The following is a 56,617-nucleotide window of genomic DNA, read 5'->3' as shown; positions in this document are numbered from 1 at the left end:
GAGGCCGGCAGCTTTTCCGCCGTAGCCAAGGAGTCCGGAAGTACGCAGAGCGGGGTGAGCAAACAGGTGGCCGCCCTGGAACGGGAGCTGGGCGCGAAGCTGCTGGCGCGTACCACCCGCTCGCTCGCGCTCACCGAGGAGGGCGAGCGCTACTTCGAGCAGGCGAGGCGGCTGGTGGCCGAAATCGCCGAAGCGGAGGCGGCCCTCGACTCCGGCCGCCAGCAGCTGAAGGGCTGGTTGCGCGTCGCTTCATCGGTGGGTTTCGGACGCCTCAAACTCATGCCGCTGGTGCAAAGCTTCCTGGCGAAACACAGGGAGGTGAAAATCGACCTGAAGCTCAGCGATGGCTTCATCGACCTGGTGGAGGGCGGCATCGACGTGGCGGCTCGCATCGGGGACCTCTCAGACAGCAGCCTCATCGCGCGTCGCGTCGGGCAGTCCACACGAGAAGTGCTTGCGCACCGGAGCTACCTGCGCTCCCTGCCGAAGGGCATTGAAATCCCCCGCCACCCGGAAGACCTCATCCACCACAATTGCATCGTCTATACCGGCACGCGGATGCGCAGCGCATGGCATTTCGTCGCCGGCCCCGGAGCGCCCGATCCACTAGGCACCGAGCGTCGCGTTCCGGTCTCGGGCGATCTGCAAACCGACAGCAGCGAGGTGGTGCGCACCGCCGTGCTAGCGGGCATGGGCATCTGCTACACACCGACCTGGCTACTGGAGGCCGAGATCGCGTCCGGCCATGTCGTTCGGCTGATGCCCGACTGGTGCATACCGTCGCCCATCCACATGGTGAGCCCGCAGGAGCGACGGCATTCGGCGAAGGTGCGGGCGTTCGTGGACCATGTCGCCGGCTCCTTCGCCGCCGGCAATCAATGAAATGGACATGTCGAAATCGGGCCCGGCCGTTCGACGGAACAGTCAGAGGGCCTTCCTCTGTCATCACATCGAGGTGAAAACATCATGGGTACCGTCAATCTGCACCGCGTGCTGCGTACCACCCCCGAGCGCCTGTTCAAGGCCTTCACCGACCCGGACGCCATGGCCAAGTGGCTGCCGCCGTATGGGTTTACCTGCAAGGTCTTCGAGATGGATGCGAGGGTCGGGGGCACCTTCCGGATGGCGTTCACCAACTTCAGCACGGGAAACGGCCACGCCTTCGGCGGCAAGTACCTTGAACTGGAGCCGGGCAAGCGCCTCCGTTATACCGACGTCTTCGAGGACGCGAACCTCCCAGGCGAAATGGTCACCACCGTGACGTTCACGGCGGTGAGCGTGGGCACCGCGCTCGAGGTGACGCAGGAAGGCATTCCCGATGTCATCCCCACCGAGGCCTGCTACCTCGGATGGCAGGAATCGTTGATGCAGCTGGCGCAGCTGGTCGAGCCGAACATCCCGGATTGATATTCCCCATGCGCTGAAGATATGCCGGAAGTTGGCTTCCCCCGGGCCTCTGGGGGTGGCCAATGGCACATCAGCGGGAAAGCCCGAAGGGGATACCGTGTCGCATGCGGGAAGACCTTTAAGGGGGTGCGCATGCTCGGCTACTACCTGGAACTGGCCTTGCGCCACATGCGGCGCAATCCCATGCTCACGGCGCTGATGGTGCTCGCCATCGCCGTGGGCATCGGGGCAAGCATGACCACGCTCACGGTCATGCATCTCCTAGCGGGCGATCCGCTGCCCGGGCGAAGCCAGCACCTTTATTACCCGCAGGTGGATGTCAGTCCGGAGTCGAAGGGCCGCGAGCCCTACGACGTGCTCGACTACCAGACCGCCGTGGACCTGTGGAGCTCGCGCAAGGCGGACAGGCAGGCCCTGATCGTCAACAGCCCGGTAAAGCTGGAGGCGCCGGAATCCAGGCTGCCGCCGCTGATGTTGCCCATGCTCTCCACGACCTCGGACTTCTTCGCGATGTTCGACGTGCCGTTTCGCTACGGCAGGGGCTGGAGTGCGGACGACGATAGCGCTCGCTCCCGCGTCGCCGTCATCTCATCCGACCTCAACGAGAAGCTCTTCGGCGGCGCAAACAGCGTCGGGCGCACGTTGCGCCTGCGCGGCAAGGACGTGCGCATCGTCGGGGTGCTGGCTCCCTGGCGACCCTCGCCGCTGTTCTACGATGTGCGGGGCGGGCGGTTCTCGAACGGTGACACCGCGGATTTCTACAGCAAGCCCGAGGACGTGATCACGCCCCTCAACACGGCGCTGGACATCAACGACGGGAATTTCCAGCAGTTCACCTGCTGGAGCATGCCGGCCACCCCCGGCCACCTGCAGAACTCGCCTTGCGTCTGGGTGGCGTTGTGGGTGCAGCTGGGCGACGCCGCCAAGGTGGCCGCCTATCGGCGCTACCTCGACGACTATGCGGCGGAACAGAAGACGCTCGGTCGTATCAAGATCGCGAACAACAACCGCCTGCGCTCGCTCATGGAATGGCTGGACTTCAACGGCGTGGTGCCCAACGACGTGAAGCTCCAGACCATGCTGGCCTTCGCCTTCCTGGCCATCTGCCTGTGCAACGTCGTGGGCCTGCTCCTCGCCAAGTTCCTCCGCAGGGGCGGTGAGATCGGCCTCCGCCGCGCCCTGGGCGCCTCGCGCAAAACCGTCTTTGCGCAGTACCTGGTGGAAGCGGGCGTCATCGGCGTGGTCGGCGGCGTGGTCGGCCTGTTGCTCACGTTGGGCGGCCTCGCGCTGGTGCGGCGGCAGCCCGTGCCGTATGCCGACTTCATCCACCTCGACGTGTCGATGTTCGTGACGACCTTCGCGCTCTCCGTCGGGGTCAGCCTCCTCGCGGGCGTATTGCCGGCCCTGCGTGCGAGCCTCGTCGAGCCCGCGCTGCAACTGAAGGTGATCTGAGATGAGCATGACGCAGGTTCAGCCCATCCTCGCCGCGCTGCGCAAGCATCGCATCGCCACCGTCCTCATCGCGCTGGAAATCGCGCTGGCGTGCGCGGTGCTGTGCAACGCGTGTTTCCTCATCATGCAGCGCGTGCAGGCGATGCACGTGGTCAGCGGTGTGGACGAAGGCGCGCTCGCCACAATCAAGCTCGACGGCTTCGCTCCGGAGCAGGCCGCCGACCTCAATGCGCGCGTGCTATCCGCCATCCGCGGCGTTCCCGGCGTACAGGCGGCCACCGTCGTCAACGCCGTCCCGTTCAGTGAGCACGCGGGACGTGCGGGCGTGTTCCTGGATGCGGACAAGGCCCAGTTCGGGGGCGTGGTGGAGTTCTACCTCGCCAGCCCGGGCACGGCGGAGGCCTTCGGCCTGCACCTCGTCTCCGGACGACTTCCCACGCAGGATGAATACGCTCCCGTCGGAAACTTCGTGCCGAAGAACCCGCCGGTCATGATCACCCGCGCGCTGGCGGAGCACTTCTGGCCGGGCGAAAACCCGCTCGGAAAGACGTTCTGGAGCGGCGAGACCTTCCGCGTGATCGGTGTACTGGATCACCTTTCGGTCCCCGAGCCCGGCGGCGGCGAAGCGAAGGATCCCGACTGGTCGGTGTACGTGCCCGCCGAACCAGGGCCGGAGTTCGCGGGCCGGTACCTGCTACGCGCCGCCCCGAGCGACCTGCCGAGCGTGATGCGCCGGGCCAGGGAGGCGGTGCTCAAGGCCGCCCCGGAAGCGGTGATGGACCAGGCACAAAGCCAGACCATCGGCGAACTGCGCAGCCGCTACTTCCTCGGCTCCAGGGTGATGGCCGCACTGTTGGCTGGCGTGGTGGTCGCACTGCTGGGCACGACGGGGCTGGGCATCGTGGGCCTTGCAAGCTTCTGGGTGGCGCAGCGAAGGAAACAGATCGGGGTGCGTCGCGCCCTGGGTGCCACGAGCGGCGACATCCTGCGCTACTTCCAGATCGAGAACTTCCTGATCGTCACCGTCGGCATCGTTCTCGGCATGGCGTTGGCCTTCGGCATCAATGCCGGCCTGATGAAGTTCTATGAGTTGCCGCGCCTTCCTGTCTGGTACCTGCCTATGGGCGCGATCGCGCTATGGATCCTCGGCCAACTGGCCGTGCTGGCGCCCGCGCTGCGAGCGGCGTCCGTTCCCCCCGTTGTCGCGATGCGATCGGCGTGACCGTGACCGAGGGTGTCCGCATGCAGCGTCCGCGGACAGCCTCGTCGAGCGACAGGAGACACCGCGACCGCATCCTTTGCCGCGGTAACGGCCAGACGGTGGACTTTTCGACACCGGCACGCTTCTTGCTGATTCGCCCTCATCGATACGTACTCCCTAGGGGCGAACATGCAGAAGCGGAAGCTAACCACGTACCTTGGCCTGTTGCTGGCGCTTGCCGGCGGCTTGCCCGTCGCGGCAGGCGCCGAGGATCTCCTCGACATCTATCGCGAGGCGGTGGCCAACGATCCCGTGCTGGCCACCGCCGACGCGCGTCGGCTGGTGGTGGCCGAGGGCGTGCCACAGGCGCGTGCAGCGCTCCTTCCGCAGCTGTCCGCGGGCCTCAGCCTCCAGCAGTTCCACCCGGGCTACAGCGGGGTCACCAACGACAACAACGGCAACGCGGAGGTGGTGTCTGGAAGCGGGCACAGCCGCCAACGCGACCTTTCGCTCAGTCTCGACCAGACCGTGCTGGACCTTTCGAAGTTCGCGCGCGAACGGCAGGCCAAGCTGACGGCCGAGTCGCAGAACGCCACGTACGAGGGCGAGTTGCAGGACCTCTACGTCCGCACCACCACGGCGTACTTCGACGTGCTGGTGGCGCAGGACCAGGTGGAGGTGTTCCGATCGTACGAGGATGCGTACAAGCAGCAGTACGACCAGGCCGCCACGTTGTTCAAGCAAGGGTTGGCTCCGGAGGCCGACCTCACGCAGTCGCAGGCGTATTACCTCTATATCAAGTCGTCCCGCGTCAATGCGGAAACGGCGCTGAAGGACGCGCGTCGCGCGCTCCAGCAGCTGACCGGCAAGGAACCGGGTGCGCTCAAGACGCTGCGCGACGACCTGCCCATGGACAAGCCCACGCCGGACAATGCCGACGCATGGGTACAGCAAGCCATGCAGCAGAGCCCTCAGGTGCTGGCGGCCACTCATCTCGTCCATGCGGACGAGCACTCGATCAACGCAGCGCGTGCGGGACACCTTCCCACCGTGAACCTGGCGGTCGGCTACGACAAGGCCGGCGCCTGGTCGAACCGGTTGCCTGGCTCATCCAGCTACGGCACGGGCAACACCACGGTCGGCCTCGTGCTCTCGGTGCCGCTCTTCAGCGGTGGGCTCACCCAGTCGCAGGTTCGCCAGGCGATCCACCAGCGCGACGCGGACCAGGGCGAGCTGGAGTCTGTACGTCGCCAGACGGCGCGGGATGCCTACAACTACTTCAACCTGGTGGAGGCGGGCATCGTGCAGGTAAGCGATGCCCGCAACGCCGTCGATGCGGCCAAGAAGGCCCTGGCGTCCATGCGCGCGGGATACGACATCGGCACCCAGAGCCTGACCAACGTGGTGGTGGCGATCCAGACCGTGGCCGAGATCCGCAGCCAGTACACCGCCCTGCGCCACCAGTTCATCCTCAACAAGCTCCTTCTCAAACGCACTGTCGGTGCGGCTACGCTGAAGGACATCGAGGACATCAACCGGCTCCTTCAGTAATCTGTGCGGAGCGTCGGCGGTCGAAGGGAGCTAAATCATGGAATGCAGGATCACCCGCAGATGGCTGATCATGGGCTGTTTCGCCCTCGTGTCCACCCTGTCGTTTTCCGCGCATGCAGCGGACGATGACGAGTCCCGTATCCGCGCCGCCGACACACGATTCTGGCAGGCATACAACGCCTGCGACATGAAGACGATGGACGGGCTGATCACGAAGGACGTCGAGTTCTACCATGACAAGGGCGGGCTGACGGCGGGACGGGAAGCGCTGATCGAGTCGTTGCGCAAGGGGCCGTGCGGCGATCCAAAGATGCATCTTCGGCGCGAGGCGGACGGGAAGAGCATCGCGTTCCATCCCATGAAGGGGGGCTACGGCATCCTCTCCGGCCGCCACCTTTTCTACGTCACGAATGCGGGCAGCGCCGAACGCCTGGACGGGCAGGCCGAGTTCACCGCGCTCTGGAAGTACGACGGCGGACAATGGCGCATGCATCGCGTGCTCAGCTACGACCATGGGCCGGCCGCCTATACGCCTCCGGCCCGTACGTTCGCCCTGCCCGCCGCCGCGCTCGATGCCTTCGCGGGGCGATACCGTTCGCAGCACGTGGGCGACATCGTCGTCATAGTGGACGGCGATCACCTGAAGCTGACGGCCGGCACCCTGGTCGTCACGCTCTATCCCGAAGCGGCGAACCGGTTCTTCGCGAAGGAGCGCGACCTGCGTTTCCAGTTCGACGTGGGCGGCGAGGGCAAGGCGCGTGCGCTGGCGGTGTATGAAAACGGTGCCGTCAGCGAACGCGCCGAGCGCGTGCCCTAGCGAGTTGCCGATACCGTCGGCACTCCGTCCTTCAGCTCGAACCGGAACGCATAGTCGAGGCTGAAGGGCTCGGTGGTGCGCGTGGTGTTGAACCTGCCCTTGGCGTCCTCGTGATCCTGGACCACCGTCATCGGCGTATAGCGCCAGCGAAGCACGGCGTCCCGGACCGCCGCGAAGAACGCGCCGTGGTGTTCGCCGCCCATGGTGTCGAGGTCGCGTACATCGGTGACCTTACCCTCGCCGTCGACAATCACCTTGGCGTGGATGGTTGTCGCAAGGTTCGCCGACACCAGTTCCGGCGGGTACACGGGCGGCGGATTGTCGATGGGTTGCGCGCCGAACGTGTGTTGGCCCTTGGTCGCCTGATACCGGTCGGAGTCCTTCGCCGGCATCGTGTCGTAGCTCACCTTGCCGTCCTTCGTGGAGCCGTAAGGGCCGACATGGGTGGCCGGCTGGTCGTGGGCGCAGCCAGCCAGTGAGACCACGGCGGCAAAAGATAACGCGGCGTGGCGAAGCGTCTTCGTGCGGTTCATGAGATCCCCTGATCCTGTTGGTATGCCCATGATAGCCGGGGGACGGGCGCCCCGCCCCACTAAGCGATTCGTAAGGTTCTCGATCCAAGGCGCATTCAATGTCATGTCCCATGAGTTCATGCGGCGCATGAGTGCCGAATTCATGACGAACAAAATATGAGATGACTGCCGAAACCGTTCCAACTGGTTGCATTCGAAATCGTTGTTATAGACGTCCAAATTGCGAACCGTTTGCATTTGTCGGACAAATAATGTGCTGCGCGGAACTGTGCTTGCAGTAACGTGATGTCGCTCACACAAATCGGCCTTTGACGTTCATTCATTCGCTTCGTGCTTGAGCTATAAGGTTCTACACGCCGTGAAGGCGTGGTCGTAACGTCGGCATAGAAACGGACAGCTGTAACAGGGGGAGCTGTAGACGCCATGGACACGTATCCACCTACGCGGCCGGAACGGCCGAAAGCGAAACGGCTCTCCTTGTGGAGCCGAAGTCATGGATTGGCGCCGCCGCGCATGGCGATGTCGCATCCACCGCCGCAGTGATCGGCATCTGACCCACTGATTCCCGAATACCGCCGTCATCCGACGTGCGCGGCCATTGCCGTGCGCGACAGAAGACTGCGGCCGCAAACTCCGGGGAATACCGATACGCCATAGCGCGAAGCGCGGCTTGCGCCGTGCGACGGGCACGTGTGCGCGGTTCGACTCCCCGGCTGATGACTCCCGTGCATCTCCCCACGCAACAGGAAACCGATATGAACAGGATTTACAGCAAGATCTGGAACCGGGCCTTGAACCAGCTCGTGGTTGCTTCGGAATTGGCCAGCAATCGCTCAGGCGGTAAAACTGTGGAACGACGCGTGGGCCGGGCGCCGGCGCATCGTCTGGCCACCTTCCTCGTCGGCACTGTCGGGTTGGTCGGAAGTCTCGTGTGGACGACCTCGGCACAGGCGCAGGTCAGTTGCGCGAATCCGCCCTACAACGCGTACGCCGGCTCGGCGACGTGCGCCGGCTATCAGTCCGCCGCGGATGCAGGCGGCGCGACTGCCATCGGATACGCTGCCCACAGTGCTGCCCTGAATTCCATCACCCTTGGCTTCCAGGCCTACGCGCTGGGGGTCAATTCAATCTATCTGGGTGCCCGGACCGCGGCAGGAACTGGTGCGCTGGCGGATTCTGCCATCGCTATCGGTACAGACGTCGCCGCAACCGGCAATGGCGTCGTCGCCATCGGTACCCAGGCGAAGGCGGACCAGAGCTCTGCCGTCGTTATCGGTACGTCGTCCAGCAGCACCGGGTCGACAGGCAGCGTCTCCATAGGCATCGGATCCAGCGCGACGACGGCGCCCTTTGGCGTCGCCATCGGTTACAACGCTGCGGTGTCGAATGGCGAGGGCGTCGCATTGGGTGGTTCTTCGGTCGCCAATGGCCAGGGGGCACTGGCGGCTGGCCTGGGAACCCAGAGCATGGCCGTCCATTCCACCGCCGTCGGCTTCCAGGCTTACGCGACTGCGCTCAATGCCATTTACCTGGGACCCCGCACGACAGGGGCAGGTGCGTCGGCCGAATCGGCCATCGCTATCGGCACGGACGTCACCTCATCGGGCCTTTATGCCGTAGGTCTGGGGTTTCAGGCACAGGCGACCCAAGCCGATGCTCTCGCGATAGGCAGGCAAGCCAAGGCCACCGGTATCAACGCCATGTACCTTGGTGCATTACAAAGCGGCATCGCAGGTAGCGGCGCAACGGCAAACAACGCCATCGCCGTCGGCATCGACGTTACGGCTAGCGGAGTCGGCTCAGTCGCAATGGGTAACTTCACGGTGGCGTCGGGTGCGAACGCCGTGGCGCTCGGCAGCAGTTCCGCCACAGGCGCCTCCGCCGTCGCCCTTGGGCGAGCCAACGTCGCATCGGCCACGAATGCGCTGGCGCTCGGATTCACGTCCCTCGCCCAGGCGGCTTCCACGATCGCCATCGGCGACACGAATACGGTGGCGGCCGCGGCCGGTACCGGCGCCATCGCCGGCGGCCATAACTCGCAAGTGCTGGGAGGAACGGGCGCGATCGCGTTCGGCGAAGGGCAGACGGCGAACGGCAACGGCGCGGTTGCAATCGGCGATCCGAACTCGGCGACGGGCAATGGCGCCGTCGCCGTGGGCGCGAACAACACCGCGAACGGAGACGGTGCAGTGGCGCAGGGCAACGGGAACAACGCGCAAGGCGTCGGTTCCGTGGCCGTCGGCAATACCAGCAGCGCGCTCGGCGCCGGTTCCATCGCGCTCGGCAATACCGCCACGGCGAACAACGCGAACGACGTGGCTTTGGGGTCCGGATCCACCACCGCCGCGGCGGTGGGCACGACCGGAACGACGATCAACGGCGTGACCTATGCGTTCCAGGGCACCACACCCGGCAGCACGGTCAGCGTGGGCTCGACTGGCGCGGAACGCACGATCACCAACGTCGCGGCGGGGCGTATCGACGGCGCCAGCACCGATGCCATCAACGGCTCGCAGCTGTTCGCCACCAACCAGGCGGTGACCGGGCTCGGCACGAGCGTGACGAACCTCGGCAATACCGTTACCAATCTCGGCGATACCATCGCCACTACCATCGGCGGTGGCACCACCTACGATCCGGCGACGGGCAACATCACGACCAGCGTCACGTACGGCGGCAACACCTACAGCTCGCTGCAACAGATATTCAACCAGATCGACGGCGACGTCGCCGCGGGCGCGGTTCACTACTTCAGCGTCAACGACAACGGCACGCCTGGCGCGAACTATGCCAACGACGGTGCCACCGGTCTCAACGCGCTGGCCGCCGGCGTCGGTGCCACCGCCACCGCCGATAACGCGACCGCACTCGGCCAGGGCACAGGGGTGTCGGTGCTCGGTGGCGTCGCGCTGGGCTCCGGTGCAGTGTCGGATCGCGCGATCGCGCCCGATTCGGGGTCGATCATGGCGGGCACGCACCTCATTCCGTTCAATACGAGCGACCGCACACTGCGCGGCGCCGTCTCCGTCGGCAATGCCACCGACTTCCGCCAGGTCACCAATGTGGCCGACGGCACGGAAGACCAGGATGCGGTCACGCTGCGTCAGCTGAAGGGCGCGCTGACCTCGTTCGCGGTCACGCCGCTGCAGTATTTCCATGCCAACTCGACGGCGACGGACTCGGCGGCCGTAGGCCAGGAATCGGTGGCCATCGGACCGCAGACCACGGTGAACGGTAACAACGGCATCGGCATGGGCAATGGCGCGATCGTGCAGGCCACCGCACCCGGCGGCATCGCCATTGGCCAGAACGCGACCACGAACCTCGCCGACGGGCTGGCACTGGGCAACAACGCCACGTCCAACGGCATCCAGGCGATCGCTCTCGGTACCGGTGCGCAGGCTGCGTTCGCGGGAAGCGTGGCACTCGGTGCCGGTTCGGTAACGGACGCCGCGGTCGGCACGGCAGGAACGACCATCAACGGCACGGCCTACGCGTTCGCGGCCCCCACGCCCGGCTCGACGGTGAGCGTGGGTGCACCGGGCGCGGAACGCACCATCACCAACGTCGCGGCGGGACGCGTCGATGGCGGCAGCACCGACGCGATCAATGGCTCGCAGTTGTTCGCCGCCACACAGGCTATCGGCACCGTCGGTACGTCGGTGACGAATCTTGGCAATACGGTGACGAACCTCGGTAACACCGTCACCAACCTCGGCGACAGCATCGCGGGAGGCATCGGGGGCGGTACCACGTACGATCCCGTTACAGGCCAGATCAATACCAGCATTACCTACGCCGGGAATACCTACAGCTCGGTTCAGCAGATCTTCGACCAGATCGGCACCAACGGCATCAAGTATTTCCATGCCAATTCGAACCTCGCCGACTCGCTTGCCAACGGCATCAACAGCGTAGCCATTGGCCCGGTCTCCACGGCGAACACCGATAACGCGGTGTCGATCGGTAACGGTGCAACGGCGGGAAGCAACGTGGGCGATGTCGCCCTGGGCGCCGGTTCGACGACCGCGCCGGTGGTGCAGACGGGCGGTGGCACCATTGCCGGTACGGCGTACACCTATGCTGGCGCCACGCCGGGCAGCACGGTGAGCGTGGGTGCGCCGGGCGCCGAGCGCACCGTCACCAATGTCGCGGCGGGCCGCATCGACGGCGGCAGCACCGACGCCGTGAACGGATCGCAGCTCTACGCCACCAACCAGGCGATCGACGCGTTGAACACCACCGTCATCAACAACGCCACGCACTACTACAGCGTCAACGATAACGGCGTTACCGGCGGCAACTACGACAACAACGGTGCCACCGGCCTCAACGCGGTCGCATCCGGCGTAGGTTCCACCGCCACAGCGCAGAACGCCACGGCCCTTGGCCAGGGCACGTCCGCGTCCGTGCTCGGCGGCGTGGCACTCGGCTCGGGCGCGGTGTCCGACCGGGCCATCGCACCGGCATCGGGCTCCGTCACCGCGGGTACGCACGTGATTCCGTTCAACACCACCGATCGCACGTTGCTCGGTGCCGTGTCGGTGGGCAACGCCACCGACTTCCGCCAGATCACCAACGTGGCCGACGGCACCGAGGACCAGGACGCGGTGACGCTGCGTCAGTTGAAAGGATCGCTGGCCTCGTTCGCGGTGACGCCCACCAAGTACTTCCACGCCAATTCCGCCGCCAGCGATTCGGCGGCCGTCGGTGCGGAATCGGTGGCGGTCGGTCCGGAAACCACGGTGAACGGCGACAACGGCATCGGCATCGGCAACCACGCCATCGTGCAGCAGACGGCACCGGGCGGTATCGCCGTGGGCCAGGATTCCACGGCGAACCTCGCCGACGGTGTGGCCCTCGGCACGGGTGCTACCTCGAACGGCATCCAGGCGCTTGCGCTTGGCGCGGGTTCCGAGGCGGCGTATGCCGGCAGCGTGGCATTGGGTTCCGGCTCCGAAACGGCGGCCGCCGTCGGCACGGCTAACACCACCTTGGCCGGCGTGACCTACGCCTTCGCCGGCAGCACGCCGGGTTCCACGGTGAGTGTCGGTGCGGCGGGCGCGGAGCGGACGATCACGAACCTGGCGGCGGGACGCATCGGCGAACTCAGCACGGATGCCATCAACGGTTCGCAACTCTTCGCCACCAACGCCTCGATCAACGCCCTTTACTCCGAACTGACCAACCTCAGCAACACGATCAACAACCTGCCGGCGGGTGGCGGCGGCACTACCAACAACACGTACCAGACCAGCCCTGACAACACGTCGACCGCCTCGGCGGGAGGAAACAATTCCACCGCGGCTGGTGCTGGCTCATCGGCCACGGGCGACAACAGCACGGCGGTCGGTGCCGGTTCCACCGCGACCGGTGACAACAGCGTGGCGATCGGCGCGGGATCGGTCGCCAATGGGAGCAACACCGTGTCGGTCGGCTCCGCCGGCCACGAGCGCACGGTCACCAATGTCGCGGCCGGTGTGAACCCCACCGACGCGGTGAACGTGGGCCAGCTGGACCAGGCCATCGACAGCGCGAAGAACTGGACGAAGGATTATGTCGACCAACGCTTCCAGTCCGTGGATCGCGACCTCAACCGAGTCGGCAACCGTGCCAACGCGGGCATCGCCTCCGCCATGGCGATGGCGAGCCTGCCGCAGGCCTACCAGCCGAACCAGAACGCCGCCGCCGTATCGTTGGGCAGTTTCCATGGCGAGACGGGCATCGCCGTCGGCATGTCCACGGTGACGGAAAGCGGGCGCTACGTCTTCAAGCTCAACGCCACCACCAATTCGCGCGGCGATGCGGGCGCGGGCGTCGGCGCGGCCGTGGTGTGGTGAGGAGCGAACCCATGAATGCCAACAAAGGAATCAACACCATGCGCGCATCGTTCAAGTCTCTCGCCGTCGCTTCACTGGCCGTGGCCCTGGCCGCCTGCGGCAACGTGAGCCAGGAGGTCGCGAAGGACGGCCACTCCGCGGGAACCTTGGTGTGGCCTGCGACGAGCGAGGTCACCCCGATGCACAAGGGCGGCACGTTCCCTAACCTTGCCAACCTTCGCCAGGTGAAACCGGGACTGGAGAAACAGCAGGTGTCCGACCTCATCGGTTACCCGCACTTCAGTGAAGGCATCTGGGGCGTGCGCGAGTGGAACTACGTGTTCAACTTCCGCCGGCCGGGCAGCGACGAAGTGACCGTGTGCCAATACAAGGTGCTGTTCGACGACGACAAGCGCGCGCAAAGCTTCTACTGGAAACCGGAGGCGTGCGCACGGTTCCTCGACGAACCCGCGCCCCCGCCTGCATCCGCGGTTGCCGAACGGATGCCTGAACACATCACGTTGTCCGCGGATGCGTTGTTCGCGTTCGACAAGTCCGATCTCACTCCGGAAGGGAAGGCGGCAGTGACGGACCTGGCGGTCAAACTTCGCTCGCACATGGCGAATATCCAGGGCATCCGTGTCACCGGCTACACGGACCGCCTGGGCACCCACGCCTATAACCAGCCGCTATCCGAACGCAGGGCGCGCGCCGTGATGGATGCCCTCGTCGCCGACGGCGTACCGCGCACGAAGATCGTCGCGGAGGGGTTGGGGGAAAGCGATCCGGTGAAGGATTGCCCGGACGGTGCGCATGCCGGGCTGGTCGCGTGCCTCGCACCTAACCGCCGTGTGGAAGTCAGAGTGGAGCAGTCCTGACGGAGAGCGAGCGCGGCGTATGACCTCGCCGCAGATGTAGAAGGCGCGCTGGCGCGGGAAGGGGGTTCAATGCGAACCCCGTCGCGCCAGCGCGCTTCACGCAAAGCTTTAACCGGGCGTTTTCGCGCGTTGACGATGCGCGGTTTGCTTCGCCCGGTTACCGCAGGCCGCCATGCTGCACCAGCGGCGAACATGGCCGCGCGTGTGGTCGGCGAACAGAAGGGTGCAGGTCGGACCTTCGCAAGCCTTGATATATGAGAAGTCTTCCTCGGCGACCAGCTTCGCCATGGCTTCGCCGATCGGTTGCAGCAGCGATTCCGGCGACGACCATCGACGCGTGCGGACGAATCGAAGTTTGTCGCTGCCTTCGCCTGACACGATCTGCGCGAAGCCTTCGTCCCGCGAGAGCAGTTGGTTGAGGGGGTCCAGATCCCTCAGGTTTCCCGCGTCGAGCGCGCGGCCTTTATTCGCGCGGACAAAACCCCGGAACCACTCGCGCAGGCTGCGCGCCTGATCGGCGAGGCGGTCGAGTTCGCCTGGCATCGCGCGCACGCGCATCGCACCCAGCACGTCCGGGGGAACCATCCCGGCCTGTGCCAGCCAGGCAAGGAGCCCGGCGCCGTCGTCGATCCAGTCGACAGGCACATCCACCGGCGTGGCCACCGAATTCAGGAAATCCAGGCCTGGGGCATCGGCGATGAACACGGGAGGCAAGGACTGGGACATGGCTTGAGAGACCCCTCTTTAGGATCGGAAAAGTAACCGCTCAAAAAGCACTTGACAAGTTATTCTGGCAAGACATAACCTCTCTACCTACATCGAGACGGTTATTAAGAACTTCAAGCGGGAGCCCGTGATGCGTAAATCCGATACAACATTTGTTCTGGTTCACGGCGCTTGGGCCGACGGGTCAGGCTGGGCCAAGGTGCTCACGCGGCTCCTCCATGGGGGTCACAAGGTGGTTACGGCGCCGTTGCCGATGACGACGCTCGCCGACGATGTGGCTTCCCTCGAACGGACCGTGGAGAGGGCCGGCGGGCCGGTTATCCTGGTCGGCCACGCCTATGCGGGCGCCGTCATCGGCGCGACACGACATCCGGCCGTGAAGGGCCTCGTTTATATAGCCGCCCTGGTGCCGGACGAGGGTGAGACGGTGGCGGATGTCTTCTACCGCGCCGAGCCGCATCCCATGGCGCCGCAACTGGCCCCGGATAGTCACGGGATCATCTGGCTTCCCGAGCGGGCGTTCGCGCAGGCCTTCGCGCCGGACGCCGCTGCCGATGAGCAGGCGCTTCTCGCCGCGACGCAGCGCCCCATCTCGAGGGCCTGTATCACCGTGCCCGTGCCTCGCCCGCTGTGGAAGGACGTACCGGCCTGGTACCTGCTGGCCGAGAACGACCGGATGATCGTGGCAGGCACCCAGCGATTCATGGCGGAACGCGCGAATGCAAGCATCGTGCAGCGTCCCGTCGATCACGCGCCAGCCGTCACGGCGCCCGACGCGGTGGTGGACCTGGTCCTCCAGGCTGCCCGAGCCGTCTCGGCCTGAAAACCTTATGGAGGCAATGCCATGACTACGATCAACTACCGCACCGTCAACGTCGACGGGTTCAACGTGTTCTATCGCGAAGCGGGCCCGGCGGATGCACCGAAGCTGCTCCTGCTCCACGGGTTCCCGTCGTCAAGCCACATGTTCCGTGACCTGATACCCCTGCTTGCGGATCGTTTCCACATCGTGGCGCCGGACCTGCCGGGCTTCGGCCTGTCCGACATGCCATCGCGCGAGACCTTCGCCTATACCTTCGACCACCTGGCCGACGTGATCGACCGCTTCACGGAGGTGGTGGGATTTGACGCTTTCGCGGTCTACGTGTTCGATTACGGCGCACCCACAGGCTTTCGCATCGCGGCGCGCCACCCCGAACGGATCACGGCGATCATCTCGCAGAACGGCAACGCCTACGAGGAAGGGCTGAGCGAGGGATGGAACCCGATCCGCGCGTACTGGCAAGACCCCACGCCTGCGAATCGCGAGGTGTTGCGAGACATGCTGAGGCCGGAGACCACGCGCTGGCAGTACGTGCACGGGGTGAGCGACGAATCGCGCGTTTCGCCCGACGGCATCGCGCTCGACAACCATTACCTGGCCCGCCCGGGTGCCGATGAAGTCCAGCTGGACCTGTTCGGCGACTACAAGAACAACGTGGCGCTGTATCCGGCCTTCCAGGCGTATTTCCGCAAGCACAAGCCGCGCTTCCTCGCCGTATGGGGCAAGAACGATCCCTTCTTCCTGCCACCGGGTGCCGAGGCGTTCAAGCGAGATATCCCCGACGCGGAAGTGCGCTTCTTCGACACCGGTCACTTCGCGCTGGAAACCCATGCGCCCGATATTGCGCGGGCCGTCGGCGACTTCCTTTCCCGTTGACCGGCACAGAGCCGCCCATGCGCCACAGTCGAGGTTTTCCATGACCAACAGAGTCGCCATCGTAACGGGAGCCAGCCAGGGAATCGGGCAAGCCGTCGCGGTCCGTCTTGCGCGCGATTTCGGGGCGGTAGTCATCGTGGCACGCAACCGCGAAAAGCTGGAAGAGACTGCACGGATCGTGCAGGGCACCGGTGCCGAAGCACTCGTACTCGACATCGATCTGACGGAACCGTCGTCCGCCAAGGTCATCGTGGCGAGAACGCTGGCGGCGTGCGGTCGTATCGACGCCGTGCTCAACATAGCCGGCGCCGTGCCGCAGATCGACGTGCTGGAAATGACCGACGAGCAATGGGATGCAGGGATGGCGCTCAAGCTGCACGCCGCTCGCCGTCTTACCGTGGCGGCCTGGCCGGCATTGATGATCGCGAAGGGCTCGGTCGTGATGATCGCTGGCACGTCGGCCACCGTACCAAGGGCATCCCAAGCGGCCGTGGGTACCATCAACGCCGCGATCGTCGCGTTGGCGAAGGCATTCTCCGACCGCGGCATCGTCGACGGTGTGCAGGTGAACAGCGTGCTGCCGGGCGCGGTGTTCACGGAGCGGCGCCGTGCCTATCTCGAACGCTGGGCTCCCGTGCACGGGTTCACCGTGGAGGAAGCCACCGAGCGGTTCCCGGCCGAAGCAGGGATCACGCGATTCGGCCAGCCGGAAGACATTGCGGAACTGATGGCCTTCCTGGTGTCCCCGGCCGCCCGTTGGATGACCGGATCGGCCCTGCGCATGGATGGTGGAGAGGTCAAGGCGGCCTGAACTTCCGGGTGACCGCATCTTCGCCGCCGCTTCACACGTTTCGCCGGATCGTCTCTGACGCAAGGAGATCGAGCCATGTCATCGACTGTGCCTCCCATGTTCGCCGACTCCGAGAATGTGGAGCGCTAGAGTTCCGTCGGGTCTCCGTTCGGCCCCGTCGCCGTGGCGGTCCCTGCGACGATGGTCTACGCTCCAACGGTTAGTCCAGCCCGCCTGTCCAGGCTAAATCCCCAACAGCGCTGAGGGACTCCATCATGGATTCATCGAACGACTGGAAATTCACCCGGCGCGACGTCCTGAAGATGGGCGCCGTGTCGGTCACGGCCCTGGCGACACCTCGGCTCGTGACTGCCGCCTCCGAGTCCGGTGCCGCCGCCAAGCCGGTCACCACGAAGGTCGCCTTCGACGTGAACGGCACCTCGCAGGCGCTCGAACTCGATACGCGCACCACCCTGCTCGACGCGTTGCGCGAGCACATGCATCTCACCGGTACAAAGAAGGGCTGTGACCACGGCCAATGCGGCGCCTGCACTGTCATCGTCGATGGCCGCCGCATCAACAGCTGTCTTACGCTTGCCGTGATGCACCAGGGCGCGAAGATCACCACCATCGAAGGCTTGGGCAATCCCGGCAAGCTCCACCCCATGCAAGCCGCCTTCGTGAAGCACGACGGCTACCAGTGCGGCTATTGCACGCCGGGACAGATCTGCTCGGCCGTGGCGGTGCTGGACGAGATAAAGAACGACATCCCCAGCCACGTCACGGGCGACCTGACGGCGAAGGCGCAGTTCAGCCGCACGGAGGTGCGTGAACGCATGAGCGGCAACATCTGCCGCTGCGGCGCGTACTCCAATATCCACGATGCGATCGAGGAAGTGGCCGGGGGTGCGGCATGAGACCCTTCACCTACGAACGCGCCGAATCGCCCAAGGCTGCCGCCGCCGCTGCGGCAAAGACCCCCAATGCCAAGTTCATCGCAGGCGGTACCAACCTGCTCGACCTGATGAAGATCGACATCGAGCAGCCCGCCCACCTGATCGACGTGAACGGCCTCGATCTTGCCCGCATTGAGAGCACGGACGAGGGCGGTGTACGCATCGGCGCGCTGCTGCGCAACACCGATCTAGCCGCCGATGCGCGTATCCGGCGAGATTACCCGCTGTTGTCGCGCGCCCTGCTTGCCGGTGCGTCCGGCCAGTTGCGCAACAAGGCCACCACCGCCGGCAACCTGCTCCAGCGCACCCGCTGTCCTTATTTCTACGACACCAACCAGGCCTGCAATAAACGGCTGCCGGGCAGCGGCTGCGCGGCGCTCGGCGGTTTCAGCCGGCAGCACGCCGTGGTCGGTGTCAGCAAGGCATGCATCGCCGTGCATCCGAGCGACATGGCGGTGGCCATGCGCGCCCTCGATGCGACCGTGGAAACCGTGAAGCCCGACGGCAGCGTGCGACGCATCCCTATCGCCGATTTCCACACGCTCCCCGGCAACACGCCACACATCGAGAATGTGCTCGCCAAGGGTGAACTCATCACGGCGGTGACGCTGCCCAAGCCCATTGGCGGCCGCCAGCTCTATCACAAGGTGCGCGACCGCGCGTCTTACGCATTCGCGCTCGTGTCGGTCGCCCTCGTGGTCCAGACGGACGGCAGCGGGCGCGTGGCGCTCGGTGGCGTGGCGCACAAGCCGTGGCGCGTCGACGCTGCGGACGCGGAACTGCCGAACGGCGCGAAGGCCGTGGCCACGCGGTTGCTCGCCGGTGCGCAGACTACCGAAGACAACAAATTCAAGGTCACGCTGGTGGAGCGCACCCTCGCCGCGACACTGGCCGAAGCGAAGGAGCGGACGGCATGAAGTTCGACACTCCCGCCACCACCAACCCCATCGATCGCCTGAAGGTCGTCGGCAAGCCCGTCGATCGCATCGAGGGGCCGCTGAAGACAACCGGCACGGCGCACTATGCGTACGAACGCCACGACGTCGCGCCGAACCACGCATACGGCTACGTCGTCGGGTCGTCGATCGCGAAAGGCCGCATCGTCGCCATCGATACGTCGAAGGCACGCCGCTCACCGGGCGTGCTGGCCGTCGTCACCGCGCAGAACGCCGGAAAGCTGGGCAAGGGCAAGTACAACACGGCACACCTCCTCGGCGGCCCCGACATCGAGCACTACCACCAGGCCGTGGCCGTGGTGGTGGCGGAAACCTTCGAGCAGGCGCGTTCCGCGGCGCAGCTCATCCATGTTGATTACAGCCGCGCGAAGGGCAACTTCGATCTCGCCGCCGCCAGAGGCTCCGCCGCCAAACCCAAGGGCGGCAAGCCCGACACGGCGGTGGGCGACTTCGACAAGGCGTTCGCCGGGGCCGCGGTGAAACTGGACGCGACGTACACCACGCCCGACCAGACGCACGCGATGATGGAGCCGCATGCGACCATCGCCGCATGGGAGGGCGACAAGCTCACCTTGTGGACATCGAACCAGATGGTGGACTGGAGCCGCGGCGACGTGGCGACCACGCTGGGCATTCCGAAGGAGAACGTGCGCCTGGTGTCGCCATACATCGGCGGCGGGTTCGGCGGCAAGCTGTTCGTCCGCTCCGACGCGATCATGGCGGCGCTCGGCGCACGCGCCGCGGGCCGGCCCGTGGCGGTGGCCCTGCAGCGTCCGCTCATGATGAACAACACCACCCATCGCCCCGCCACGATCCAGCGCATACGCATCGGCACGTCGAAAGACGGCAAGATCGACGCCATCGCCCACGAAAGCTGGTCTGGCGACCTTCCTGGCGGCGATCCGGAAACCGCGGTGTCGCAGACACGCCTGCTTTATGCGGGCCCGAACCGCATGACGGCGATGCGCCTGGCGGTGCTCGACCTGCCCGAAGGCAACGCCATGCGCGCACCCGGCGAGGCGCCGGGCATGATGGCGCTGGAGATCGCCATCGACGAGATCGCCGAGAAGGCGGGCATCGACCCCGTCGAGTTCCGCATCCTCAACGACACGCAGGTGGATCCGGAAAATCCAAAACGGCCCTTCTCGCAGCGCCGCTTCGTGGAATGCATGCGAACGGGCGCGAAGAAGTTCGGCTGGGAACGGCGCCAAGCGCGCCCGGGCAGCGCGCGCGAGGGCCGTTGGCTGAAAGGCATGGGCGTGGCCTCGGCGTTCCGCAATAACCTCGTGATGAAGTCGGCGGCACGCGTGCGCCTGGAGCGCAGCGGACGCCTCGTCGTCGAAACCGACATGACCGACATCGGCACCGGCAGCTACACCATCATCGGCCAGACCGCGGCCGAGATGCTCGGCCTGCCGCTGGACCGCGTGGACGTGCGCCTCGGCGACTCCACGTTTCCGGTCTCGGCCGGGTCGGGTGGGCAGTGGGGCGGCAACAGCTCCACCGCCGGTGTTTACGCGGCCTGCGTGAAACTGCGCGAGGCGATTGCGCAGAAACTGGGAGTCGACGCGAACACGGCGGTCTTCGACGGCGGCGATGTGGTGGTGAATGACCATCGCGTACCGCTCACCAAGGCCGTGGCGGATGGCGACATCGCCGCCGAGGACGGCATGGAATACGGCGACCTCGACGAGCGCTACCAGCAGTCCACCTTCGGTGCCCATTTCGTGGAGGTGCGAGTGGATGCCGCCACCGGCGAAATTCGCATCGATCGCATGCTGGCGGTGTGCGCCGCGGGCCGCATCCTCAATCCCAAGTCCGCGCGCAGCCAGGTGATCGGTGCGATGACCATGGGTGTGGGCGCGGCGTTGATGGAAGAACTGGTGGTCGACAAGCGCCTGGGTTTCTTCGTGAACCACGACCTCGCCTCGTACGAGGTGCCGGTGCACGCCGATATTCCGCACCAGGAGGTGGTGTTCCTCGACGAGACCGATCCGATCTCCTCGCCGATGAAGGCCAAGGGGGTGGGCGAACTGGGTATCTGCGGCGTGGCCGCGGCGGTCGCGAACGCGGTGTACAACGCCACCGGCGTCCGCGTGCGCGACTACCCCGTCACGCTGGACAAGTTCATCGACCGGTTGCCGCCCCTGACCGCGTAAACCCGTCGGCGCTCCATCGTTCGCTGCCCACGCCGTGGTGCACGATGAAGAGGTCGTCCGGGTCGTACTTCTTCTTCGCGGCGGCCAGGCGGCCGTAGTTGGATCCCCAGAACGCCTGCTGCCAGTCGCGCTGGAAGTAGTCGCTCTCGGAGACGTAGGCACCGGCGTGCGGCACGACCGTGGTGAGGCGTTCGTACGCCGCGGCCACGCGCTCCGCGCCGCCGCGTGCACGCGTTTCATCGGGCGTGGTGCCGAGTCCCTGGTACGCGGGATCACCGGCATTGCCGACGATCGCCAGCGCGAACGCGTCCAGCACCGCGGGATTCGTCGCCGTGTCCTTGCCGCCGGCGATCGCTTCGGAAGGTGCGCCGAACAGCCCCTTGTTGAAGTGCAGTTCCACGTCCATGCGTTCGGCGGCATGGCAGATGGCCGCGGCAAGGGTTTCGCGGTCGCCGTCGTGCAGCAGCCGCGATGGCAACCAGGCGGAGGCGTAGCCGTGAATGAACCAGCCGACCTGGTCCTGGTCGCCCTTCCAGAAGATATGGTCGCGCGGCGCGCCTTCCCGCGCATCGGCCACGACGAGGTCCGGCGCGTGTTCGCGGAAGAACGCCGCGTCCCAGAAATGCCGGGCCGGCATGGCCAGTGCCTGCGACGGTTTCACCAACGTATAGGCGGGCCGCGCTCTCACCCAGGCGATGAACGGCGCCCACACGGCTTCCGCGGCCGCCTTGTCGATGCCCTGGAACACCATCGACACGTGCATCGTGCGCTCGCTGCGAAAGGCGATCTGCTCCCCCCAGTGCGGATTGCACAACGCGTCGCGATAGAAGCGCAGCGCTTCGGCCGCCAGTGCGCGGTAGGACTCGTCGGAGTCGGCCCGGATCGCGCCGAACACCGCACCGAACGTGTCGGGAAGGTCGTGCGTGCGCAGGGTGAGCCGGGTGACGACGCCCACGCAGCCGCCACCGCCACCTTTCAACGCCCAGAACAGTTCGGGATCGCGCCAGGCGTTCACGACGCGGATGCGACCGTCGGCCGTAACCACTTCGGCTTCCAGCAGGTTCGACGCGGCGGTGCCGAAACGCTTCGAGAAGCTGCCGAACCCGCCGCCGGTCACGAGGCCCGCCACGCCCACCGTCGAACATCCGCCGCCCTGCACGTAGCGGCCACCGCGGGTGGTGACCTCGTCGTACGCATCGATCCACATCGCACCCGCGCCGACATGCACTGCGGGCAGCGCCGCCGTTCCCGCGGGCGCACCTTTCGGCACGAAGGCCTCGAGCATCTCGACCTTGTTCATCCGGCGGGTCCAGACCAACAGCGAATCCGGCGCGTTGGACGTACCGTGGTAGCTGTGGCCGCCGCCTTTCACCACCAGCCGCACGCCATGCCGGTGCGCGAACTTCACCGCCGCGGCGACGTCTTCGGCACTTTCCGCGGCGAGCGCCCAGGCGCTGGGCCGGGAGTCCCAGGCACGGAAATAGCCACTGGTCTGGGTGAGCGCGGCCTGGTCGCCGATGTAGTAAGGATTTTTCAATTGCGCCAGGGCTTCGGCCCGCGTGGCGGCGTCGCCCAGGAAAGGCGACCGCGGCACGGACAGCCGCCCGCCTACCTCGCGCTGCAAGGCCTGCCATTGCGCGTCGCCCGGCCAGCCGGGCATGCCGGGGCGCACCCGGGACAAGGCGCCGGCCTTTGGCTGCACCGGCGCGGCGAGCAGGGCATCCACCCGCAGGGCGAGGGGCAGAAGGGGCAGGGCGATCGCGTGCTTCAGCAGGGTGCGGCGGTCCATGGGAGCCTCGTGGGGTCGGATGACCGCATCGTGGCGCGAAGCCCGGTCCCGGTCGCCCTTCAAGGGAGGAAAACACGGTCCGTGGTGACGAATCGCGGACCCACGGTGCCGGACGGGGTGGCCAACATCCGGCCAACGTGCCTGCCGTTATGCTTGTCGCGTTCCCGCATCCCCACCGGTGAGAGCCATGACCGCCTGGACCGACCGACGCATCCTCGATCTCCTCGCGATCGAACAACCCTTGCTGCTCGCGCCCATGGCCGGCGCGGGGCTGGCGCCGCTGGCCATCGCGGTCGCCAGGGCCGGGGGGCTCGGTGCCATTCCCTGTTCCTCCATCAGTGTCGAAAAAGCCACGGCCGAGGTGGGCGCGTTCCGGGACGCGGTGGACGGCCCCATCAATCTCAATTTCTTCGCCCACCGGCCCGAGGCGCCAACGGCGGAAGCCACGGCGCGGTGGCTGGGACGACTGGCGCCGTACTTTGAGGAATTCGGCGTCGATGCGAGTGCCCTGCCGCCCGCGGGAGGCCGCGCGCCATTCGACGACGCGATGTGCGCCATGGTCGAGTCGTTGCGGCCGGAAGTGGTGAGCTTCCATTTCGGGCTGCCCGACGAGCCCCTGCTGGCCCGGGTGAAGGCCACGGGAGCCGTGGTGCTTTCCTCCGCGACCACCGTGGCGGAGGGCCGCTGGCTGGCGGAGCGCGGCTGCGACGCGGTGATCGCGCAGGGGTATGAAGCCGGCGGCCATCGCGGCAACTTCCTCACCCACGACATGGCGACCCAACCCGGCACCATGGCGCTCGTCCCGCAACTGGTCGACGCCCTGCACGTGCCGGTGATCGCGGCAGGCGCCATCGCGGATGGGCGTGGCATGGCGGCGGCGTTGTGCCTCGGCGCCTCGGCCGTACAGGTGGGCAGCGCTTACCTGCTGGCCGAAGAAGCCACCAGCGTGACCGTGCATCGCCAGGCCCTGCGGGAAGCCCGCGACGACAATACGGCGATCACCAATGTTCTCACCGGCCGTCCCGCACGAGGGGTGCTGAACCGCGTGATGCGCGAACTGGGGCCGTTGTCGGACGATGCCCTGCCGTTTCCCCTTGCAGGCGGGCCACTCGGACCATTGCGGAAGATCGCCGAAGCGCGCGGAAGCGGCGATTTCCAGCCGCTATGGGCAGGACAGTCCGCGGCGCTGGCACGCGAGGCCTCGGCGACGGCCATCACCCGCGACATCGTCGAAGTGGCCGCGCGCTTGTTGCGCGCTTGAGGCAAGCCCCCATCGCCGCTGAAGCGGCTCCCACAAAAATGCCAGGTTGCTTTGTGTGGGAGCCGGCTATGCCGGCGATCCCGCGGCAGCGGGCAACGCGCCTAGGGTTTCTGCCCCTGCTGTAACAACCATAGCTTCACGTACTTGCGGCGCACGTACTCCACCCGCAGCAACGCGTAGACGATGCCGCGCCAGCCGTCGAGAAAACCGGCGCGCAGCACATAGCCACGGAAGAAGCGCCACATCGGGCTGAGCACGATCTGCGCAAGCGTGGCGCGCTTGCCGGCGGCGAACTCCTCGGTGGCCATCATGTGCGCGTAGCGCTCCTGCTTCGCCATCAATTCCGACAGCGAGCGGTACGGGTAGTGGTCGAGGTAGCCGGAAAGCATCCGCACCTCGCCGTCGACGCTCACCGATTCGTGGATCTCGCGCGGCCCGCGCCACCCGCCGCGGCGGCGATCGAAGAGCCGCAGCACCTTGTCGGCGCCGGCATTGCCGTGGCGCATGAAGCGGCCGAAGAAATCGTTGCGCCGGTAGAAGCGATACCCGGCCGCGTCGAAGCCCTTGTCGCAGGCTTCCTCGATGGCCGCGCGAAGGTCCGCGCCCACGCGTTCGTCCGCATCGAGGCAGAGCACCCAGTCGTTCTTCGCCTGGGACAGCGCGAATGCCTTCTGGCTGCGGAAGCCGTCGAAAGGCCGCGACATCACGCGTGCACCGGCATTCCGCGCGATGTCCAACGTACCGTCGGTGGATCCGCCGTCGACCACCACCATGTCGTCGCAGAATCCGGCCGCGGAAGCCAGGCAGTCCCGGATGCGATCGGCCTCGTTCTGGGTGATCACGCAGAGGGAAATGGGCCGTAGGGTCATCGGGATGCGGGGTCGGGTAGCGAGCCGTCATAATGCCACGTCGTTCCCTGCGGAGTGCCGCCCTTGCCCGCGTGCCTGATGTTCGCCACCGAGTCCTATGGCCTGCCGATCCTGCGTCCCCTGGCCGCGGCGGCGCGCGCGCGCGGCATCGACGTGGGCTGGATCGTACCGGCGGCCCTTGCCGCGCAACTGGGACCGGACGAGCACCGCGTGCGCAGCCTGCGCGAGGCGCACGCCTTCCGGCCCGACGCCGTGTATTGCGCCGCGAACTGGGTGTCACCCGCGCTGCCCGGCATCAAGGTGCAGGTGTTCCATGGCTTCAACGCGCAGAAGCGCGAGCCCGACCGTGGCCACTTCGCCATTCGCGGCTTCTTCGATCTCTACGTGACGCAGGGACCGGCCACCACCGTGCCTTTCGAGGCGCTGGCACGCGAGCATGGGTATTTCGCCGTCGTCGAAACGGGCTGGCCGAAGCTGGACCCGCTGTTCGGGCCGGCTCCGCCGTCGTCACTCGGACTCCCGCCGCGCGACGGACGCCCGGTGGTGATGTACGCGTCGACATTCAGCCATCGCCTCAGCAGCGCGCCCGCGATGCTGGAGCCGCTGCGCGCCATGATCGCGCGCGGCGACCGCCAGTGGTTGCTCACGCTGCACCCGAAGTGCGACGAGGCACTCTTTGCCGCGTATCGCGGACTGGAAGCGACGAACGCGCGATTCCTCACGTCCGACCACCTCGTGGAGATGGAGCGCGCGGCGGACGTGCTCGTTTGCGACACCTCGTCCGTGGTGCACGAATTCGCGGTGATGGGTAAACCGGTGGTCACGGTGGCGAACCGCGTACCGCAGCCTTTCATGCTCGATGTGCCGACGCCCGCGGACGTCGACGCCGCCATCGACCGCGCGCTGTCGCATCCCCCCGAACTCATGGCGGCCATCCGCGCGCACGGCGACGACATCCACCCATACCGGGACGGCCATTCCAGCGAACGCGTGCTGGATGCGGTGGAAGCCTTCCAGCGCGGCGAATTCGGCATGTTGAAACGCAAGCCGCTCAATCTTGTGCGGCGATTCAAGGCGTTGCGGGATATTCGTTCGCTGCTCGATTTGCGCTGACGACTGCCGCGGCTCGGCTTCGCCATCGCGCTGGTTTAGTACGCCTGGCGGGAAGGACGCGCCGGGAACGGGGAGGCGAGCTTTGCTCGGACGGAAGCGCAGCATCGCGGCTATCTGCGCTTTCGACGTGCCGACAAGTTGACCAAGAATCCGTCGAATCAATGTCGACACATCCCCCTGCCGAATTGACGTGACGAAATAGAAACCTTCTAACGGGCACTGGGGTTAAACGATGAGCCGGAGAGGATAAGCTCCATTGCCGGTCAGGAAATGCCCGGTCATCCCCATCAAGGACGATCGATCATGAAAAGTGCAACGAAGAAATTTCGCTACGTCATGCCACAGCTCCAACTCGGAACTGCCACGATAGTCGAGTCAATAGTGCCAGCGGTGCTCTACCCCTCGGCAGTTCCCGAGAGCGGAGCCACAATCCGGATTCCACAATATCCGGAAATGACACTCGGTGACAGGATCGACCTCTTCTGGGTTGGCAAGGGCGGCATTGTGGCAGGATAGTCAAATCATCAGTCGGCCTGATGGCTTCACTGATTTTGTTGTTCCTAAGCACATAATCCTGGAGAGCGCAGGCCCCAACGGCAGTGCAACGGAATGCCTGTTCATCTACAGGGTAACCACCATCGCGGGCGATGAAATAACTTCATCGCCACATGAGTTCTATGTCACGGGTGACGGCCCAGCACTTCCTGCGCCGATCGTGCCCGATCATCCGACGGGAGAAGTAGACTTCTCCGCCATCGACTCCCTTCGGGTGGAAATACCAGACGTGACGATCATCCAAGGGAGATGGACAGTTTGGTCGAGAACTGGCGAGTCGACGATGGTCCCAGTGAATTTCATACGCGGAGAGACGTTCGTAACTTCGCCAGACTTGCTGTGCCTGATCAAGCCGGGTGGGCGGCTCGCCATCAGATACACGGGCGGAGCTGACGATGGCCTTGTCACGGATTCGAAGTCGGTCTACCTCAAGGCCTTGTGAAGCCTATATCCGGCTTCGCAGGAGCGACGATGCACCTTTAGACCCCGCGAGGGCGCCGCCCGGAGCCATTTGATTCCCATCAGATGGCTCCGGGCGGCATCGCGTGCTACCAGCTCTTCCGCTTTTTGTGCGATTCGGCCCTTCCGCTCCCCTGCCTCGACGCCCGAAGGTGAACGCTGCCTACGCGGCCATGCCCCTGTACTTGCGACGACCCCAACCCTCGGACGCAAAAGAAATTTCATGGTTACCCCTTGAGATTACAGTCATCATCCATAAAAGTATGGGCGTAATTCTTTTCCTCAGGTAACCGCCCGTGTCCGCTATCGCTGATTCCGTTGTCGTCAGTTCGCCCCGCAAGAAATCGTTGAAAGTCATCGCGTTAGCGGCGGCGGGGCTGGCGGTGGCGCTCTATGGCGCCCACTGGTGGACGACCGGCCGGTTCGTGGTCGATACCGACGACGCCTATGTCGGCGGCGATATCACGGTGATCGCGTCGAAGGTGCCGGGGTATATCCAGGCCGTGGCGGTGACCGACAACCAGGTGGTTCACAAGGGCGATCTGCTGGTGAAGATCGACGATCGCGACTACCGGGCCGCGGTGGACCGGGCGGACGCGGCGGTGGCGGCGCAGGAAGCGGCGCTACGCAACCTCGATGCGGTGGAACGCCTCCAATACAGCACTATCGCCCAGGCCCGCGCGGGACTGGATGCCGCGCAGGCAGAAACGACGCGTTCCCGGCTCGACGACGAACGCTATCGGCAACTGGTGGGACGCGCGGCGGTATCGGTGGAAAGTGCACAGCGCGCGACGGCCACGTTCCAGACCGCGCGGGCGGCGACGAATCGTGCCTCGGCGGCGGTTGCCGGCGCGCAGCAGCAGTTGGACGTCATCGCCACGCAGAGGCACCAGGCCCAGGCGGCGCTGGCACAGGCTCGCGCGGAAGCGGAGGTGGCACGCCTCAATCTGTCGTACACCGAATTACGCGCACCGGTGGACGGCGTGATCGGAAATCGACGCGCGCGTGTGGGTAGCTACGCGGCGGCGGCCACGCAGATGCTGGTGGTCGTGCCGGTGCGCGGGTTATGGGTAGACGCGAACTTCAAGGAAGACCAGCTGGCACGCATGCGCGTGGGCCAGGCGGTGGACGTGCGCGCGGACGTGCTGCCCGGCAGGGCGTTCAAGGGTCACGTCGCCAGCCTCGCCCCGGCGACCGGCGCGCAATTCAGCGTGCTGCCGCCTGAGAACGCCACCGGCAACTTCACCAAGATCGTCCAGCGCGTGCCGGTGCGTGTGACGCTCGATGGCACGGACGGCGATCTGGGTGTGTTGCGTCCCGGGTTGTCCGTCACGGCGCGCATCGATACCAAAGCTCCATGAGTCCTGTCGCCCACCTCACGCAAGGGCAGAAGATCTTCGCCTTTGCCACGATGTGCCTGGGCATGTTCATCGCCCTGCTGGATATCCAGATCGTATCGGCCTCGCTGCGCGACATCGGTGGTGGTCTTTCGGCCGGCGCGGACGACACGGCCTGGGTGCAGACGAGCTACCTGATCGCCGAGATCGTGGTGATACCGCTGTCGGGCTGGCTCAGCCGGGTGTTCTCGACGCGCTGGCTGTTCGCCGCCTCGGCAGCGGGATTCACCGTGACGAGCCTGCTTTGCGGGTTTGCGTGGGATATCCAGAGCATGATCTGGTTTCGCGCGGCGCAGGGGTTCCTCGGTGGTTCGATGATCCCACTGGTGTTCACCACGGCCTTCGTCTTCTTCGAAGGCAAGCAGCGCACGATCGCCGCGGCCACTATCGGTGCCATCGCGTCGCTGGCGCCCACACTGGGCCCCACGCTGGGCGGATGGATCACCGACAACTACTCCTGGCATTGGCTGTTCTTCGTGAACCTCCCCCCAGGCATCTTCGTGACCATCGCGGTGCCGATGCTGGTGAAGATCGACGAGCCGGATCTTGCCTTGCTGAAGGTGGGCGACTGGATCGGCATTGCCTTGATCGCCATCTTCCTCGGTTGCCTGGAGTACACGCTGGAGGAAGGGCCGCGCTGGAACTGGCTGGACGATGCGACCATCTGCGCCACCGCATGGACGAGCGCCGTGGCCGGCCTTCTGTTCGTCTGGCGAGGGTTGACGGCCGAGCATCCCGTCGTGGACTTGCGCGCACTGCGCGATCGCAATTTCGCCCTCGGCTGCTTCTTTTCCTTCGTGACCGGCATCGGGCTATTCGGCACGATCTACCTCACGCCGTTGTTCCTCGGGCGCGTGGAGGGCTATAGCGCGCTCCAGATCGGCCAGGCGATTTTCTCCACCGGTGTTTTCCAGATCATGGGCATCCCCGTCTACGCGTGGCTCGCGAGCCGCGTCGACCTTCGCTGGATCCTCATGGGCGGTCTTGCCCTGTTCACCGTGTCGATGTTCGAGTTCACGCCGATCACCCACGACTGGAGCTGGCGCGAGCTTCTCTTCCCGCAGGCGTTGCGCGGCTTCGCCCAGCAGTTCGCCGTGGCGCCGGCGGTGATCCTGACGCTCGGCGGCCTGGGGCCAGCGCGCCTCAAGCAGGCATCTGGCTTGTTCAACCTGATGCGCAACCTGGGCGGCGCCATGGGCATCGCCGGCTGCGCCACCATCCTCAACGACCGGACCAACCTGCATTTCCAGCGCATGGCGGAGCACCTCACGCCCGCCAGCGAGCCGCTGAATCGTCTGATGGAGGGCATCGAGGCGAATAGCGATACCTACACGACGGCACTCAAATCGCTTTGGCAGCTGACCTTCCGCGAGGCGCAGACCCTGACCTACAGCGATGCCTTCTTTTCGATCATGGCCTGTTTCGCCGTCGCTACGGTCATGGTGCCCTTGATGCGCAAGGTACGGCCGCCGGCGGCTCCCTCGGCCGATGCGCACTGAATCCGGAGTCTGCCAGGCATGCGATACGACAAAGATCACAAGGCAACGACGCGCCAGCGGATCGTCGAGACCGCCGCCCGCCGCTTCCGCGAGAACGGTATCGAAGGCGAGGGCATGAAGTCGCTGATGTCCGCCGCGGGCCTGACCAACGGTGCGTTCTACAACCACTTCACCTCGAAAGAGGACCTGACGCGCGAGGCCGTAGCCGCGGCCATGGATGAGCGTGTCGCGCACCTGCGTCATTGGCTGGACCGTGAAGAAGGATTGGAAGGAATGCTGCGCGGCTACTTCTCCGCACGGCATCGCGACAACCCCGGGAAAGGGTGCCCGTCCACGGTGCTGGCCAGCGAAATCGCGCGCCATTCCGATGAAGTGCGCGCGGCGTACACGGAAGGGTTCCTCGCCTTCGTGGAACGGGCCGCCACGCACTGGCGGCACCTTTCCCGGGAGGAGGCGTTCTCCCGGGCATTGGCCTTGTACGGTCTGATGGCCGGGACGATGCAGGTGGCGCGCGCCGTGAACGACGAGGTGTTGTCCGAGCGCTTGCTGGCAAGCGGGCTGGAAGCGGCTCTGAACATGGCTCGCTCTGGCGTCGAAAGCGAGCCGGCGCTAGCGCGCGGCGCCTCATCCTGGGAATGACATCTACGGACCGCGCCGCAGCATCGTCGGCAGCGCCCGCTACCGCTTCTGAGTCCCCCCATTGGCATCCGGACGTCCAAACCCGCTAGGATCGGACGTTCGATTCGGGTGAAGGGGTTCAACGATGGGTTTTCGCAACTTGCTGGGTGGCGCACTGCTGATGGCGCTGACGTCGACGACGGCGCTGGCCGCACCGCCGCCCGGCCATGCCGGCAATCCCGTGTTCCCCGGTTGGTACGCCGATCCCGAAGCCGCGATCTTCAACGACACCTACTGGATCTATCCCACCACGTCGCTGAAATACGCACAGCAGCGCGGCTTCGACGCGTTCTCGTCGCCCGACCTCGTGCACTGGACGAAGCATGCCGACGTGCTCGACATCAAGGACATCCCCTGGGCTAAGAAGGCGCTCTGGGCGCCCGCTCTCGTCGAAAACGGCGGCAAGTACTATTTCTTCTTCGCCGCGAACGACATCCAGAGCGACCGGGAAATCGGCGGTATCGGCGTCGCGGTGGCCGACAAGCCGGAGGGTCCGTTCCGCGACCTGCTCGGCAAGCCGCTGATCGGCGCGTTCCACAACGGCGCGCAGCCCATCGACCAGTTCGTGTTCCACGACGACGACGGCACCTGGTACATGATCTACGGCGGGTGGAAGCACGCGAACATCGTGAAGCTGAAGCCCGACTTCACGGGCGTCGAGCCGATGGCCGACGGCACGGTGTTCAAGGAGATCACGCCCGCGCCCGAGTACGTGGAAGGGCCGCTGATGTTCAAGCGCAACGGCAAGTACTACTTCATGTGGTCGGAAGGCGGCTGGACGGGGCCCGACTATTCGGTGGCCTACGCCATCGGCGATTCGCCGATGGGGCCGTTCAAGCGCATCGGCAAGATCCTCGAGCAGGATCCTAAGGTCGCCACCGGCGCCGGGCACAACTCGGTGTTCCATGTCGCGAAGGACGATTCCTGGTACATCGTGTATCACCGGCATCCGCTCGGCGACACGGACGGGAACCATCGCCAGACGTCGATCGAGCACATGTACTTCGACAAGGACGGAAAGATCCTTCCCGTGAAGATCACCAACGAAGGGGTGACGGCAAATCCCCTGCGCCGGTAGAGCCAACGGCATGAACGCATTGCGGAAACCCCACCGACGATAGCCTAGGCAGCTAACCAACCCTGCCTCCTGGCACGCGAATGACGACCTTTCGATACGCAAGGATTCGCTACAATCCGGAAGGGGCAGGACATTCCTGCGGGAGTGAGGCAGCATGCGTTACGAGAAAGGCCACAAAGAACAGACGCGCCAGAAAATCGTAGAGGCGGCGTCGCAGCGTTTTCGCGCGGACGGCATCGACGGTGTGGGTGTCGTCAGCCTCATGGGCGAGGTGGGGCTCACCCAGGGCGGCTTCTACAACCATTTCGGATCGAAGGAAGACCTGGTCCGCGAAAGCGTGGTGGCCGGTGCCGCCTGCGCCATCAAGCGCCTCACTGCGAAGGTCGCCGCGTCACGCGGCGAAGGGTATCGCGCGTTGGTCAACGGTTACCTGTCCGCCGAGCATCGCGACCAGCCGGAGACCGGTTGCGTCGCTGCCGCACTGTCGGCCGAGATGGCACGCCGGCCGCTGGAAACAAAGACCGCCTTCACCGACGGCTTCGCCGAAATGGTCGAACTGATCGCGTCCACGCTGCCCGCCGGCATCCGCGGCAAGCGTCGCCGCACGGTGGCGATGGCGGTGTTCGCCTCGCTGGTGGGTTCGATGTCGCTGGCGCGCGCCGTGGCGGACGAGAAGCTGTCGGACGAGATCCTCTCGTTGGGCCGTCAGGCCGCGCTGGAACTGATAGAAGCGGGCTGATTACTTCGCCGCGGTGGCTGCGGGAGCGCTGCCCATGGCGGCGGCTTTCGCGGCCAGCTTTGCCCTGATGGCCGGCATGGCGGCCAGTGCCGCGCGCTCGCCTTCGAGGATGGCCACGTTTTTCTGGTCGAAATCGGTCGGGCCGATCTGGCCGACCTTCGGACGAATGACGATGTCGGCACGCCCGAGTTCCTGCTCGGCGAGCTTGCGGCCCATGATGGTGATCGACTGGCCCACGATGCCCACCATGCTGTCCGGATTGCTGCCGTCCGGCCGGGCAGAGATGTCCACGGCGATGACGACGTCGGCACCGAGCTGGCGCGCGGCGTCCACGGGCACCGGACTCACCACGCCACCGTCGACGAAGTGCCTGCCCGCGATCTCCACGGGTTCGAACACGCCGGGGATGCTGCTGGAAGCACGCACTGCCTGGCCGGCATTCCCGCGAATGAAGACGGCGCGCTGGCCGTCTTCCAGCTCGGTCGCCACGGCGGCAAAGGGGATGCGCAGCTTTTCGATCGGCGTCTGCCGCAGCAACTCGTTTACGTAGTCCTGCAACTTCTGGCCCTGCACGAGGCCGCCGGAGAAGAAACGCACGTCGCGTATCTTTCCTTCGTCGAGCGAAAACGCCGTTTCCTGTAGCTGGAACGCATCCATGCCGCTCGCGTAGAGCGCGCCGACGACGCTGCCGGCGCTGGTGCCGGAGACCACGTCGGCATGGATGCCGTTCGCCTCAAGCATCTTGATCACGCCGATATGCGCGAAGCCCTTTGCCGCGCCGCCCCCCAGCGCCAGGCCCACGCGCGGCTTCGCCGCCAGGATGGGCAGGGCGTTGTCCGGGCGCGCGTCCGGCTTGCTGCCGCCGAAGCAGCCGGCGAGCAGGGCGGCGCAGAGGACTGGCAGCCAGGAATGGGGACGAGGAAAGCGCATGGGGAGCACGGTCGAAGGAAAGGGCAGTGGCATCATCGGGCCTCCGCGCGACGGAGGCCTGACACGTTCATGGCGAAAGCGGGGCCGTTCAGCCCCGGGTGTCGTCGGCTTCCAGGTGGTAACGGGTGACGATGTCGATCTCGTTCCGCGAGCCAAGGAACACCGGCACGCGCTGGTGCAGGGCGGTGGGCTGGATGTCCATGAGCCGCGTGCGACCGGTGGTGGCGGCACCGCCGGCTTGTTCGACGATGAAGGCCATGGGGTTCGCCTCGTACATCAGGCGCAGCTTGCCCGTGCCGCCCTTCGCCGTGATCTTCGCGTCCAGCGGATAGATGAAGACACCGCCGCGGGTGATGATGCGGTGCACGTCGGCCACCATCGACGCCACCCAGCGCATGTTGAAGTCGCGGCCGCGCGGCCCGGTGGTGCCGGCCAGCAGCTCGTCGATGTAACGCTGCATCGGCGCTTCCCAGTGGCGCTGGTTCGACATGTTGATGGCGAATTCGCTGGTGTCGGCGGGAATGACGATGTCGCGGCGGGTCAGCACGAAGCTGCCGTGTTCGCGATCCAGCGTGAACTCGTGCACGCCGTGGCCGAAGGTGAGCACCAGCAGGGTGCTGGGGCCGTAGACCACATAGCCGGCCGCCACCTGTTCGGTGCCGGGCTGGAGGAAATCGCCCACCGTGGGCTCGGTGACGCCGTCCGGGCAGCGCAGCACGGAGAAGATGGTGCCCACGGACACGTTCACGTCGATGTTCGACGAGCCGTCGAGCGGGTCGAACAGCAGCAGGTGGTTGCCCTTCGGGTAGGCGTCGGGAATGGGTTGCGGATCGTCCATTTCCTCGGACGCGCAGGCGGCGAGGTGGCCGCCCCAGGCGTTCGCTTCGAGGAGGATCTCGTTGGAGATGACGTCGAGCTTCTTCTGCGCCTCGCCCTGCACGTTCTCGGACCCGGCATTGCCGAGCACGCCGCCGAGGGCGCCCTTGCCGGTGGCGACGGAGATGCGTTTGCACGCGCGGGCCACCACCTCGATCAGGAGGCTGAGCTGGGCGTTGATGTGCCCGGCGCGCTTCTCTTCGATCAGGAACTGGATCAGGGAAATCGGTTTCGTCATCGGGCGGGACTCTGGCGCGAAAGCCCGCATTGTCCGGGTCGGCGGTGAACCGCGCCAGTGGGACTGCTGACAGTACGTTGTCAGCAGCCCCCCGCCACACTTCCTCCTCAAGCAACGGGGAGGACATCGCCATGAACCGCTTTCTCGACCGGCTCGCCAGTCTTTATGCACCCCTGGGCCGCCGCGGCCTGCTGATGGACGGGCAATACCGCTTCGCGCCGGATACGCCGCGGCGCCAGGGCGGGCGCAAGGCGAAGACGCCCAATCGCCTTGTTCCCGTTGTGGGAGCCGCTTCAGCGGCGATGGGTGCTCGCGGCTAAGTTGCCCGCTGCCGCGGGATCGCCGCTGAAGCGGCTCCCACAAGAGCACCGCCTTCCATAGAAACCGTTCCAACGCCCATCGACAAGGACCCTCGCATGAACACGCCGCATCGGATCAAGTTCCACCACGCGCCGAACAGCCGCTCGGGCAGCACATTGATGCTGCTGGAAGAGCTGGGCGCGCAATACGACATGCACGTGATGGACCTGAGCAAGGGAGAGCAGCGCCAGCCCGGCTACATGAAGGTGAACCCGATGGGGAAGGTGCCGGCCATCGAACACCTCGGTGGGCTGGTGACGGAACGCCCGGCCATCTTCATCTACCTCGCCGACCTCTATCCCGCCGCCGGCCTGGCCCCCGCGCTCGACAGCCCGCTGCGTGGTCCCTATCTCCGCTGGCTGGCCTTCTATGGTTCCTGTTTCGAACCGGCGGTCATGGATCGCTTCATGAAACATGAGCCGGGTCCGCCGTCGACGTGCCCCTATGGCGACTTCGACACCGTCATGGGCCTTATCGAGGCGCAGCTGTCGCCCGGCCCGTGGCTGCTCGGCGAAACCTTCACTGCCGCGGACATCCTCTGGGCCAATGCGCTGGACTGGACGATGAAGTTCGGCATTGTTCCGCGTCGCGATGCCTTCGAGGCTTACGTCGCCCGCCTCATGGTGCGTCCGGCCATCGTCAGGGCCGCCGTCCAGGATGAAGCACTGGCCCGCGCGCAGTCCCTCGCGGCCGCGTGAGTGGAAGCCATGCGGCCCGCGCCGACGAAGTCCGGCCGCTCTCCGGTCGGCGGCGACCCGGGCCGTGACTTTCATCGCTTCCCGCGCCGCGCGCGGGAAGCGATGATGTGCGAATGCGCCGTGCCGACCGCCTCTTCCTCATCATCAATGCCCTGCGCGGCCGGCGCACGGCGCTGCCTGCCCGCCAGCTGGCCGCCACGCTCGAAGTCTCGTTGCGCACGGTGTACCGCGATGTCGCGGACCTGCAACTCTCGGGCGTTCCCATCGAAGGTGAGGCCGGCGTGGGTTACCTCCTGCGCAAGGGCTCGGACATCCCTCCGCTGATGTTCTCCGCCGATGAACTCGAAGCCCTCGTGGCGGGTACGCGTTTCGTCCGTGCCTTCGCCGGCGAGCGGCTGGCGCGCGAAGCGCAGGCCGCGTTGATCAAGATCGAGGCCGTGCTGCCGCCGGACCTGCGCGAGAAGTCGGCGCAGTCGCGCATCTTCGCGCCGATCTGGCGCGATCCGTTCCAGAACCATATCGCGATGATGCTCGACCGCCTGCACGAGGCCGTGATCGCACGCCGGGTGCTGTGCCTCGATTACCGCGACGCCGAAGGGCGAGGCACCACGCGCGAGGTGGAACCGCTTTGCCTCTCTTTCTGGGGCGGCGCGTGGACCCTCGGCACGTGGTGTCGCCATCGTCAGGCCTTCCGCAACTTTCGCCCCGACCGCATTGCCGATTGCCGCGATGCCGGCGAAACCTTCCCCGACGTGCCGGGCCGCAACCTCGAGGCCTACCTGGAAACGATGCGCGGCCACTACGCGGGGCTGGAATAATCCATGTGGGAGCCGGCTATGCCGGCGATCCCGCGGTAGCGGGCAACCTCGCCGCGAGAATCGATCGCCGCTGAAGCGGCTCCCACAGTGCGGTGTTGGGTGCGATGATCGGGAAATCTCGTCCCCAAAAAACGGAGCCCGCATGTCCCCCTGGATTCGCGCCATCGCCTTTGCCGGCCTCTTCGCCGGCGCCGCCCATGCCGCCACGACACCCGACGATTCGTTCCGCGCGATCTACACGAAGGAATGGGCGTGGCGAAACGGTCAGGCCGGGATCCTCACCTCGGGCGAGGCGCAGCCGGGCGACGGGCGTCTCGATACAGTGGACGCCTCGAACCAGGCGAAACGGCTCGCATACTGGAACGACGTGCTGGCCCAGCTGGACCGCCTCGACACGAAAGGACTGAGCGGCAAGGTCCGCGTCGACTACGAGGTCTATCGCGCCCAGATCGCCAACCTCGCCGCCGCGCAGCGCTTCCAGCAATGGCAGGCGCCCTTCAACAGCGATTCGGCGTTCTGGTCCGACATCGGTTATGTGCTGCACGGCGACGACCTGCGCACGCGTGACGACTACCGCCACTACGTGGAGCGCCTGCACCAGATTCCCGCCTACATGGACCAGGAGATCGCGAACATGCGCCTGGGCCTGGCACGCGGCTTCACCGTGCCGCGCGCGGTACTCGACGGGCGCGATGTGTCGATCGCCGCCGTGGCCGACCTGAAGGATCCTGAAGAAAGCGCGCTGTACAAGCCGTTCAAGGCCATGCCGAAGACGCTTCCTGAGGCGGATGCCGAGGCATTGCGGAAGGAAGCGCGCGAGGCCATCCAGAACGGGGTGATACCCGCCTACGGCCGCCTCCTCACTTTCTTCCGCAACGAATACCTGCCGAAGGCGCGCACCACGCTTGCGGCCGAATCGCTTCCCGACGGCCAGGCGTACTACCGGCAGCAGATTCGCGAATACACCACGCTGGACCTGTCGCCCGACGATATCCACGCCATCGGCCTGCGCGAAGTGGACCGCATCCACAAGGCCATGCTGGAGACGATGAAGGACACCGGGTTCAAGGGCGACTTCCCGGCCTTCCTCGCGTTCCTGCGCAAGGATCCGCAGTTCTATGCCAAGACGCCCGACGAACTGCTGATGCGCACGGCGTGGGTGGCCAAGCAGGTGGATGCGAAGCTCGGCAAGTTCTTCGGCCTGCTGCCACGCCAGCGCTTCGCCATCGAACCGGTGCCGGCGGACATCGCGCCGTACTACACGTCCGGCCGCGGTGGCGCCGATGTCTACCTGGTGAACACCTACGACCTGCCGTCGCGCCCGCTGTTCAACATGCCCGCGCTGACGCTGCACGAATCGATGCCCGGCCACGCGTTGCAGCTGGCGCTCTCCGCCGAACAGCAGGGCTTGCCCGAGTTCCGCCGCGACGGCTACATCTCCGCCTACGGCGAGGGGTGGGCGCTGTATTCGGAATACCTCGGCAACGAGATGGGCATTTACCACACGCCCTACGAGCGCTTCGGGTACCTCACCTACCAGATGTGGCGCGCATGCCGGCTCGTGGTCGATACGGGTATCCACCACCTCGGATGGACGCGCCAGCAGGCCATCGACTACCTGACCCAGAACACCGCGCTGAGCGACCGCGAGATCGCCAACGAAGTAGACCGCTACATCAGCTGGCCGGGCCAGGCGCTGTCGTACGAACTGGGTTACCTGAAGATCCGCGAGCTGCGTGCCAGGGCGGAACAGCAGTTGGGCGAGAAATTCGACCTGCGCGCGTTCCACGACACGGTACTGGCCCTTGGCTCGGTGCCCCTGCCGGTGCTTGAGCGTCATGTAGACGCGTGGATCGCCTCGCGTAAGTAACCCTGCTTCACCTGTAGGAGCCGCTATAGCGGCGAGGGCAAGCTGGCGACGCTGCTGCGAGGTTTCCTCGCCGCTGTAGCGGCTCCTACAAGAGTGGCGGTACAGCAATTTCTCTCTGTGTGGAGTACACTGCGTCACAACTACACAGGTGAAGCGACGATGCAGCACGCCATCCATGCCGAACCCATCCACCTCGCCGACGCCGGCGGCCCGGCGCTCAGGGCCTTCTTCGCGCTGGCCGAGCGCTGGAAACTTCGCCCCCCCGAACAGCGCACGCTGCTCGGGGAGCCGCCGGAATCCACCTACTTCAAGTGGAAGAAGCAGCAGGACGGCACCCCCTCGCGCGACGTGATCGAGCGGATCAGCTACCTGCTCGGCATCTGGAAAGACCTGCAGATCCTCTTTCCCGACCCGAACCAGGCCGACGCCTGGGTGCGCAAACCGAACGACGCGCCCCTGTTCGGCGGCCGCTCCGCGCTCGACCGCATGCTTTCGGGCAACGTCGCCGACCTCTACGTCGTCCGTCAGTACCTGGACGCCCAGCGCGGCTGGAACGGATGAGCGCCGCGCCTCCGCTCCGCCGTATCCGCTGGAGCCAGGCCTACCGGATCGTGTCGAGCCGCTTCCCACCCGTGGGGCTTTTCGACCGTATCGCCGATCCGAAGGACATCGACGCCGTCATGGCCATCGAGTCCCTGACCAATCCGCGCCTGCGGGAGGAAATGGGCGCGCTGCGCCTCGTGCCGCCGGAGCGGCGCGTGTCGGGGCAGGGTACGTCGCCGATCATGGCCGCCTTCACCCACATCTCGCCCGAGGGAAGCCGTTTCAGCGACGGCCACTGGGGCGTGTTCTATGCCGCGCACAGCGTGCCGACGGCCATCGAGGAAACGGTGTTCCATCGCGAGGCCTTCCTCGCGGCCACGCGCGAACCGCCCACCGACGTGCAGGTGCGCTGCTACAAGACCGCCATCGCAGGGCGTTTCCACGACATTCGCGGCGGTTGGGCCGCCGAGCACGATCCGGATTCCTACGCCGCCAGCGTGAAACTGGCCCGCACGCTGCGCGAGCAGGGCTCCAACGGCATCGTCTACGACAGCGCCCGGCATGCCGGCGGTGAGTGCGTGGCGGCGTTCTATCCCGACGTGGTGGCGCCGTGCATCCAGGCGGAACACTTCATCTACCGCTGGAACGGCACCCGGATCGAAGCCGTACTGAAAGTGACTCCCGTCGAACGGCAGGGTTTACCCCAGCGCGGCTGAGGGTTTACGGTGGCGCGGATGAAAAGACTCTCGTTCCTCCTCACCCTCTTCGTCCTTTCCTTCGGTGTTTGCGCCAAGGGGCCCGACCACGGCCAGTGGGAGCACGACATCCAGGCCTTCGAGGCCGCGGACAAGGCCTCGCCGCCGCCGGCAAACGCCGTGCTCTTCATCGGCAGCTCGTCCATCCGCATGTGGGCCACGCTGGCGCAGGATTTTCCGAACTACCGCGTGATCAACCGCGGCTTCGGCGGTTCCGACCTCGACGACAGCACCGCCTTCGCCGACCGCATTGTCACCCCGTACCACCCGGTGGCCATCGTGGTGTACGCCGGGGACAACGACCTGCAGAACGGCGACACCCCCGAACAGGTGCGGGACGACTTCGCCGCGTTCGTGGCCAAGGTGCGCCAGGACCAGCCGGACCTGCCGATCGCCTTCATCTCGATCAAGCCGAGCCTCGCGCGCATCAACCTCCTGCCGAACATCCAGGGCGCGAACAAGCTGATTCGCGAATGGTCGATGGGGCAGAAGGGTGTGGCGTTCCTCGATGTGGCGCCGGCGATGCTCGATGCGAACGGTCAGCCGAAGCACGACATCTTCCTCGACGACGGCCTGCACATGAATTCCAAGGGTTATGCGCTGTGGGTAGCGCAGGTGCGCCCGTGGCTGGCCGACCACGCCGGGGCGGCCGAAGTTAAACGGGAACCAAATGCTGCGATGCAGTGAGACGGGAACTTCACGGCATCGGCCTTATCTAAGTATTCGATCGCCGAGAGGCGACCTGTTGGCAAGCGACGCTTCAATGAGTCGATTGTCCCGGGTCCCGCTATTTCCCCTGATAGCCTGGACCCGACGCGACCCCGGCAGCTCCTCCCCTGGCTGCCGGGGTTTTATTTTGTCTGGGATCCGGCCCATGCCGGCTGTGGGAGCCGGCTATGCCGGCGATCCCGCGACAGCGGGCAATCTTGCCGCGAGCACCCATCGCCGCTGAAGCGGCTCCCACAAGAGGCGGGGCCGGTCTCGGAAAAAGACGGTTGCTGTTACCCGGAACGGGTCAGGCGTGCTGCGCCCGCGGGGCGTAAGGTTTGATCGACGTGTCGAACGCGCGCCAGACGCCGTCGTTGCCCTGGATGTTCAGAACGATGTCCGACGCCGCGTTCGCGGCCTCGATCCGGCGAGCCTCGTTGAGCGCGCACTCGAGCGCGTCGTCGCGCGAGCAGAACTCGCCGACCTCGCACTCGTTCTTCTGCAGCAGCCAAAGGCCGGGGCCCACGGACTCGAAGGGAATATCGAAGACAACCACGGCGGAATCACCCCTGTTCATTGCACGTGGCTCCATCCTAGGTAGCCACGTGTTAGGTCTCCGTTGAGTTTCAGTTGTCCCCGCCGGAAGCGAAACCCTCGCGCGTGCCCCGCTGGTAGACCTTGTCCGTGGGAAGGACCTCGGCGGCGGCCACCGGAATACCCTTGGCCAGCTTCGCGTAAATGGGCGTGAAGTCCGGACGGGTGGCATCGAACAGCTGCTCGAAGTCGTCGATGACGAAGTAGGTTTGCTGGTAGGTGTCGATCCGGTACTTCGTGTTCATCACCCGCTCCAGGTCGAAACCGATGCGGTTCGGCGCCGGCGAGTCGATCGAGTAGATCGACTCGCCCTTGGAGCTGACGATGCCGGCGCCGTAGATGCGCAGGCCCTTGTCCGTGCGGATCAGTCCGAACTCCACGGTGTACCAGTACAGGCGCGTGAGGTTCATCAGTGCCTCCGGCCCAATGGCGTGCGCCTTCATGCCGCCCTTGCCGTAGGCCTGCATGTAGTCGGCGAACACCGGATTGAGCAGGAGCGGCACGTGTCCGAACAGGTCGTGGAAGAGATCGGGCTCCGCCAGGTAGTCCAGCTGGTCCGGCTTGCGGATCCACCAGCTCACCGGGAAACGCCGGTTCGCCAGGTGGTCGAAGAAGACCTCGTCGGGAAGCAGCCCTTCCACCGCCACCAACTGCCAGCCGGTGGCCTTGCCGAGCACCTTGTTCAGGTCGTCGAAGCGCGGAATGCCGCCGTCGCCGAGGCCGAAGCGTTCCACGCCATCCAGGAACTCCTGGCAGGCGTAGGCCGGAAGCAGCTCGCGCTGGCGGCGGTACAGGGTGTCCCAGACCTCATGGTCGGTCTTCGAGTAGCTGGCCCAGGGTTGCTCCACGGTGCCGGTGGCATAGACGGGCACGTATCCGCGGTCGGTCTGCTGGTGTTCGACGCGGCGGGGGGTGTCCATGGCTGGCCTCCGTGGGGTTTCAGGAAAGAGCGGTTGAGCAACAGATTAGCGGTCTGATCGCGCAATAGGCTTGCGAAGTTGCATGCCAAGGCCGTTATGTAGCAATAATGATCCGATATTCGATTCATGGGCGAAATAATCGTGCAAGTCACCCTCGACCGTACCGACATGCGCATCCTCGCCACCCTCCAGGCCAACGGCCGGATCAGCAACGCGGAACTCGCCACGGAGGTGAACCTCTCGCCTTCCGCCTGCCTCCGCCGCGTGCAGAAGCTCGAAGCCGACGGCGTCATCGCCGGGTACGGCGCGCGGCTCGACCCGCGGTCCCTCGGCCTGGGCTTGCAGGCGTTCGTGCGTGTGCAGCTGTCCCGCCACGAGTCCGACGCCATCGATTCCTTCACCGAGCGCGTGGCGGCGTGGGACGAAGTGGTGTCCTGTTATGCCCTCACGGGCGACATGGATTACCTGCTCCAGGTCTACGTGGCGGACCTGGACGGTTTCTCGCGCTTCCTGCTCGACCGCCTGCTCAATGCGGCGGGGGTCGCGGATGTAAATACGAGCTTCGTCCTCAGGACGGTCAAGGCTTCCACCGCCCTGCCGTTGGGCAACGTCCGCTCCTGAGGCATCCCAACCACGTATTCCCTAAGAATAAAATCATGCTCCCCTAGCGGCAGGCAGCGCCCCTCGTTAATCTTGTGCGCTCGATGGAAGCCGCCTCCGCCAATCCGACCCCGCGCGACCGCCTGCGTCCGCTCCGCTATCTATGGCGGGTGCCGCTGTTGCTGCTCCATATCCTGTTCGGCATCGTCATCTGCGCGCTGATCCTCAGCTGGGCCGGCGGCGTGATGAAGAACGGGCGCGAGCCGCTGGCCCATCGCACCATCCGCATGTGGTCCACCATGCTCCTGCGGGTGTTCGGGTTCCGCAGCCGCCGCTTCGGTACGCCGCTTCCCGATCCCGTGCTGTTCGTGGCCAACCACACCTCGTGGCTCGACATCGAACTGCTCCATTCGCAGCGTGCCGCCTGTTTCGTCGCCAAGGCGGAAATCGCCAGCTGGCCGCTGGTCGGCTGGATGGCCTCCCGCGGCGGCACGATCTTCCATCGCCGGGGGAACAATCACTCGTTGTCGTCCGTGATGGCGGCCATGGTGGAGCGCCTGCGCGAAGGTCGCTCCGTGGCGGTGTTCCCGGAAGGTGGCACTGGCCACAACGGCGTGCTGCGCGTGTTCCACGCACGTATCTTCCAGGCAGCTCTCGACGCGGGGGTACCGGTACAGCCCGTGGCCCTGCGCTTCGCGCGGCACGGCCGCCGCGTGGTGGATGCGGGTTTCCGCGAAGGCGAAAGCTTCATGGGCAATTTCCTGCGCCTGCTCGGCGAGCCGCCGCTCGACGTCGAAGTGCACTTCCTCGAGCCCGTGCCGGTATCGCCCGAAGGGCGCCGCCGCATGGCGGAAGCCTCGCGCGAGCGCATCGCGGTGGCCCTGGATACCGAAACGCCGGCATGAACCTGCCGAAGGGTGCCGATTTCCATCCGCCGTGGCCGCTGCGCAGCGGCCACATCCAGACGATGCTCTCGTCCAGCGGCATCCGCCGCCGGTTGCTGCCGGCGCAGGCGCGCCGCGTGCAGGAAGGCGCGCAGGAAGTGCTGGTGGACGTGGGCCACGGCGATCGCCTGAGCGGCCGCTATACCGCCCAGCGCACCGGCCGCGAGTCGCGCGGCCTGGCCATCCTCTTCCACGGCTGGGAAGGCAGCGTGGATTCCACCTATGTCCTGCAGACGGGCAGCCGCCTGCTCGACGAAGGCTGGGACATCTTCCGCCTCAACTTCCGTGACCACGGCGACAGCCACGGCCTCAACGAAGCCCTGTTCCACTCGTGCCGCATCGACGAAGTGGTCACGGCGATGGGCGAGATCGCGCGCATGTTCCCCGCGAAGGTCATCGGCGTGGCCGGTTTTTCGCTCGGCGGCAACTTCGCGCTGCGTGCCGGCATGCTGGCGCCGTCGCAGGGTGTGCCGGTGGATTACGTGCTGGCCGTGTGCCCCATCGTCGATCCCAGCGAAGGCCTGTTCTCGCTGGAGAGCGAGGCGCCCTGGTTCTACCAGGCCTACTTCATGCAGAAGTGGCGCCGCTCCCTGCGCCTGAAACAGCAGGCATTCCCACACCAGACCTATTTCGAGCTGGAAGAACTGCGCCAGAACATGCGCGACCTCACGCGCTCGCTGGTGCTGCGCCATACCGATTTCGGTTCGCTCGAAGCCTACCTCGACGGCTACTCCGTGGCGGGCGACCGGCTGATGGACCTGCACCTTCCGGCCACCATCCTCACCTCGCGCGACGACCCGGTGATTCCGGTGGCGGCGTTCGACCAGCTGCGCGTGCCACCCAACGTGGAACTCGACATCGCCACCTATGGCGGCCATTGCGGTTTCATTCGCGACTACGGCATGACCAGCTTCACCGACGACTACATCGCCGCACGTTTCGACGCCATCACCCGCTGAGTCCTGGCGGGCCCAGCCCAAGGAGTCCGTTCATGCGTAGCGTCCTTGTCCTCGCCCTGGCCCTGCTCGCCAGCCCGGCGTTCGCCGCCACGCCGGACATGGCGTCGCTCAAGCTGCCGCCCGGATTCCATATCGCGGTGTGGACCGACCAGGTGCCCGACGCGCGCGAAATGGCGCTCGGCACGAAGGGCACCGTGTTCGTGGGCTCGCGCGATGCCGGCAAGGTCTACGCCGTGAGCTATGGCCCCGACGGTTCGGTGCAGAAGGTGCGCACCCTAGCCACCGGGTTGGAGCTTCCGGTCGGCGTGGCCTTCCACGGCGGCGACCTCTACGTGTCGGCGGTGAGCCGCATCTACGTGCTGCGCGACGTCGAGAACCATCTCGACACTCCGCCCAAGCCGGAACTGGTCACGGACAACCTGCACACCGAGACGGCGCACGGGTGGAAGTTCATCGCCTTCGGCCCCGACGGCAAGCTTTACGTTCCGGTGGGTGCGCCGTGCAACATCTGCGACCGTGGCGACGAAGGCTTCGCGCAGCTGCTGCGCATGAATCCCGACGGTACCGGCATGGAAACCGTGGCGAAGGGTATTCGCAATACCGTCGGCTTCGACTGGCGGCCCACGGACAAGTCGCTGTGGTTTACCGACAACGGCCGCGACATGCTGGGCGACGACATACCGAACGACGAACTCAATCACATCACGAAGGCTGGCGAGCATTTCGGCTATCCGTACTGCCACCAGGGCGACACACTGGACCCGGAGTTCGGAAAAGGCAAAAACTGCAAGGACTACACACCGCCCGTGCTGAAGTTGGGTCCGCACGTGGCCGCGCTGGGTGCCCGCTTCTACAACGGCAAGCAATTTCCGGCCGCGTGGCACGGCGCGCTCATCGTCGCCGAGCACGGCTCCTGGAACCGCTCGGTCAAGTCCGGCTACCGGGTGATGATCGTGCGCCTTAACGGCAACAAGGTCGCCAGCTATGAGCCGCTGGTCGAAGGTTTCCTCAAGGACGAGAAGGTATCCGGGCGTCCGGCCGACGTGCAGCCGCTGCCGGACGGCAGCCTCCTGGTGAGCGACGACGACAACGGCGCCATCTATCGCGTGACCTACAAGAAGTAAGAAGGAGTCAAAGCATGCGTCTGAAGAGCGACAGCATCGAACACGGTAAGCCGATTCCGGCCACGTTCGCGTTCATGGAACAGGTGGATCCGGCCAGGTCGGACGACGGCGCCCGCATCAAGCCGGCCGGCAACGTCACGCCGCACCTGGCGTGGGTCGAGGTGCCCGAAACCGCGAAATCGTTCGCCATCGCCGTCATCGACACCGACGTACCCTCGAAGCCGGACGACGTGAACGTGGAGGGCCGCGAAGTCCGTCGCGATCTCGCGCGCGTGGAGTTCGTCCACTGGTTGATGGCCAACATACCCCTGGAGTGTCGCGAACTCGGGGAGGGCGCGTGCGGCGAAGGCATCGTGCCGCGCGGCAAGAAGGACCCCGTCGGGCCGCCCGGCTCGGTGCAGGGGCTCAACGACTACACGGGCTGGTTCAAGGGCGACCGCGACATGGAAGGGCACTACCACGGCTACGACGGGCCCTGCCCGCCGTGGAACGACAGCATTCCACACCACTACCATTTCCACGTCTACGCGCTGGACGTGGAGCGCGTGCCGCTGGAGAACGGGTTCTCGCTGGCGGAACTGCGCGACGTGATCAAGGGCCACGTGGTGGACGAGGCCGTCCTCACCGGCACCTACTCGCTGAACCCGAAGGTGAAGGCGTGACGGCGCGGTGAAGCCCGCAGGCTGAACGCGTATTGAGCGGGGGCGCCGGGCTTCACGCGGCATGCGCGGGGCGCGGGACTAAATGGTTCCGCGCCACTCCACGGAGAACTCATCATGCTGCACTATGCCCTTGTCTTCCTCGTCATCGCGATCATCGCGGCCGTGTTCGGTTTCGGTGGCATCGCGGGTACGGCGGCCGGTATCGCGAAGATCCTGTTCGTCATCTTCCTGATCCTGGCGATCATCTCGTTCTTCCGGGGCCGCAGCGTATAGCGGCCTCATGACCCCGGCGTCACTTCCTTTGACTTAACGTGCCAGACCCCGTAACGGAGAGAAGTCCATGAACAAGCCCGCCGACCATGTCGCCAACGCCGCGACCGCCGCAGCCAATACCGTATCGGCTGCCGAGCGCATCGACGCACGCGCGGAGCGAGTGAAGCAGGCCACATCCGAGGCCGTGGACCGCACCAAGGATGCCGTCGAGCGCGCTGCGGACAAAGTCGAGACCACCCTCCACACCGCCACCGACAAGGCAGCCCACGGCGCCACGCGCGCCGCCGAGAAAGCCGAGGAAGTGAAGATGCGCGGCAAGGAGGCCTACGGCGAAGCGGTGGACAAGACCAACGACTGGCTCGATACCGCACGTGAATACGTGCGCGAGAAACCGGTACAGTCGATCGCCCTCGCGCTGGCCGCGGGCTGGCTCGCCGGCCGCATCCTGCGTAACTGATCGACCACCCCAGGGGACGCACGCGCATGCTGGACGACGGTCCCTCGGGGCGGCAGGACGTGGACGGGGCGATGCCCGGTGAGGGGGCGGCGGCGGGCGACACCAAGCCCGACGCGCCATCCTGGCTCGACGACATCCGGCGCCTGGGCGTCGGGGTCAAGGAACTTTTCGCCGCCCAACTGAGCCTGCTTTCCGCCGAGGTGGGTCTCGCACGAAGCGGCATCGTCCTGATGCTGTTCATGGGCCTGGCCGCCATCGTCTTCGCGGTGGCGCTGGGCTTCACCTTGTTGGCACTCGCGGGCTGGGGGCTGGCGCAATGGTTCGGTTCCTGGGCGTGGGCGCTTACGGTGCTGGCCGCGCTTCAGCTGCTGCTGCTCGTCGGCGCCATCCTCGCCTTCCGTCGTGCGATGCACTGGCTTACGCTTCCCGCCACGCGCGCGGAGTTCGCCAGCCTGGCGAAGGAAGCGGCGCGGCGCGGCAAGGCGGAAAGCGAGCAGGCGGGGGAATGACGACATGAGCGTTTTCAAAAGCATGGCCAAGGTGACGGCGGCCCGGGCACGGGTGGCAGCAGCACGCGAAGAGACGGTACGTCCTGCTGCCGCGCTGATCGCCCGGGGCTACGAACACCCGCTTACCGTGCTCGGCCTCGCGGCCGGTTCCGGCTTCCTGCTCAGCAACATCAAGCTCAGCCCGCTCTCCGTACCGGGCGTAAGCGGCATCGTGGCGGGAGGGGTCGCCGACCTCATCGCGCGGGGCGTCTCCGTTGCGGCCGGCAGTTTCCTCGGCGACCTTGCCAGCGACGCAGCCGACGTCGCCGACGACACCCCGTGAGCGACTTTCCCAGCCCCCTCCCTACACCGCTCCCTTCGACCGCGGCGCCCGGGGTCGCGGTGTCCACCATCGCGACGCGTTCGCGGCGCAAGCCCGGCAGCAGCCGGAGCACTCGGCGTATTTCGCGGCACCTGCGTTCGATACGGATCTCGCTCAACGGCATGATCCTGCTGGCGCTGGTCTATACCGTAGCCATCGGCAAGTCGATCCTCGTGCCGCTGGTGCTCGCCGGCTTCATCGGCCTCGCGCTCAATCCGATCGTCGCCGCGGCGGCGCGCGTGCGCGTTCCGCGCTGGCTGGCGGCGGTGACGGTGATGCTGCTGCTCGGTGCCGGCCTCGTGTCGGCTGTGGCGACACTCTCCACGCCGGCGCTCAACTGGTTCCATGAGGCGCCCACGGCCATGCGTGCGTTCGCGCCGAAGATCAAACCGATGACGCAGCAGATCGAAGCGGCCAGCCGCGCCACGCAGACGCTCGTCGGCGGCACGGTGGCGAGGAACGTCCCGCAGAGCGAGAACTCGCTGGCATTCACCGCATGGGACGTGGTCGCAAGCGCACCGAAGGTCATCGCGAGCGTCCTTACCGTGGCGCTGTTGGTGTTCTTCTTCCTCGTGTACGGCGACGAAATCCTGAGGCGCGCGGTGGAGATATCGCCCACCTTCTCCTACAAGCGGCACACGGTCAGCATCGTGCGCAGCATCCAGGAAGAAGTTTCGAGCTACCTGCTGCTGACGGCGGCGATCAACGTGACGCTCGGTCTCGTGACCGCCGGCATGCTCTACATGTACGGCGTGCCCGATCCGCTGCTGTGGGGCACCGTGGCCACCGTCGCCAACTTCATTCCGTACGTGGGCGCCATCACCACCACGACGATCCTCGCCATCGTCGGCGCGCTGCATTTCCAGGAACTCGGCCCCGCACTCCTTCCCGCGGCAACCTTCGCCGGCATCACCGCCGTCGAAGGCAACCTCATCACACCGATGCTCCAGGGCCGCCGCTCGCGGCTAAGCCCCGTCGCCATCCTCTTGTGGCTGCTGGTCTGGGGTTGGCTGTGGGGCATCCCCGGCGCGCTACTCGCGGTGCCGATGCTGACGTGCGTGAAGCTGATCACGGCGAAGCTGCGCGGGTGGCAGTGGTTCGCGCATATTGTTTCGCGCTGATAGCAAGCCCTTCATCACGACCCAGCCGAATCGCATTTACCAGGCGATCTTCATCCGATCCCGGAAGAACCCGCCCGTAGCCGCCTCACGCTCAGGCAGCAACGCCGCCCACACGATCCCTTCCGCGCTCTCGGTAGCCGGCCTGCCGCCGCTGCCACCCAATGCGGTGGCAGTCCATCCCGGACAAACGGCATTCACGAGAATGCCGCTGCCCTCGAGCTCGCGCGCAAGCACCTGCGTATAGGCATTCAACGCCGCCTTCGACACGCGATAGGCGGGGCTGTTCTCCCCGCACATCGCGCGCACGGCGCATTCGCTCGATACGTTGACCACGCGGCCATAGCCATGTTGCTTCATCAGCGGCAAGGCAGCCGAGGTAAGACACCACGCGCCGATCAGGTTCACGTCCAGCGCGCCCCGGATCATGGTCAGGTCCGGTACCGATGGCACCGCATCGTGGTCGTAGTGACCGCCCGCGTTGTTGACGAGGATGTCGAGCCGGCCGAAATGCTCGCCGATGTGCGCCATCACGCGTTCGATGTCTTGCGACTTCGTCACGTCCAGCTTGATGGCGTGCGCATCGCCGCCGAATTCGCGGATGGCGCGCGCCGACTTCTCACCCTTGCCGGGTTCGCGCATGCCCATGAACACCGTGACGCCCAGCGAAGCAAGCTGCTTCGACACCTCGAGTCCGATACCGCGGTTCGCGCCGCTCACCAGCGCGACGCGCTGGCTGAGCGGCGGTTCCACGGACAACGCCTTGCTGCGCCTTGGCCGTACGGGCAGGTGATGAACCTTCGCGGCGCTCATGGCACCTTCGCAACCTCGTTGCATGCGTCGTCGCCACAGGCCTGCCAGCCACCGCCCAGCGCCTTGTAGAGCTGCACGGCGCGCAGGTTGATACCCGCTTCGGCCTCGGCCAACTGGTCCTCCGCCGCAAGTTGCGTGCGCTCGGCGTCCAGCAGCTCGAGGTAATCGGTGCGGCCCGCGTCATAGCGCAGCTTCGCAAGCTCCGCGGCACGGCGGCTCTCGCTCGCCTGCACCACCAGCTTCTCGACACGTTCGCGCTGGCGATTGAAGGCCACCAGCGAATTGTCCACGTCTTCGAGCGCGGTCAGTACCGTACGGTCGTAGTTCGCGCGTGCCTCGTCGGCGCGCGCTTCGGCACCCTTCACGCCCGAACGCACGCGCTGCACGTTGAGCCCCGACCACGAGATGCTCGGGGCGATCGACCACGCCCGCGAATCGGCGCCGCCGAAGTCGTTGCTGCGGCCGGCCAGGAAGCCGATGAACCCGCCCAGCGAGATGTGCGGGAAATAATCGGCTTTCGCCACGCCGATGCGCGCGTTCGCTGCGGCAAGCTCGCGCTCCGCAATGCGGATGTCGGGACGGCGCTGCAACACCTCATCCGCGCCGCCGATGGCCAGCGTGGCGTCGATCGGCTTGAACGACGCCGGCGAGAGGTCGATGTCCAGCTCGCCCGGCCGTTCGCCGAGCAGCACCGCCAGGCGGAACTGGTCGGCGCTGGCCTGCGTTTCCAGCACGGGAAGCTGCGCCTCGACCGCCGCCAGCCGCGCTTTCGCGCTGGCGAGGTCCTGCTCGGCACCGGTACCCACTTCCACGCGGGCGGAGATCACCTTCAGCGAATCCTGCTGATTGGCGATGTCTCGCTTCGCCACGTCGATGCGCAACTGCGTGCCACGCAGGTCGAAGTAGTTACGCGCGACCTCGGCGAACAACGTCACCTGTGCATCCTGCAACGACGCCTGGCCTGCTGCGGCATCGGCGCGCGCGGCCTCCACCGAGCGACGGATGCCGCCGAACAGGTCGAGTTCCCACGAAGCGTCGAAGCCGGCCTGGTACGCCGTGACCGTCTGCCGCTGGTCGCTGAAACCCGGCTGCTGCTGACGGCTGCGCTGGTACGACACGCCCGTTTCGATATCGGGAATCTGCTGCGACTTCGCCGTGCCCAGCGCCGCGCGAGCCTGTGCCAGGCGAGCCACGGCGATCTTCAGGTCCGGTGCGTTCTTCGCCGCGCGGACGATAAGGGCATCCAGCGTCGTATCGCCGAACTGCTTCCACCACTGTGCCTGGAACCCCGCGTTCTCCTGGTGCGTAGCGTCGACGCCTTGCAGCGTGACCGGCGCTTCCTTGGGTGCGTGGTAGTCCGGGCCCACGCTCGCACAACCGGCGAGGGCGAGGGCGGCGAACAGGGCGGTACTGCGGAACATGGTTTTCATGATCAGGACTCCCGTGCCGCGTGGGCCAGGAGGCGGCGCTCGCGGCGCGCCTGGCGGCGGGCCTCGGAGCGCTCGTTCCAGGCGCGGATCAGCACGTAGAAGAGCGGGGTGAAGATGAGGCCGAAGAAGGTCACGCCGAGCATGCCGGAGAACACGGCCACGCCCATGGCATGACGCATCTCCGCACCCGCGCCGTGCGACGTCACCAGCGGCACCACGCCCATGATGAAGGCGAACGAGGTCATCAGGATCGGGCGCAGTCGCAGACGGGCGGCTTCGAGCACCGCGTCCACGCGGTTCATGCCACCGATCTCCGCTTCACGTGCGAACTCGACGATCAGGATCGCGTTCTTGCACGCCAGGCCCACCAGCACGATCAGGCCGATCTGGGTGAAGATGTTGTTGTCGCCACCGGTGATGAACACACCGAAGATCGCGGACAGCAGCACCATCGGCACGATCAGGATCACGGCCAGCGGCAGGCTCAGGCTCTCGTACAGCGAGGCCAGCACCAGGAACACCAGAAGCACCGACAGCGGGAAGACCAGCACGGCGGTGTTGCCGGCGAGGATCTGCTGGTAGGTGAGTTCGGTCCACTCGAAGCTCATGCCGTTCGGCAGGTTGGCCTTCACCAGCGCTTCCATCGCGTCCTGCGCCTGGCCCGTGCTGTAACCCGGCGCCGGGCCGCCGTTGATCTCGGCGGTGGGATAGCCGTTGTAATGCTGCACGCGATCCGGGCCGTTGGTCTGGCGCACGGTGAGGAACGAGCCCAGCGGCACCAGGTCGCCGGCGGCATTGCGGGTCTTCAGGCCCACGATGTCGGACGGTTCGTGACGGAACGACGGCTCCGCGGACACGTTCACCTGGTAGGTGCGGCCGAAGCGGTTGAAGTCGTTGACGTAGAGCGAGCCGAGGTAGGCCTGCATCGTCTGGAACACGTCGCCCAGGTCGATGCCTTCCGACTTGGCTTTCTCGCGGTCCACATCGGCGTCGAACTGCGGCACGCTCACCTGGTAGCTGGTGAAGAGGTGCGCGAGTTCCGGCGTCTTCTGGCTGGCCGCGATGATGCCCTGCGTCTGCTTGAAGAGTTCCTCGAAGCCCAGTCCGCTACGGTCCTCGATCTGCATGCGGAATCCGCCGATCGTGCCGAGGCCGTTGACGGGCGGCGGCGGGAAGATCGCGATGTACGCATCCTGGATGGAGGCGAACTTCTGGTTCAGCGCCGCGGCAATCGCATCGGCCGAGACGTCCGCGCTACGGCGTTCCTCGAACGGCTTCAGCGTCACGAAGACGATGCCGGCGTTCGTGCTGTTGGTAAAGCCGTTGATGGACAGGCCCGGGAACTGCACGGCGCTTTCCACGCCCGGCTGGGCAAGGGCGATGTCGCCCATGCGGCGGATCACGCTCTCGGTGCGATCCAGCGAGGCGGCATCCGGCAGCTGCGCGAACGACACGAGGTACTGCTTGTCCTGCGACGGCACGAAGCCCGTCGGCACCTTCGAGAAGCCGAGGAAGGCCAGGCCGACCAGGCCCGCGTACAGCACCAGCACGATGCCGGAGAAGCGCAGGATCTTCTTCACGCCGCCCACGTAGCCGTGCGCGCCGCGTTCGAAGGTGCGGTTGAAGGGACGGAAGAGCCAGCCGAGGCTGCGATCCATCCACACCGTGAGCTTGTCCTTCGGCTCGTCGCGGCCCTTCAGCAGGATCGCGGAGAGCGCCGGGCTCAGGGTCAGCGAGTTGAACGCCGAAATCACCGTGGAGATGGCGATGGTGAGCGCGAACTGGCGATAGAACTGGCCGGTGAGGCCGCTGATGAAGGCGGCCGGCACGAACACGGCGCAGAGCACCAGGGCTGTCGCCACGATCGGGCCGGTCACCTCGGTCATCGCCTGGCGCGTGGCCATCTTCGGATCGAGCCCGTGCTCGATGTGTCGCTCCACGTTCTCCACGACCACGATGGCGTCGTCGACCACGATGCCGATGGCCAGCACCAGGCCGAACAGCGACAGCGCATTGAGCGAGAAGCCCGCGAGGTACATCACCGCGAACGTACCGATCAGCGAGACCGGTACGGCCACCAGCGGAATGATCGACGCGCGCCAGGTCTGCAGGAACAGGATCACCACCAGCACGACCAGCACGATCGCTTCGAACAGCGTGTGTACCACGGCGTCGATGGAGCCGCGCACGAACACCGTCGGGTCGTAGACGATCGAGTAGTCCACACCCTGCGGGAAGTCCTTCTTCAGCTCGGCCATCTCCTTGCGCACTTCGTCGGAAATGGCGATGGCGTTGGAGCCCGGACGCTGGAAGATGGGAATCGCCACGGCCTCGCGGTTGTTCAGCAGGCTGCGCAGGGCATAGTTGTTCGAACCCAGTTCCACGCGGGCGACGTCGCGCAGGTGCGTGACGGAACCGGAAGCATCGCTGCGCACGATGATGTTAAGGAAGTCGTCCTCGGTGACCAGACGGCCGCGCGTGTTGATGTTCACCTGGAACGCGGCCGTGCTCGGGCCCGGGGGTGCGTTGAGCGAACCGGCGGCCACCTCGATGTTCTGCTCGCGGATGGCCTTGATCACGTCGCCCGTGGTGAGGTCGCGGATCGCGAGCTTCTCCGGGTTCATCCAGATGCGCATGCTGTATTCGCCCGCGCCGAACAGCTGCACGTCGCCCACGCCGTCGAGACGGGCGAGCTGGTCCTTGATGCGCGTGCGGGCGTAGTTCGACAGGTACAGCATGTCGTAGCGGTGGTCGGGCGACGTAAGATGCACGACCATCGTCAGGTCGGGCGAGCTCTTGTTCGTCGTGACACCGAGGCGCTGCACTTCCTCGGGCAGGCGCGGCAGCGCCTGCGACACGCGGTTCTGCACCTGCACCTGCGCGTTGTCCAGGTCGGTGCCGAGGGCGAAGGTGACCGTCAGGGTCATCGCGCCATCACTGGTGGCCTGCGACGAGGTGTAGAGCATGCCTTCCACGCCGTTGATCTGCTCTTCGAGCGGCGTGGCGACGGTTTCGGCGATCACCTTGGGGTTGGCGCCGGGATAGGAAGCGCGCACCACCACGGTGGGCGGTACCACTTCCGGGTATTCGCTGATCGGCAGCTTGAACACGGCGATACCGCCCGCGATCAGGAACAGCACCGACAGCACGCCCGCGAGAATCGGGCGGTCGACGAAGAATTGGGCGATTTTCATGGGTGGATCAGTCCTGGTTCTGCGCCACGCTGTCGACACCGGCCGGCCGCGACGCGACGTTGCGCGCGCTTTCCGGTACCAGCGACGCCATGGCGACTCGCTTCGCATTCACTTCGACGCCGGGGCGCACGTGCTGCAGACCGTTCACCACCACGACATCATCGGCGCCGAGGCCCGAATCGACCACGCGCAGGCCGTCCACCAGCGCGCCGGTGGAGACGCGGCGGTACTCGACCTTCTTGTCCTTGCCCAGCACGTAGACGAACTTGTTGCCGAGGTCGGTGCCCACGGCCTTGTCGTCGATCAGCGCGCGCGGCTGGGTGTCGCCGCTACGCAGTTCCACGCGGGCGAAGAGACCGGCGGTATAGGCGCCGTCTGCGTTCGGGAACACCGCGCGCAGGCGGATCGTGCCGGCGCCGGAGCGCACCTGGTTGTCGACGAAGTCGATCTTGCCGACGTGCGGGTAACCGTCCTCGTCGGCCAGGCCCATTTCCACGGCCGGAGCGCGGCCGCTCTGGCGACGCAGGCGATCGAGCTTCAGGAAGGTCTGTTCGTCCACGTCGAAGTAGACGTACATCGGGTCGACGCTGACCACGCTGGTGAGCGTGTCGTTGGGCGTCACGAGGTTGCCCGCGGTGATCTGGGCGTTGCTCACCTTGCCGTCGACCGGCGCGCGCACCTGGGTGAACGAGAGGTTGAGCTGCGCGGCGTCGAGGGCGGCCTGCACCGAGGCGACCTGCGCCTTCGCGCTGGCGGCGGCGGTATCCAGGCGGTCGGCTTCCTCGCGCGACACGGCGTGCTGCTCCACCAGCTTGGTGCCGCGGGCGGCGTTGGCTTCGGCATTCTTCGCCTCGGCCCTTGCCTGCGCCAGGTTGGCGGCCAGGCGGTCCACTTCGGCGCGGTAAGGACGCGGGTCGATGGTGAAGAGCAGGTCGCCCTTCTTCACCGCGGCGCCTTCGCGGAAATGGATCGAGTCGATGTAACCGCTGACGCGCGGCTTGATCTGGATGGTGTCCACCGCCTGGATGCGGCCGGTGAACGCGTTGGCGTCCGCCACGGGGCGCAGCAGGACCTGGGCCACGGTGACTTCCGGCGCCGGCGGCGCGGCGGCGGGCTCGCTGGCGTGGCTGGCCGAGCTGCCGGCGCTCAGCCAGACCGCCGACGCGATGGCAACCGCGAGGGCGGACGAACCGAACAGGAGTTTCTTCTTCATGGGAGGTCCTGGAGCTTCGATGGGATGGGTAAAGGGGTCGGGGGGCCGGGATCCTGAGGCCTCAACCGCGGTTGAGGTCAAGTCGGTCCATCGCAGGCTGCGAAATCTAGGTCTTGCCTCGCACGCGAAAAATGGGTCTACAATCATTCCGGCTGTGACCCTCAGTCACGAATCGATACGAATCGACATTCCTGGAGTCCCCGATGGAAGACTTTTCCGCTATCAGCGTTTTTGTCCGCGTGGTGGAAGCCAAGAGCTTCTCTTCGGCCGCGCAGCACCTTCAGATGACTCCTTCCGGTGTCAGCCGCGCCATCTCCCGCCTCGAGGAAAGCCTCGGCGCGCGCCTTTTCTTCCGTTCGACCCGTTCGCTGCGGTTGACCGACGATGGCTCCGCGTTCTATGCGCGTTGCAAGGAGATCCTTGCGGATCTCACGGAAGCCACGGAGGCCCTGGGATACGCCAAGACGAAGCCGGCCGGCAAGCTGCGGGTGGCCGCGTCATCGGCCGTCGGTCGCGCCGCGATCATTCCGAACCTGGCCGAGTTCAAGCAGAAATACCCGGACATCCGCCTGGAATTGACCATGTGCGACTTCCCGTTCGACCTGAACGAGGAAGGCTTCGATTGCGCCATCCGCATGGGCGAGTTGGCCGATTCCAGCCTCATCGCCCGCAAGATCGGCCACTTCAGCAACGTGCTCTGCGCCGCGCCGTCTTACCTGGCCCGGCACGGCACGCCCTCGTCCATCGACGACCTCAAGAACCACCGGACCGTGAATTTCGTGCACCCGAGCACGGGCAAGCCGTACCAGTGGCAGTTCGACTCGCCGAGCGGCCGCGTGTCGGTCGACGTCGACGCGCACATGCTGATCAACGACGGCGAGTCGGTGATCCAGGCGGCGATCGCGGGGCTGGGCATCATCCAGGCGCCGCATTGCCTCGCGAGCACGGCGCTGGAAAAGGGCCTGCTCGAGATCATCATGACCGACACGATCTCCACGGGCTCGAACCTGTGGATCGTGTACCCGCAGAAGCGGCACCTCTCCGCCCGCGTGCAAGCCTTCATCGAATGGACCAGCGAGCTGTTCCAGCGCACCAGCGAACCGAAGTGCAAGCTCATGCAGCAGCAACAGGCTGAACTGGCCCGCCAGCGCAAGGTCCGCCACGAAGACATCGCCGCCGTCGCCTGACGGAGCCTGTGGGAGCCGGCTATGCCGGCGATCCCGCGGCAGCGGGCAAGCCAGCGGCGAGCACCCATCGCCGCTGAAGCGG

Annotated in this window: 52 protein-coding genes (1 of these 52 cut by a window edge); 40 read left to right on the top strand and 12 right to left on the bottom strand. The window is 66.0% G+C overall.

What is annotated here, in order from left to right; translation table 11 throughout:
- The 6 genes from ACPYOD_RS06300 to ACPYOD_RS06275 all read left to right on the top strand — a co-directional run.
- Positions 1-882, top strand: partial view of a LysR family transcriptional regulator gene (locus ACPYOD_RS06300; protein WP_481300878.1) — the 3' portion only. It extends 42 nt beyond the left edge of the window; only the last 882 of its 924 coding nucleotides appear in the window; its start codon lies beyond the left edge, outside the window; its stop codon occupies positions 880-882.
- Between the two features lie 84 nt (positions 883-966).
- Positions 967-1,407: an SRPBCC family protein gene (locus tag ACPYOD_RS06295; protein WP_481300877.1), complete on the top strand. Its 441-nt coding sequence runs from the start codon at positions 967-969 to the stop codon at positions 1,405-1,407.
- A 132-nt stretch (positions 1,408-1,539) separates the two neighbouring features.
- Positions 1,540-2,859 carry an ABC transporter permease gene (locus ACPYOD_RS06290; protein ID WP_481300876.1) on the top strand — a complete coding sequence of 440 codons (1,320 nt, stop codon included), beginning with the start codon at positions 1,540-1,542 and terminating at the stop codon, positions 2,857-2,859.
- A gap of 7 nt (positions 2,860-2,866) precedes the next feature.
- Positions 2,867-4,081 (top strand): ABC transporter permease, encoded by a 1,215-nt coding sequence (locus ACPYOD_RS06285; protein WP_481300904.1) that lies wholly within the window; start codon positions 2,867-2,869, stop codon positions 4,079-4,081.
- Positions 4,082-4,249: 168 nt separating this feature from the next.
- On the top strand, positions 4,250-5,611 hold the full coding sequence (locus tag ACPYOD_RS06280) for a TolC family outer membrane protein (RefSeq protein WP_481300875.1): 1,362 nt from the start codon (positions 4,250-4,252) through the stop codon (positions 5,609-5,611).
- Between the two features lie 37 nt (positions 5,612-5,648).
- The gene (locus tag ACPYOD_RS06275) at positions 5,649-6,428 is read left to right on the top strand and encodes a nuclear transport factor 2 family protein (RefSeq protein ID WP_481300874.1); all 780 of its coding nucleotides are present in this window, start codon (positions 5,649-5,651) and stop codon (positions 6,426-6,428) included.
- Here the strand turns inward: ACPYOD_RS06275 and ACPYOD_RS06270 are convergent.
- Entirely contained in the window at positions 6,425-6,961 is a 537-nt protein-coding gene (locus ACPYOD_RS06270) for an energy transducer TonB (protein WP_481300873.1), read from the bottom strand. The two genes, ACPYOD_RS06275 and ACPYOD_RS06270, sit on opposite strands and share 4 nt — an antisense overlap.
- Before the next feature lie 755 nt (positions 6,962-7,716).
- On the opposite strand from ACPYOD_RS06270, the gene ACPYOD_RS06265 reads away from it, so the two are divergent.
- Together ACPYOD_RS06265 and ACPYOD_RS06260 are read left to right on the top strand one after the other, a co-directional pair.
- Positions 7,717-12,801 (top strand): ESPR-type extended signal peptide-containing protein, encoded by a 5,085-nt coding sequence (locus tag ACPYOD_RS06265; RefSeq protein WP_481300872.1) that lies wholly within the window; start codon positions 7,717-7,719, stop codon positions 12,799-12,801.
- An 11-nt stretch (positions 12,802-12,812) separates the two neighbouring features.
- Positions 12,813-13,658, top strand: a complete 846-nt coding sequence (locus ACPYOD_RS06260) for an outer membrane protein assembly factor BamE (RefSeq protein ID WP_481300871.1) — start codon at positions 12,813-12,815, stop codon at positions 13,656-13,658.
- Between the two features lie 108 nt (positions 13,659-13,766).
- Here the strand turns inward: ACPYOD_RS06260 and ACPYOD_RS06255 are convergent, their stop codons facing one another.
- The gene (locus ACPYOD_RS06255) at positions 13,767-14,363 is read right to left on the bottom strand and encodes a CGNR zinc finger domain-containing protein (RefSeq protein WP_481300870.1); all 597 of its coding nucleotides are present in this window, start codon (positions 14,361-14,363) and stop codon (positions 13,767-13,769) included.
- Between the two features lie 151 nt (positions 14,364-14,514).
- Between ACPYOD_RS06255 and ACPYOD_RS06250 the strand changes: the two genes are divergently transcribed.
- The 6 genes from ACPYOD_RS06250 (at position 14,515) to paoC (ending at position 20,944) form a co-directional block, all read left to right on the top strand.
- Entirely contained in the window at positions 14,515-15,207 is a 693-nt protein-coding gene (locus ACPYOD_RS06250) for an alpha/beta fold hydrolase (RefSeq protein WP_481300869.1), read from the top strand.
- A gap of 21 nt (positions 15,208-15,228) precedes the next feature.
- On the top strand, positions 15,229-16,083 hold the full coding sequence (locus ACPYOD_RS06245; RefSeq protein ID WP_481300868.1) for an alpha/beta fold hydrolase: 855 nt from the start codon (positions 15,229-15,231) through the stop codon (positions 16,081-16,083).
- 40 nt (positions 16,084-16,123) lie between these two features.
- A complete protein-coding gene (locus ACPYOD_RS06240; protein ID WP_481300867.1) occupies positions 16,124-16,894 on the top strand; it encodes an SDR family oxidoreductase in 771 nt (256 codons plus the stop codon).
- Positions 16,895-17,148: 254 nt separating this feature from the next.
- Positions 17,149-17,790 (top strand): aldehyde dehydrogenase iron-sulfur subunit PaoA, encoded by a 642-nt coding sequence (paoA, locus tag ACPYOD_RS06235; RefSeq protein ID WP_481300866.1) that lies wholly within the window; start codon positions 17,149-17,151, stop codon positions 17,788-17,790.
- The gene (locus ACPYOD_RS06230) at positions 17,787-18,746 is read left to right on the top strand and encodes an FAD binding domain-containing protein (RefSeq protein ID WP_481300865.1); all 960 of its coding nucleotides are present in this window, start codon (positions 17,787-17,789) and stop codon (positions 18,744-18,746) included. The genes paoA and ACPYOD_RS06230 overlap by 4 nt, the downstream gene beginning before the upstream one ends.
- Complete coding sequence (paoC, locus tag ACPYOD_RS06225; protein ID WP_481300864.1) at positions 18,743-20,944, top strand: aldehyde oxidoreductase molybdenum-binding subunit PaoC; 2,202 nt, start codon at positions 18,743-18,745, stop codon at positions 20,942-20,944. Before ACPYOD_RS06230 ends, paoC begins: the two co-directional genes overlap by 4 nt.
- On the opposite strand, the gene ACPYOD_RS06220 is transcribed toward paoC, so the two are convergent.
- Complete coding sequence (locus ACPYOD_RS06220; RefSeq protein ID WP_481300863.1) at positions 20,913-22,733, bottom strand: FAD-binding oxidoreductase; 1,821 nt, start codon at positions 22,731-22,733, stop codon at positions 20,913-20,915. The two genes, paoC and ACPYOD_RS06220, sit on opposite strands and share 32 nt — an antisense overlap.
- 187 nt (positions 22,734-22,920) lie before the next feature.
- Here ACPYOD_RS06220 and ACPYOD_RS06215 point away from each other — a divergent pair, with 187 nt between their 5' ends.
- Complete coding sequence (locus ACPYOD_RS06215) at positions 22,921-23,994, top strand: NAD(P)H-dependent flavin oxidoreductase (RefSeq protein WP_481300862.1); 1,074 nt, start codon at positions 22,921-22,923, stop codon at positions 23,992-23,994.
- A gap of 101 nt (positions 23,995-24,095) precedes the next feature.
- On the opposite strand, the gene ACPYOD_RS06210 is transcribed toward ACPYOD_RS06215, so the two are convergent.
- Entirely contained in the window at positions 24,096-24,863 is a 768-nt protein-coding gene (locus ACPYOD_RS06210) for a glycosyltransferase family 2 protein (protein WP_481300861.1), read from the bottom strand.
- Positions 24,864-24,941: 78 nt separating this feature from the next.
- Here ACPYOD_RS06210 and ACPYOD_RS06205 point away from each other — a divergent pair, with 78 nt between their 5' ends.
- From ACPYOD_RS06205 to ACPYOD_RS06175, 7 genes are all read left to right on the top strand, one after another.
- Entirely contained in the window at positions 24,942-25,976 is a 1,035-nt protein-coding gene (locus tag ACPYOD_RS06205; RefSeq protein ID WP_481300860.1) for a CDP-glycerol glycerophosphotransferase family protein, read from the top strand.
- A 463-nt stretch (positions 25,977-26,439) separates the two neighbouring features.
- Positions 26,440-26,973 (top strand): hypothetical protein, encoded by a 534-nt coding sequence (locus tag ACPYOD_RS06200; protein WP_481300859.1) that lies wholly within the window; start codon positions 26,440-26,442, stop codon positions 26,971-26,973.
- 313 nt (positions 26,974-27,286) lie between these two features.
- On the top strand, positions 27,287-28,351 hold the full coding sequence (locus tag ACPYOD_RS06195) for an HlyD family secretion protein (protein ID WP_481300858.1): 1,065 nt from the start codon (positions 27,287-27,289) through the stop codon (positions 28,349-28,351).
- On the top strand, positions 28,348-29,886 hold the full coding sequence (locus ACPYOD_RS06190) for a DHA2 family efflux MFS transporter permease subunit (protein WP_481300857.1): 1,539 nt from the start codon (positions 28,348-28,350) through the stop codon (positions 29,884-29,886). The genes ACPYOD_RS06195 and ACPYOD_RS06190 overlap by 4 nt, the downstream gene beginning before the upstream one ends.
- A gap of 18 nt (positions 29,887-29,904) precedes the next feature.
- Entirely contained in the window at positions 29,905-30,525 is a 621-nt protein-coding gene (locus ACPYOD_RS06185; RefSeq protein ID WP_481300856.1) for a TetR/AcrR family transcriptional regulator, read from the top strand.
- A 124-nt stretch (positions 30,526-30,649) separates the two neighbouring features.
- Positions 30,650-31,642 carry a glycoside hydrolase family 43 protein gene (locus ACPYOD_RS06180; protein ID WP_481300855.1) on the top strand — a complete coding sequence of 331 codons (993 nt, stop codon included), beginning with the start codon at positions 30,650-30,652 and terminating at the stop codon, positions 31,640-31,642.
- A 154-nt stretch (positions 31,643-31,796) separates the two neighbouring features.
- The gene (locus tag ACPYOD_RS06175; RefSeq protein WP_481300854.1) at positions 31,797-32,381 is read left to right on the top strand and encodes a TetR/AcrR family transcriptional regulator; all 585 of its coding nucleotides are present in this window, start codon (positions 31,797-31,799) and stop codon (positions 32,379-32,381) included.
- On the opposite strand, the gene ACPYOD_RS06170 is transcribed toward ACPYOD_RS06175, so the two are convergent.
- A complete protein-coding gene (locus tag ACPYOD_RS06170; protein WP_481300903.1) occupies positions 32,382-33,344 on the bottom strand; it encodes a patatin-like phospholipase family protein in 963 nt (320 codons plus the stop codon).
- A gap of 55 nt (positions 33,345-33,399) precedes the next feature.
- Positions 33,400-34,425: a class 1 fructose-bisphosphatase gene (locus tag ACPYOD_RS06165; RefSeq protein ID WP_481300853.1), complete on the bottom strand. Its 1,026-nt coding sequence runs from the start codon at positions 34,423-34,425 to the stop codon at positions 33,400-33,402.
- Positions 34,426-34,556: 131 nt separating this feature from the next.
- Here ACPYOD_RS06165 and ACPYOD_RS06160 point away from each other — a divergent pair, with 131 nt between their 5' ends.
- The 7 genes from ACPYOD_RS06160 to ACPYOD_RS06130 all read left to right on the top strand — a co-directional run bounded on the left by ACPYOD_RS06160 (position 34,557) and on the right by ACPYOD_RS06130 (position 40,156).
- Positions 34,557-34,745, top strand: a complete 189-nt coding sequence (locus ACPYOD_RS06160) for a hypothetical protein (protein ID WP_481300852.1) — start codon at positions 34,557-34,559, stop codon at positions 34,743-34,745.
- A gap of 96 nt (positions 34,746-34,841) precedes the next feature.
- On the top strand, positions 34,842-35,483 hold the full coding sequence (locus ACPYOD_RS06155; protein ID WP_481300851.1) for a glutathione S-transferase family protein: 642 nt from the start codon (positions 34,842-34,844) through the stop codon (positions 35,481-35,483).
- A gap of 113 nt (positions 35,484-35,596) precedes the next feature.
- Positions 35,597-36,301 (top strand): helix-turn-helix transcriptional regulator, encoded by a 705-nt coding sequence (locus tag ACPYOD_RS06150; RefSeq protein WP_481300850.1) that lies wholly within the window; start codon positions 35,597-35,599, stop codon positions 36,299-36,301.
- Positions 36,302-36,443: 142 nt separating this feature from the next.
- Positions 36,444-38,171, top strand: a complete 1,728-nt coding sequence (locus ACPYOD_RS06145) for a DUF885 domain-containing protein (RefSeq protein WP_481300849.1) — start codon at positions 36,444-36,446, stop codon at positions 38,169-38,171.
- Between the two features lie 159 nt (positions 38,172-38,330).
- Positions 38,331-38,732, top strand: coding sequence for an MbcA/ParS/Xre antitoxin family protein (locus tag ACPYOD_RS06140; RefSeq protein ID WP_413624758.1), 402 nt, complete (start codon positions 38,331-38,333; stop codon positions 38,730-38,732).
- Complete coding sequence (locus ACPYOD_RS06135; RefSeq protein ID WP_481300848.1) at positions 38,729-39,430, top strand: RES family NAD+ phosphorylase; 702 nt, start codon at positions 38,729-38,731, stop codon at positions 39,428-39,430. The genes ACPYOD_RS06140 and ACPYOD_RS06135 overlap by 4 nt, the downstream gene beginning before the upstream one ends.
- Positions 39,431-39,448: 18 nt before the next feature.
- On the top strand, positions 39,449-40,156 hold the full coding sequence (locus ACPYOD_RS06130; RefSeq protein WP_481300847.1) for an SGNH/GDSL hydrolase family protein: 708 nt from the start codon (positions 39,449-39,451) through the stop codon (positions 40,154-40,156).
- A gap of 328 nt (positions 40,157-40,484) precedes the next feature.
- Here the strand turns inward: ACPYOD_RS06130 and ACPYOD_RS06125 are convergent, their stop codons facing one another.
- The gene (locus ACPYOD_RS06125) at positions 40,485-40,754 is read right to left on the bottom strand and encodes a hypothetical protein (protein ID WP_481300846.1); all 270 of its coding nucleotides are present in this window, start codon (positions 40,752-40,754) and stop codon (positions 40,485-40,487) included.
- Between the two features lie 49 nt (positions 40,755-40,803).
- Positions 40,804-41,691 carry a phenylalanine 4-monooxygenase gene (phhA, locus tag ACPYOD_RS06120; RefSeq protein WP_481300845.1) on the bottom strand — a complete coding sequence of 296 codons (888 nt, stop codon included), beginning with the start codon at positions 41,689-41,691 and terminating at the stop codon, positions 40,804-40,806.
- A 126-nt stretch (positions 41,692-41,817) separates the two neighbouring features.
- On the opposite strand from phhA, the gene ACPYOD_RS06115 reads away from it, so the two are divergent.
- From ACPYOD_RS06115 to ACPYOD_RS06070, 10 genes are all read left to right on the top strand, one after another.
- Positions 41,818-42,312, top strand: a complete 495-nt coding sequence (locus ACPYOD_RS06115) for an Lrp/AsnC family transcriptional regulator (RefSeq protein ID WP_481300844.1) — start codon at positions 41,818-41,820, stop codon at positions 42,310-42,312.
- A gap of 83 nt (positions 42,313-42,395) precedes the next feature.
- Positions 42,396-43,196 carry a lysophospholipid acyltransferase family protein gene (locus tag ACPYOD_RS06110; RefSeq protein ID WP_481300843.1) on the top strand — a complete coding sequence of 267 codons (801 nt, stop codon included), beginning with the start codon at positions 42,396-42,398 and terminating at the stop codon, positions 43,194-43,196.
- On the top strand, positions 43,193-44,194 hold the full coding sequence (locus ACPYOD_RS06105; RefSeq protein WP_481300842.1) for a YheT family hydrolase: 1,002 nt from the start codon (positions 43,193-43,195) through the stop codon (positions 44,192-44,194). Before ACPYOD_RS06110 ends, ACPYOD_RS06105 begins: the two co-directional genes overlap by 4 nt.
- A 32-nt stretch (positions 44,195-44,226) precedes the next feature.
- The gene (locus tag ACPYOD_RS06100) at positions 44,227-45,318 is read left to right on the top strand and encodes a PQQ-dependent sugar dehydrogenase (RefSeq protein WP_481300841.1); all 1,092 of its coding nucleotides are present in this window, start codon (positions 44,227-44,229) and stop codon (positions 45,316-45,318) included.
- Between the two features lie 14 nt (positions 45,319-45,332).
- Positions 45,333-45,980, top strand: coding sequence for a YbhB/YbcL family Raf kinase inhibitor-like protein (locus ACPYOD_RS06095; RefSeq protein ID WP_481300840.1), 648 nt, complete (start codon positions 45,333-45,335; stop codon positions 45,978-45,980).
- 114 nt (positions 45,981-46,094) lie between these two features.
- On the top strand, positions 46,095-46,253 hold the full coding sequence (locus ACPYOD_RS06090; protein ID WP_046965775.1) for a DUF1328 domain-containing protein: 159 nt from the start codon (positions 46,095-46,097) through the stop codon (positions 46,251-46,253).
- 67 nt (positions 46,254-46,320) lie between these two features.
- Positions 46,321-46,710, top strand: a complete 390-nt coding sequence (locus ACPYOD_RS06085) for an ElaB/YgaM/YqjD family protein (RefSeq protein ID WP_481300839.1) — start codon at positions 46,321-46,323, stop codon at positions 46,708-46,710.
- A gap of 26 nt (positions 46,711-46,736) precedes the next feature.
- Positions 46,737-47,219, top strand: coding sequence for an ABC transporter ATP-binding protein (locus ACPYOD_RS06080; protein ID WP_481300838.1), 483 nt, complete (start codon positions 46,737-46,739; stop codon positions 47,217-47,219).
- Between the two features lie 4 nt (positions 47,220-47,223).
- Positions 47,224-47,541, top strand: coding sequence for a hypothetical protein (locus ACPYOD_RS06075; protein WP_481300837.1), 318 nt, complete (start codon positions 47,224-47,226; stop codon positions 47,539-47,541).
- Positions 47,542-47,600: 59 nt separating this feature from the next.
- Complete coding sequence (locus tag ACPYOD_RS06070; RefSeq protein WP_481300836.1) at positions 47,601-48,701, top strand: AI-2E family transporter; 1,101 nt, start codon at positions 47,601-47,603, stop codon at positions 48,699-48,701.
- A 36-nt stretch (positions 48,702-48,737) separates the two neighbouring features.
- Here the strand turns inward: ACPYOD_RS06070 and ACPYOD_RS06065 are convergent, their stop codons facing one another.
- From ACPYOD_RS06065 to ACPYOD_RS06050, 4 genes are read right to left on the bottom strand one after another with little or no spacing between them, the layout of a single operon-like run.
- A complete protein-coding gene (locus ACPYOD_RS06065) occupies positions 48,738-49,511 on the bottom strand; it encodes an SDR family NAD(P)-dependent oxidoreductase (protein ID WP_481300835.1) in 774 nt (257 codons plus the stop codon).
- Positions 49,508-50,941: an efflux transporter outer membrane subunit gene (locus ACPYOD_RS06060; protein WP_481300834.1), complete on the bottom strand. Its 1,434-nt coding sequence runs from the start codon at positions 50,939-50,941 to the stop codon at positions 49,508-49,510. The genes ACPYOD_RS06065 and ACPYOD_RS06060 overlap by 4 nt, the downstream gene beginning before the upstream one ends.
- Before the next feature lie 2 nt (positions 50,942-50,943).
- Positions 50,944-54,135 (bottom strand): efflux RND transporter permease subunit, encoded by a 3,192-nt coding sequence (locus tag ACPYOD_RS06055; protein WP_481300833.1) that lies wholly within the window; start codon positions 54,133-54,135, stop codon positions 50,944-50,946.
- A gap of 7 nt (positions 54,136-54,142) precedes the next feature.
- On the bottom strand, positions 54,143-55,348 hold the full coding sequence (locus ACPYOD_RS06050) for an efflux RND transporter periplasmic adaptor subunit (protein ID WP_481300832.1): 1,206 nt from the start codon (positions 55,346-55,348) through the stop codon (positions 54,143-54,145).
- A gap of 203 nt (positions 55,349-55,551) precedes the next feature.
- On the opposite strand from ACPYOD_RS06050, the gene ACPYOD_RS06045 reads away from it, so the two are divergent.
- Positions 55,552-56,535: a LysR family transcriptional regulator gene (locus ACPYOD_RS06045; protein ID WP_481300831.1), complete on the top strand. Its 984-nt coding sequence runs from the start codon at positions 55,552-55,554 to the stop codon at positions 56,533-56,535.
- Positions 56,536-56,617: the final 82 nt, after the last annotated feature.

The sequence above is a fragment of the Luteibacter sp. HAY1-4A genome (genome assembly GCF_056755355.1).
The sequence above is the reverse complement of the archived record's forward strand: the minus strand, read 5'-3'. Positions and strand labels throughout refer to the sequence as shown.

What these genes read in the sequence shown, in the direction of transcription:
- ACPYOD_RS06295 (WP_481300877.1), top strand. Translation starts at nt 967, where the DNA reads ATGGGTACCGTCAATCTGCACCGCGTGCTGCGTACCACCCCCGAGCGC.
- ACPYOD_RS06290 (WP_481300876.1), top strand. Translation starts at nt 1,540, where the DNA reads ATGCTCGGCTACTACCTGGAACTGGCCTTGCGCCACATGCGGCGCAAT.
- ACPYOD_RS06285 (WP_481300904.1), top strand. Translation starts at nt 2,867, where the DNA reads ATGACGCAGGTTCAGCCCATCCTCGCCGCGCTGCGCAAGCATCGCATC.
- ACPYOD_RS06280 (WP_481300875.1), top strand. Translation starts at nt 4,250, where the DNA reads ATGCAGAAGCGGAAGCTAACCACGTACCTTGGCCTGTTGCTGGCGCTT.
- ACPYOD_RS06275 (WP_481300874.1), top strand. Translation starts at nt 5,649, where the DNA reads ATGGAATGCAGGATCACCCGCAGATGGCTGATCATGGGCTGTTTCGCC.
- ACPYOD_RS06270 (WP_481300873.1), bottom strand. Translation starts at nt 6,961, where the DNA reads ATGAACCGCACGAAGACGCTTCGCCACGCCGCGTTATCTTTTGCCGCC.
- ACPYOD_RS06265 (WP_481300872.1), top strand. Translation starts at nt 7,717, where the DNA reads ATGAACAGGATTTACAGCAAGATCTGGAACCGGGCCTTGAACCAGCTC.
- ACPYOD_RS06260 (WP_481300871.1), top strand. Translation starts at nt 12,813, where the DNA reads ATGAATGCCAACAAAGGAATCAACACCATGCGCGCATCGTTCAAGTCT.
- ACPYOD_RS06250 (WP_481300869.1), top strand. Translation starts at nt 14,515, where the DNA reads ATGCGTAAATCCGATACAACATTTGTTCTGGTTCACGGCGCTTGGGCC.
- ACPYOD_RS06245 (WP_481300868.1), top strand. Translation starts at nt 15,229, where the DNA reads ATGACTACGATCAACTACCGCACCGTCAACGTCGACGGGTTCAACGTG.
- ACPYOD_RS06240 (WP_481300867.1), top strand. Translation starts at nt 16,124, where the DNA reads ATGACCAACAGAGTCGCCATCGTAACGGGAGCCAGCCAGGGAATCGGG.
- paoA (WP_481300866.1), top strand. Translation starts at nt 17,149, where the DNA reads ATGGATTCATCGAACGACTGGAAATTCACCCGGCGCGACGTCCTGAAG.
- ACPYOD_RS06230 (WP_481300865.1), top strand. Translation starts at nt 17,787, where the DNA reads ATGAGACCCTTCACCTACGAACGCGCCGAATCGCCCAAGGCTGCCGCC.
- paoC (WP_481300864.1), top strand. Translation starts at nt 18,743, where the DNA reads ATGAAGTTCGACACTCCCGCCACCACCAACCCCATCGATCGCCTGAAG.
- ACPYOD_RS06220 (WP_481300863.1), bottom strand. Translation starts at nt 22,733, where the DNA reads ATGGACCGCCGCACCCTGCTGAAGCACGCGATCGCCCTGCCCCTTCTG.
- ACPYOD_RS06215 (WP_481300862.1), top strand. Translation starts at nt 22,921, where the DNA reads ATGACCGCCTGGACCGACCGACGCATCCTCGATCTCCTCGCGATCGAA.
- ACPYOD_RS06210 (WP_481300861.1), bottom strand. Translation starts at nt 24,863, where the DNA reads ATGACCCTACGGCCCATTTCCCTCTGCGTGATCACCCAGAACGAGGCC.
- ACPYOD_RS06205 (WP_481300860.1), top strand. Translation starts at nt 24,942, where the DNA reads ATGTTCGCCACCGAGTCCTATGGCCTGCCGATCCTGCGTCCCCTGGCC.
- ACPYOD_RS06190 (WP_481300857.1), top strand. Translation starts at nt 28,348, where the DNA reads ATGAGTCCTGTCGCCCACCTCACGCAAGGGCAGAAGATCTTCGCCTTT.
- ACPYOD_RS06185 (WP_481300856.1), top strand. Translation starts at nt 29,905, where the DNA reads ATGCGATACGACAAAGATCACAAGGCAACGACGCGCCAGCGGATCGTC.
- ACPYOD_RS06180 (WP_481300855.1), top strand. Translation starts at nt 30,650, where the DNA reads ATGGGTTTTCGCAACTTGCTGGGTGGCGCACTGCTGATGGCGCTGACG.
- ACPYOD_RS06175 (WP_481300854.1), top strand. Translation starts at nt 31,797, where the DNA reads ATGCGTTACGAGAAAGGCCACAAAGAACAGACGCGCCAGAAAATCGTA.
- ACPYOD_RS06170 (WP_481300903.1), bottom strand. Translation starts at nt 33,344, where the DNA reads ATGCCACTGCCCTTTCCTTCGACCGTGCTCCCCATGCGCTTTCCTCGT.
- ACPYOD_RS06165 (WP_481300853.1), bottom strand. Translation starts at nt 34,425, where the DNA reads ATGACGAAACCGATTTCCCTGATCCAGTTCCTGATCGAAGAGAAGCGC.
- ACPYOD_RS06160 (WP_481300852.1), top strand. Translation starts at nt 34,557, where the DNA reads ATGAACCGCTTTCTCGACCGGCTCGCCAGTCTTTATGCACCCCTGGGC.
- ACPYOD_RS06155 (WP_481300851.1), top strand. Translation starts at nt 34,842, where the DNA reads ATGAACACGCCGCATCGGATCAAGTTCCACCACGCGCCGAACAGCCGC.
- ACPYOD_RS06150 (WP_481300850.1), top strand. Translation starts at nt 35,597, where the DNA reads ATGCGCCGTGCCGACCGCCTCTTCCTCATCATCAATGCCCTGCGCGGC.
- ACPYOD_RS06145 (WP_481300849.1), top strand. Translation starts at nt 36,444, where the DNA reads ATGTCCCCCTGGATTCGCGCCATCGCCTTTGCCGGCCTCTTCGCCGGC.
- ACPYOD_RS06140 (WP_413624758.1), top strand. Translation starts at nt 38,331, where the DNA reads ATGCAGCACGCCATCCATGCCGAACCCATCCACCTCGCCGACGCCGGC.
- ACPYOD_RS06135 (WP_481300848.1), top strand. Translation starts at nt 38,729, where the DNA reads ATGAGCGCCGCGCCTCCGCTCCGCCGTATCCGCTGGAGCCAGGCCTAC.
- ACPYOD_RS06130 (WP_481300847.1), top strand. Translation starts at nt 39,449, where the DNA reads ATGAAAAGACTCTCGTTCCTCCTCACCCTCTTCGTCCTTTCCTTCGGT.
- ACPYOD_RS06125 (WP_481300846.1), bottom strand. Translation starts at nt 40,754, where the DNA reads ATGAACAGGGGTGATTCCGCCGTGGTTGTCTTCGATATTCCCTTCGAG.
- phhA (WP_481300845.1), bottom strand. Translation starts at nt 41,691, where the DNA reads ATGGACACCCCCCGCCGCGTCGAACACCAGCAGACCGACCGCGGATAC.
- ACPYOD_RS06115 (WP_481300844.1), top strand. Translation starts at nt 41,818, where the DNA reads ATGGGCGAAATAATCGTGCAAGTCACCCTCGACCGTACCGACATGCGC.
- ACPYOD_RS06110 (WP_481300843.1), top strand. Translation starts at nt 42,396, where the DNA reads ATGGAAGCCGCCTCCGCCAATCCGACCCCGCGCGACCGCCTGCGTCCG.
- ACPYOD_RS06105 (WP_481300842.1), top strand. Translation starts at nt 43,193, where the DNA reads ATGAACCTGCCGAAGGGTGCCGATTTCCATCCGCCGTGGCCGCTGCGC.
- ACPYOD_RS06100 (WP_481300841.1), top strand. Translation starts at nt 44,227, where the DNA reads ATGCGTAGCGTCCTTGTCCTCGCCCTGGCCCTGCTCGCCAGCCCGGCG.
- ACPYOD_RS06095 (WP_481300840.1), top strand. Translation starts at nt 45,333, where the DNA reads ATGCGTCTGAAGAGCGACAGCATCGAACACGGTAAGCCGATTCCGGCC.
- ACPYOD_RS06090 (WP_046965775.1), top strand. Translation starts at nt 46,095, where the DNA reads ATGCTGCACTATGCCCTTGTCTTCCTCGTCATCGCGATCATCGCGGCC.
- ACPYOD_RS06085 (WP_481300839.1), top strand. Translation starts at nt 46,321, where the DNA reads ATGAACAAGCCCGCCGACCATGTCGCCAACGCCGCGACCGCCGCAGCC.
- ACPYOD_RS06080 (WP_481300838.1), top strand. Translation starts at nt 46,737, where the DNA reads ATGCTGGACGACGGTCCCTCGGGGCGGCAGGACGTGGACGGGGCGATG.
- ACPYOD_RS06075 (WP_481300837.1), top strand. Translation starts at nt 47,224, where the DNA reads ATGAGCGTTTTCAAAAGCATGGCCAAGGTGACGGCGGCCCGGGCACGG.
- ACPYOD_RS06065 (WP_481300835.1), bottom strand. Translation starts at nt 49,511, where the DNA reads ATGAGCGCCGCGAAGGTTCATCACCTGCCCGTACGGCCAAGGCGCAGC.
- ACPYOD_RS06060 (WP_481300834.1), bottom strand. Translation starts at nt 50,941, where the DNA reads ATGAAAACCATGTTCCGCAGTACCGCCCTGTTCGCCGCCCTCGCCCTC.
- ACPYOD_RS06055 (WP_481300833.1), bottom strand. Translation starts at nt 54,135, where the DNA reads ATGAAAATCGCCCAATTCTTCGTCGACCGCCCGATTCTCGCGGGCGTG.
- ACPYOD_RS06050 (WP_481300832.1), bottom strand. Translation starts at nt 55,348, where the DNA reads ATGAAGAAGAAACTCCTGTTCGGTTCGTCCGCCCTCGCGGTTGCCATC.
- ACPYOD_RS06045 (WP_481300831.1), top strand. Translation starts at nt 55,552, where the DNA reads ATGGAAGACTTTTCCGCTATCAGCGTTTTTGTCCGCGTGGTGGAAGCC.